This is a genomic window from Loigolactobacillus jiayinensis (assembly GCF_003946445.1).
Taxonomy (GTDB): domain Bacteria; phylum Bacillota; class Bacilli; order Lactobacillales; family Lactobacillaceae; genus Loigolactobacillus; species Loigolactobacillus jiayinensis.
Map to the genome: position 1 here is coordinate 1 of NZ_RHOF01000013.1, position 57,671 is coordinate 57,671.

Annotated in this window: 44 protein-coding genes and 1 riboswitch (1 of these 45 running past the window's edge); of the genes, 31 read left to right on the forward strand and 13 right to left on the reverse strand. The window is 43.9% G+C overall.

What is annotated here, in order from left to right; all coding sequences use genetic code 11:
* Positions 1-223: 223 nt before the first annotated feature.
* Complete coding sequence (locus EKM80_RS04550) at positions 224-1,171, reverse strand: L-lactate dehydrogenase (RefSeq protein ID WP_125551928.1); 948 nt, start codon at positions 1,169-1,171, stop codon at positions 224-226.
* Between the two features lie 295 nt (positions 1,172-1,466).
* On the opposite strand from EKM80_RS04550, the gene EKM80_RS04555 reads away from it, so the two are divergent.
* Complete coding sequence (locus tag EKM80_RS04555) at positions 1,467-3,317, forward strand: DUF2207 domain-containing protein (protein WP_125551929.1); 1,851 nt, start codon at positions 1,467-1,469, stop codon at positions 3,315-3,317.
* Positions 3,318-3,468: 151 nt separating this feature from the next.
* On the opposite strand, the gene EKM80_RS04560 is transcribed toward EKM80_RS04555, so the two are convergent.
* The 6 genes from EKM80_RS04560 to EKM80_RS04585 all read right to left on the reverse strand — a co-directional run bounded on the left by EKM80_RS04560 (position 3,469) and on the right by EKM80_RS04585 (position 12,410).
* Positions 3,469-5,115 (reverse strand): amino acid permease, encoded by a 1,647-nt coding sequence (locus tag EKM80_RS04560; protein WP_225418814.1) that lies wholly within the window; start codon positions 5,113-5,115, stop codon positions 3,469-3,471.
* A 46-nt stretch (positions 5,116-5,161) separates the two neighbouring features.
* Positions 5,162-6,022 (reverse strand): ethanolamine ammonia-lyase subunit EutC, encoded by an 861-nt coding sequence (eutC, locus tag EKM80_RS04565; RefSeq protein WP_125551930.1) that lies wholly within the window; start codon positions 6,020-6,022, stop codon positions 5,162-5,164.
* Positions 6,019-7,413, reverse strand: a complete 1,395-nt coding sequence (locus EKM80_RS04570) for an ethanolamine ammonia-lyase subunit EutB (RefSeq protein ID WP_125551931.1) — start codon at positions 7,411-7,413, stop codon at positions 6,019-6,021. The genes eutC and EKM80_RS04570 overlap by 4 nt, the downstream gene beginning before the upstream one ends.
* A gap of 268 nt (positions 7,414-7,681) precedes the next feature.
* The gene (locus EKM80_RS04575; protein ID WP_125551932.1) at positions 7,682-10,441 is read right to left on the reverse strand and encodes a cation-translocating P-type ATPase; all 2,760 of its coding nucleotides are present in this window, start codon (positions 10,439-10,441) and stop codon (positions 7,682-7,684) included.
* A gap of 142 nt (positions 10,442-10,583) precedes the next feature.
* A complete protein-coding gene (gene nrdI / locus EKM80_RS04580; RefSeq protein ID WP_125551933.1) occupies positions 10,584-11,057 on the reverse strand; it encodes a class Ib ribonucleoside-diphosphate reductase assembly flavoprotein NrdI in 474 nt (157 codons plus the stop codon).
* 159 nt (positions 11,058-11,216) lie between these two features.
* A complete protein-coding gene (locus EKM80_RS04585) occupies positions 11,217-12,410 on the reverse strand; it encodes an MFS transporter (protein WP_125551934.1) in 1,194 nt (397 codons plus the stop codon).
* A 180-nt stretch (positions 12,411-12,590) separates the two neighbouring features.
* Between EKM80_RS04585 and EKM80_RS04590 the strand changes: the two genes are divergently transcribed.
* Both EKM80_RS04590 and EKM80_RS04595 read left to right on the forward strand, forming a co-directional pair.
* Positions 12,591-12,947 carry a winged helix-turn-helix transcriptional regulator gene (locus EKM80_RS04590; protein ID WP_125551935.1) on the forward strand — a complete coding sequence of 119 codons (357 nt, stop codon included), beginning with the start codon at positions 12,591-12,593 and terminating at the stop codon, positions 12,945-12,947.
* A gap of 206 nt (positions 12,948-13,153) precedes the next feature.
* Positions 13,154-13,363, forward strand: coding sequence for a DUF2187 domain-containing protein (locus EKM80_RS04595; protein ID WP_125551936.1), 210 nt, complete (start codon positions 13,154-13,156; stop codon positions 13,361-13,363).
* Between the two features lie 124 nt (positions 13,364-13,487).
* On the opposite strand, the gene EKM80_RS04600 is transcribed toward EKM80_RS04595, so the two are convergent.
* Entirely contained in the window at positions 13,488-14,150 is a 663-nt protein-coding gene (locus tag EKM80_RS04600; protein WP_125551937.1) for a potassium channel family protein, read from the reverse strand.
* Positions 14,151-14,171: 21 nt separating this feature from the next.
* A complete protein-coding gene (locus tag EKM80_RS04605) occupies positions 14,172-15,521 on the reverse strand; it encodes a TrkH family potassium uptake protein (protein WP_125551938.1) in 1,350 nt (449 codons plus the stop codon).
* 148 nt (positions 15,522-15,669) lie between these two features.
* On the opposite strand from EKM80_RS04605, the gene EKM80_RS04610 reads away from it, so the two are divergent.
* The gene (locus EKM80_RS04610) at positions 15,670-15,993 is read left to right on the forward strand and encodes a hypothetical protein (protein ID WP_125551939.1); all 324 of its coding nucleotides are present in this window, start codon (positions 15,670-15,672) and stop codon (positions 15,991-15,993) included.
* A gap of 577 nt (positions 15,994-16,570) precedes the next feature.
* On the opposite strand, the gene EKM80_RS04615 is transcribed toward EKM80_RS04610, so the two are convergent.
* Both EKM80_RS04615 and EKM80_RS04620 read right to left on the reverse strand, forming a co-directional pair.
* A complete protein-coding gene (locus tag EKM80_RS04615; RefSeq protein ID WP_125551940.1) occupies positions 16,571-17,098 on the reverse strand; it encodes a DUF4811 domain-containing protein in 528 nt (175 codons plus the stop codon).
* Entirely contained in the window at positions 17,095-18,570 is a 1,476-nt protein-coding gene (locus EKM80_RS04620) for an MDR family MFS transporter (RefSeq protein WP_125551941.1), read from the reverse strand. The genes EKM80_RS04615 and EKM80_RS04620 overlap by 4 nt, the downstream gene beginning before the upstream one ends.
* A gap of 189 nt (positions 18,571-18,759) precedes the next feature.
* On the opposite strand from EKM80_RS04620, the gene cls reads away from it, so the two are divergent.
* The 3 genes from cls (at position 18,760) to yidA (ending at position 21,764) form a co-directional block, all read left to right on the forward strand.
* Positions 18,760-20,217, forward strand: a complete 1,458-nt coding sequence (cls, locus tag EKM80_RS04625) for a cardiolipin synthase (protein WP_125551942.1) — start codon at positions 18,760-18,762, stop codon at positions 20,215-20,217.
* A 90-nt stretch (positions 20,218-20,307) separates the two neighbouring features.
* On the forward strand, positions 20,308-20,946 hold the full coding sequence (locus EKM80_RS04630; RefSeq protein WP_125551943.1) for a histidine phosphatase family protein: 639 nt from the start codon (positions 20,308-20,310) through the stop codon (positions 20,944-20,946).
* 2 nt (positions 20,947-20,948) lie between these two features.
* Entirely contained in the window at positions 20,949-21,764 is an 816-nt protein-coding gene (gene yidA / locus EKM80_RS04635; protein WP_125551944.1) for a sugar-phosphatase, read from the forward strand.
* A 79-nt stretch (positions 21,765-21,843) separates the two neighbouring features.
* On the opposite strand, the gene EKM80_RS04640 is transcribed toward yidA, so the two are convergent.
* Positions 21,844-22,716, reverse strand: a complete 873-nt coding sequence (locus EKM80_RS04640) for a glycosyltransferase family 8 protein (RefSeq protein ID WP_125551945.1) — start codon at positions 22,714-22,716, stop codon at positions 21,844-21,846.
* A 91-nt stretch (positions 22,717-22,807) separates the two neighbouring features.
* The gene (locus tag EKM80_RS04645; protein WP_125551946.1) at positions 22,808-25,123 is read right to left on the reverse strand and encodes a glycoside hydrolase family 31 protein; all 2,316 of its coding nucleotides are present in this window, start codon (positions 25,121-25,123) and stop codon (positions 22,808-22,810) included.
* A gap of 360 nt (positions 25,124-25,483) precedes the next feature.
* Between EKM80_RS04645 and EKM80_RS04650 the strand changes: the two genes are divergently transcribed.
* The 24 genes from EKM80_RS04650 to cas9 form a co-directional block, all read left to right on the forward strand.
* Positions 25,484-26,923 (forward strand): cytochrome ubiquinol oxidase subunit I, encoded by a 1,440-nt coding sequence (locus EKM80_RS04650; protein ID WP_125551947.1) that lies wholly within the window; start codon positions 25,484-25,486, stop codon positions 26,921-26,923.
* On the forward strand, positions 26,916-27,932 hold the full coding sequence (gene cydB / locus EKM80_RS04655; protein WP_125551948.1) for a cytochrome d ubiquinol oxidase subunit II: 1,017 nt from the start codon (positions 26,916-26,918) through the stop codon (positions 27,930-27,932). The genes EKM80_RS04650 and cydB overlap by 8 nt, the downstream gene beginning before the upstream one ends.
* Positions 27,929-29,659: a thiol reductant ABC exporter subunit CydD gene (cydD, locus tag EKM80_RS04660; protein WP_125551949.1), complete on the forward strand. Its 1,731-nt coding sequence runs from the start codon at positions 27,929-27,931 to the stop codon at positions 29,657-29,659. Before cydB ends, cydD begins: the two co-directional genes overlap by 4 nt.
* Positions 29,656-31,383: a thiol reductant ABC exporter subunit CydC gene (gene cydC / locus EKM80_RS04665; RefSeq protein ID WP_125551950.1), complete on the forward strand. Its 1,728-nt coding sequence runs from the start codon at positions 29,656-29,658 to the stop codon at positions 31,381-31,383. Before cydD ends, cydC begins: the two co-directional genes overlap by 4 nt.
* Positions 31,384-31,503: 120 nt before the next feature.
* The gene (locus EKM80_RS04670) at positions 31,504-32,418 is read left to right on the forward strand and encodes a prenyltransferase (protein WP_125551951.1); all 915 of its coding nucleotides are present in this window, start codon (positions 31,504-31,506) and stop codon (positions 32,416-32,418) included.
* A 140-nt stretch (positions 32,419-32,558) separates the two neighbouring features.
* Entirely contained in the window at positions 32,559-33,635 is a 1,077-nt protein-coding gene (gene serC, locus EKM80_RS04675; RefSeq protein ID WP_125551952.1) for a 3-phosphoserine/phosphohydroxythreonine transaminase, read from the forward strand.
* Entirely contained in the window at positions 33,635-34,828 is a 1,194-nt protein-coding gene (locus EKM80_RS04680; protein WP_125551953.1) for a phosphoglycerate dehydrogenase, read from the forward strand. Before serC ends, EKM80_RS04680 begins: the two co-directional genes overlap by 1 nt.
* A gap of 75 nt (positions 34,829-34,903) precedes the next feature.
* Positions 34,904-35,866, forward strand: a complete 963-nt coding sequence (locus tag EKM80_RS04685) for an aromatic acid exporter family protein (RefSeq protein ID WP_125551954.1) — start codon at positions 34,904-34,906, stop codon at positions 35,864-35,866.
* Between the two features lie 69 nt (positions 35,867-35,935).
* Complete coding sequence (locus EKM80_RS04690) at positions 35,936-36,571, forward strand: glycoside hydrolase family 73 protein (protein WP_125551955.1); 636 nt, start codon at positions 35,936-35,938, stop codon at positions 36,569-36,571.
* Positions 36,572-36,833: 262 nt separating this feature from the next.
* Positions 36,834-36,933: riboswitch (purine riboswitch) on the forward strand.
* Between the two features lie 95 nt (positions 36,934-37,028).
* Positions 37,029-37,625 carry a xanthine phosphoribosyltransferase gene (locus EKM80_RS04695; protein ID WP_125551956.1) on the forward strand — a complete coding sequence of 199 codons (597 nt, stop codon included), beginning with the start codon at positions 37,029-37,031 and terminating at the stop codon, positions 37,623-37,625.
* A complete protein-coding gene (locus EKM80_RS04700; protein ID WP_125551957.1) occupies positions 37,615-38,949 on the forward strand; it encodes a nucleobase:cation symporter-2 family protein in 1,335 nt (444 codons plus the stop codon). Before EKM80_RS04695 ends, EKM80_RS04700 begins: the two co-directional genes overlap by 11 nt.
* A 120-nt stretch (positions 38,950-39,069) precedes the next feature.
* Complete coding sequence (locus EKM80_RS04705) at positions 39,070-40,233, forward strand: ATP-grasp domain-containing protein (RefSeq protein ID WP_225418815.1); 1,164 nt, start codon at positions 39,070-39,072, stop codon at positions 40,231-40,233.
* A gap of 87 nt (positions 40,234-40,320) precedes the next feature.
* Positions 40,321-41,619 carry an adenylosuccinate lyase gene (gene purB, locus EKM80_RS04710; RefSeq protein ID WP_125551958.1) on the forward strand — a complete coding sequence of 433 codons (1,299 nt, stop codon included), beginning with the start codon at positions 40,321-40,323 and terminating at the stop codon, positions 41,617-41,619.
* Positions 41,620-41,847: 228 nt separating this feature from the next.
* A complete protein-coding gene (pcrA, locus tag EKM80_RS04715; protein WP_125551959.1) occupies positions 41,848-44,124 on the forward strand; it encodes a DNA helicase PcrA in 2,277 nt (758 codons plus the stop codon).
* Positions 44,125-44,250: 126 nt separating this feature from the next.
* On the forward strand, positions 44,251-46,287 hold the full coding sequence (ligA, locus tag EKM80_RS04720; RefSeq protein ID WP_125551960.1) for an NAD-dependent DNA ligase LigA: 2,037 nt from the start codon (positions 44,251-44,253) through the stop codon (positions 46,285-46,287).
* A gap of 37 nt (positions 46,288-46,324) precedes the next feature.
* Positions 46,325-47,467, forward strand: coding sequence for a CamS family sex pheromone protein (locus EKM80_RS04725; RefSeq protein ID WP_125551961.1), 1,143 nt, complete (start codon positions 46,325-46,327; stop codon positions 47,465-47,467).
* Between the two features lie 287 nt (positions 47,468-47,754).
* Positions 47,755-49,050: a cation:dicarboxylate symporter family transporter gene (locus tag EKM80_RS04730; protein WP_125551962.1), complete on the forward strand. Its 1,296-nt coding sequence runs from the start codon at positions 47,755-47,757 to the stop codon at positions 49,048-49,050.
* 205 nt (positions 49,051-49,255) lie between these two features.
* The gene (gene gatC / locus EKM80_RS04735) at positions 49,256-49,570 is read left to right on the forward strand and encodes an Asp-tRNA(Asn)/Glu-tRNA(Gln) amidotransferase subunit GatC (RefSeq protein ID WP_125551963.1); all 315 of its coding nucleotides are present in this window, start codon (positions 49,256-49,258) and stop codon (positions 49,568-49,570) included.
* The gene (gatA, locus tag EKM80_RS04740; RefSeq protein ID WP_125551964.1) at positions 49,567-51,030 is read left to right on the forward strand and encodes an Asp-tRNA(Asn)/Glu-tRNA(Gln) amidotransferase subunit GatA; all 1,464 of its coding nucleotides are present in this window, start codon (positions 49,567-49,569) and stop codon (positions 51,028-51,030) included. The genes gatC and gatA overlap by 4 nt, the downstream gene beginning before the upstream one ends.
* Positions 51,030-52,460, forward strand: coding sequence for an Asp-tRNA(Asn)/Glu-tRNA(Gln) amidotransferase subunit GatB (gene gatB, locus EKM80_RS04745; protein WP_125551965.1), 1,431 nt, complete (start codon positions 51,030-51,032; stop codon positions 52,458-52,460). Before gatA ends, gatB begins: the two co-directional genes overlap by 1 nt.
* Positions 52,461-52,594: 134 nt before the next feature.
* Entirely contained in the window at positions 52,595-53,581 is a 987-nt protein-coding gene (locus tag EKM80_RS04750) for a diacylglycerol kinase (RefSeq protein ID WP_125551966.1), read from the forward strand.
* A gap of 202 nt (positions 53,582-53,783) precedes the next feature.
* Entirely contained in the window at positions 53,784-55,148 is a 1,365-nt protein-coding gene (gene rlmD / locus EKM80_RS04755) for a 23S rRNA (uracil(1939)-C(5))-methyltransferase RlmD (RefSeq protein ID WP_125551967.1), read from the forward strand.
* Positions 55,149-55,447: 299 nt separating this feature from the next.
* Positions 55,448-55,855, forward strand: coding sequence for a pyridoxamine 5'-phosphate oxidase family protein (locus EKM80_RS04760; RefSeq protein ID WP_164509503.1), 408 nt, complete (start codon positions 55,448-55,450; stop codon positions 55,853-55,855).
* Positions 55,856-56,153: 298 nt separating this feature from the next.
* Positions 56,154-57,671 carry the start of a type II CRISPR RNA-guided endonuclease Cas9 gene (gene cas9 / locus EKM80_RS04765; protein WP_125551969.1) on the forward strand. Its footprint extends 1,848 nt past the window's final position, so the window shows 1,518 of its 3,366 coding nt (coding positions 1-1,518); the start codon lies at positions 56,154-56,156; the stop codon falls past the right edge of the window.

Genomic DNA, 57,671 nt, shown 5'->3' on the forward strand with positions numbered 1-57,671 from the left:
AATTCTGAGATCGGGCGATTTGTATTGAAAAACGGTTTATTATTAGGTGCTTACTCTCAAACGAAGCAAACCGCCGTCACTTTACTGATCACTAAACAATGGTGGATAAGGCTTGGCCAGGGGAAGTAGCGTAACGTAATGCTGACGGCACGAATAGAATTCAACTCAGATCAAAAAAACTGGCAGCTACGACGAAAATTCGCCATAGTTGCCAGTTTTATTTTTATGCGGTTTTAACTTTTTTCGCCATACCAGGTAAGGTTTCAAACTTTTCACGAATCAAGCCGGCGGAGTGTTCAAATTTCGTTTCTTCAGCGGCGGTTAGTGGTGATTCAGTGACGCTAATAACGCCTTCCTTGCCAATAATTGCGGGCTGACCAACGTAGGTTTGATACTTTTCACTAAAGGCGGAACATGGGCAGGCTAGATGGGCATCGGCTAAAACGGCTTGGCTTAACTTGACGGCACAAGTCGCGATGGCGTAGCTTGTGTAGCCCTTGCCGGAATGAACCGCCCAGCCGCCACGACGAGCAGCGTCTTCTAGTTCATTTAAATCAACATCTTGGTCGGCAGCTAAGTCGCGAATTGGGAGGCCGTTAACGCGAACCGTCGACCAAGCAGAAAATTGTGATTCACCATGTTCGCCGTAAACGTAGCCGGTAACGTTTTTAGGATCAACGTCAAATTGGTCACTAACGACTTTTTGCATGCGGGCGGTATCTAGGAAAGTCCCTGTACCTAGCACGTGACTTTGAGGTAAGCCGGTGGTTTGTTGTAAGTAGTAAGTAATGCAGTCGCAAGGATTCATCACATCGATCAGGACACCTTTAAAGCCAGATGCCTTGATTTTTGGTGCGATGTCTTGAACGATTTCGCGCGTATAACTGAATTCAGCCCAGCGGTTGCCGCTGGCGTTGTCCAATGCGTGAATGTTACCAGCAGTGACAAATAAAATATCCGCATCGGCTAGTTCAGTGTAGTCACCAACTGTGATTCGTGTGCGTGTATCCAGTCGTGCTTGTGCATCTTCTAAATCAAGCTTTTCAGCCATTGCTTTTGCTTCGTTATGATCATCGAGGAGGACGAGTTCGTCCGCAATCCCTTTGGTCACCAAAGTATAAGCAGTTGTGGCACCAACGTGGCCCACACCAATAATTCCGTATTTACGCATCCAATCACTCCTCATGATAGTAGATAATTTTTGAGCGACAAACATGCTCATTGAATTATCATTTATTTTTAATTTATACTGATTATATTAAGTCGCTGTAAAAGCAATGTCAACCCTGTTTATGCTTAAAAATAAGAAATATGTAGATTTTTAGCACTAATTCGTTAAATTAATACAGCTTAAGCTTAATTAAATAAAGCCACTGACAATAAGTGATTTAGTTACATAAAGTATTTTTTTGTGGCGTTTCCGCTACCATGGTAGAATAAGAGTTAATAGATGAGGGGGTTAGATCATGCGGCAACGGCTTAAATGGTTGTTAGCGTTGGTTGGTGTGCTGTTTATTTTTGGTGGCTCAGCGGCGGTGCAAGCGAAAAGTTATGATATCACCAACTATACGATGCAGATCAATGTGGCCAAAGATGGTAGTGCAGCGGTGACGCAACGAGTGCGCTACGACTTTGACGGTGATTTTAATGGTGTTTATTATAATCAGGATTTAGCGGGTATCGGCGGCATGTCACAAACATCGGTCGCAGTGCTCAATAGTCAGAATAAGCTGCAACAAATTACCGCCAGTAACACTGAAGCGGCGGGAACTTACACAACCAGTGATAGTGATGATCGCCGCCAATTGAAGGTGTTTTATCCGATCGATAACGATACGGCAACATTTATTTATCGTTATCGGTTGGATGGTGTAGTCACCAATTATCGTGATACGGCTGAGCTAAATTGGAAAGTGATCGGTACTGGCTGGGATGTACCGTTGAATAACGTGAAGGTGACGATTCAGCTGCCGACCAAAAATGTGACGCAACTACAAGCGTGGACGCATGGTCAGCTTTCGGGTAACACGAAGGTGGAGAAAAAAGCCGGCCGTGTAGTGATCACCTTGGCTAAGAATCCGGCGAATACCTATGTTGAAAGTCATATGCTTTTTCCAACTGCGGTCACAGCAGCCAACACCAACACGAGTACGAAGAACCGGAAAAAGGCAGTCCAGCAACAGGAAGCTGAGTTTGCGGCAGAAGCTAATCGTGTGCGGCAGCGTGCGCAATTAATACCTGGCGCGATTGCACTGGCTAGTTTACTGTTAGGCATCGTCGTGTTGGCCAGTCAGTCACTTTGGCTACGGCGACATCCAGCGGAACTTTATCCCGAACCAGCACCAATCAAACATTGGTATGACATTCCTGAGTATCCGCCAGCGGTTGCGCAGCGCTTGTTAAGTGCATTAGCACCAAATAAAAAGGCGTTCACGGCCACATTAATGGATCTGGCGGTGGCAAAGAAAATTACGATCACACCAACTAAGGTCGGCCACAAAGAGACCTTTGAAATTGCGCCCACTGCAAAATTTACGGATCAAGACCGTATTTTCAAATTATTATTCGAGACGGTACCACGGCGTGATCATGACGGCGGTGTTAGCTTATTGGATATTAAGAATTATGGACGCAGTGATAAAAGCGGTCGCTTGGGTAAAGCCTATGAAGATTGGGAAATGCGTGTTCGTGGTGCGGTTGATGAGCTACATTATGAAAATAATACTAATGGTCAAGTACGCAATCGTGCTTGGATAATTGCTGTTGCAGGAACGGTATTTGCACTAGGCACTGGGATAGCCGCAATCTTCACTTTCCCAGTTGCCCGCGTCCCATTGTGGAGCTTGGCGGCGTTGCTGTTAGTTGCCAGTTGGCTGGTGTTATTAGTCAAAACGCATAAGTTACCACGCTACACCCAATTAGGTGCCCAGAAGATCAATGAAGTGCGTGGCTTTAAACAAATGCTAGAGGATGTTGGTCATTTTGATATGGCGCAAGTTGGCGATTTGATTTTGTGGGATCGCATTTTGCCCTATGCGGTGGCATTTGGTTCCGCAGATAAGGTAGTAGCGGCGCTGAAAATGAACTTTAGCACTGAACAATTAGCCAGCAGTATGCCCATTAATTATCCACTATTTATTTATGGTTACGGCGGCTTTGGTGGCCAAGCTGATTTTGGTGAAGCGTTCACCAGCGGCTTTGGTAGTAGCTTAGCGGCTAGTAGTAGTGCTAGTTCCAGCAGCCACGGTAGCTCGGGTGGCTTCTCCGGCGGGAACTCTGGTGGTTTTGGTGGTGGCTCTGGCGGTGGCGCGTTTTAGCGACTAGAAAAAATTAAAAGTAATGACATATTTTAAGCTTAGTTTAAGCTAATCACCCTATAGTATAAATATACCCCAAACCCCTAACCTCATCTAATTTCACTGAAAAACAAAGACGGACTGGCAACGATGTTGTCGGTCCGTCTTTGTTTTATTTGATATTGTTGCGGCGCATGCTTGTTTGAATGAATTGCTCCGTTGCGACTGGCGGCATGCTTTCGGTTTGCTTATGCTGCAAACGCTGGCTGATAGCAACATAGGTTCCTAAGTGGGGGCCGGTAAACTTTTTACGGGCACTGACGTAATAATATAAATAAAGTAGGAATAGAACGGCAATGAAAATTTCACCGGTAGCATAATGTAAGGTGAGGTGTTTGGTGATCACGACTGTGCTTGGCGAAATAATCATTAAGCTGACTAAGAAGATGATCCATAAGCAGGCAATCAGATTGACCGGCAAGCTCCATTTACGTAAATTCCAAGGCCCGTCATCGGCAGCGGTCCAAGCGCCGCGTAATCGTGCCCGAATTTTAAGTGCAATTGGGATGAAATACGAGCTATATAAGCCGATAACGCTTAGTGAGGTAACGATGGCGTAAACGTTATTTGATAAGCTGGATAAAAAGGCGATGCCACTAACTAACCAAATCGCAGCTGCTGGCGTATGGTATTTAGGCGAAACCTTAGCCCAAATTTTTGATAACGGCAGACCGCCATCACGACTAAAGGCGAAAACGATACGTGATGCTGAGGTAATAGAAGATAAACCGCAGAACCACATTGCAATGGTGACTAGCCAGAGAATACCTTGGCCAATTGTGCCACCAACAGCTTGCTGGATGACGGTCATAAAGGCATTATTACCACTTTGCGCTACGGCTAGCGGATTTTTAATTGACATCGTGACTAGTGCTAACAGGATATAACCGAAGATACCGGAGATAGCAACGGAGAGGAAGACCCCCCACGGCGCTCTAACTTGTGGATCTAACGTTTCTTCACTGGTATGGGCTGAAGCATCATAACCCGTCAGTGTCCACTGCGCTTGTAATAAGCCCAGTAGAAAAGCGAACCAGTAAGGTGTGCTACCAGAAGTCACGGTGGAAAAATTAGTTGTGAAAATATAGCCAACTGAATGTTTCGGTCCGAAGTATACGAGAACGGCGATGATCAAGAGAACACCAATTAAATGGTAGAAAGCCGAGATCGAGTTAAATTTATCAATAATATGAATACCGACGTGGTTCAAAATTGCGTGGGAAGCTAGGATAACGGCAAAAACGCCGATGGTTTGTATTTTTGATGGTTGGTTAAACAGTAAGGCGGCCGTAAAATTGGCACACCCATAATCGATACCGGCGACGATAGTCACTTGACCAATTAGGTTAAGCCATGCAGTGAGCCAGCCCCAAGTTGAGCCGCCGAGAATCGCCGCCCAGTGATAAATCGCACCGCTAGTGGGAATTGATGAGGTTAATTCGGCCATTGCTGCGGCGACAAATAGGACGAAAAAGGTGACAATTGGCCAACCTAAGCCCATGACGCCAGGACCACCTTGATTAAAGCCATAACCATAAAGAGTGACAGCGCCAGTCAAAACGGAAATGATTGAAAATGAGACGGCGAAGTTAGAAAAGCCGCCCATGTCGCGTAATAATTCCTGTTTGTAACCAAATGAATGCAATTGTGCGGTACTTTGACCGTTGGCACGAGCCAAGCGGACACTACGACTAGCTTGCCAAATGATGCTGCCGATAAGAATAACGACAATGAGAATTAAACTAAAACCTAATAACATCGCACTCACTTCTCCTTCTTCTATGGCTTATGCCTTAATGATGACTTTACTCGAGCTTTTGCTTTAAGGCCACGCCAGACAAGTGATACCGCAGCATGTCTTGGCAAGTGGCACTGATTTGTGTGGCAGCTACGTTAACCGGCGTACCACCGGCATGAATATTGGAGATGACTGTCCGCTGTGCTTCAGCCATACCGACTTGAGGGCGAAAGGCGATATACGCACTAAGCGAGTTGGCACTGACCAAGCCGGGCCGCTCGCCAATCAGCATGCAGACAACCTCGGCGTTGGTAGCCGCACCGATAGCATCCATTGCGGCAACGCGGGAATATTTAACAAAAGGGATATGCGTACGATCCAATGCAATATCGGCTGCTTTGAAACTTTGTTGTAATGCTGGCAACAATTGACCGATATTAGATTCTATTGCGGCTGAACTCAGACCGTCACCAACGATAATTTGAACTGCAGCATGTTGCGGTAATTGACTAACTAACTGCTTAAGTGCTGTGGCGCTGAAGCAGCGGCCCTTAGGTGGATTTTTTAAGTAATCTTGTTTATTTTGACAAGTCGTTTGAATCGCTATTAGGCCTTGCTGTTGAATAAATTCAGGCTTAACTTCAGTCAAAACGGCGTCACGCGCAGCGGCATGATCGGCTAAAAAGCGTAAACTAGGTTGCGTTAAATAACGCGTGCCGCAGCGACCAAGTCCAATTCTGGCGGGTGTAGCGAGTTTCATTTCCAACAACTTATGCCGATCAGCAGGCAATAACAAAATCTGGTGACGTTGATTAATTTGGTATAAATCAGTCAGCGGTGTAGTCTCTATTTGACTAGCCTTAATGCAGTAAGGGTTGCGTCGCTGTTGGGCTGATGATATGTCTTGCAATTCATTGGTTAAACTCATAGTAGAACTTCCTTTCGTGCAATGTTTGCGGCAGCGAAGGCACTAGCATCACCAGCTAGATCAGTTAATTGGCCATTTTGCCAGAACCCCATTTTTTCCATCCAAGTAGCGAATTCAGCAGTCGGGGTTAAGTCGAGCAAATCGCGAATTGTGGCAGTTTCCTGAAAGCCGGTGGTTTGGTAGTTGAGCATGACATCATCGGCTTGGGGCACACCCATGATGTAATTGCAGCCGGCGTTGGCCAATAATAAAGTTAAATTCTCGATATCATTTTGATCGGCTTGCATATGGTTGGTGTAGCAAGCATCGCAGCCCATTGATAGGCCGGTTAATTTACCCATGAAATGATCCTCGAGGCCAGCGCGAATTACTTGCTTGCCATCATATAAATATTCGGGACCGATAAAGCCAACCACGGTATTAACTAGAAATGGATCAAATAGCTTAGCAAAGCCGTAACAACGCGCTTCTAAGGTAACCTGATCAGCGCCAAAGTTGGCGTTAGAAGACAGTTCTGAGCCTTGACCAGTTTCAAAATACATCACGTTAGGACCGCTAACGCAGTGCTCATTGGTCGCCAATGCTTTAGCGTCTAGCAATAGTTGCCGATTAATGCCAAAAGCGGTGTTACCTTTCTCGGAGCCAGCAATCGATTGGAACATCAAACCGGCGTTGGCACCTTGCTTGATGGCAGTCATTTGTGTGGTAATGTGCGCTAGAACGCAAATTTGTGTTGGAATTTGGTAAGTCAGGCGGAAGTTTTCCAACTTTTTGATCAAGTTGGCAACGTGATTTGGGTCATCGATGACTGGATTGAGACCAATCACAGCGTCACCGCTGCCCATGCTTAAGCCTTCCATTGTGCTGGCTAAAATGCCATGCCAATCGTCGGTGGGATGATTTGGTTGCAACCGTGCAGAAAAAGTTCCGGGGCGACCAATTGTAGTATTAGCCGTTTTTTCAATATTAATTTTCTTAGCTGCGGTGATTAAATCTAAGTTGGACATTAATTTGCAAACAGCGGCAATCATTTCAGTGGTTAGGCCGAGTGCTAATTGCTGGATCATGGTACCTGTAGTCTGGCTATCCAACAGCCATTCGCGTAGATCGGCCACTGTCCAATTTTTGATCTTATTGAATATCTTTAGATCAGTTTGATCGATAATCGTACGCGTAACTTCATCGGTAGCGTAATCGATAACAGGATAATTGAATAAATCATTCAAGGTTAATTGACTGAGTACAAACTTGGCGGCGATGCGTTCTTGCTGGCTATTGGCTGCAATACCAGCTAATTGATCGCCAGATTTTTCTTCGTTAGCTTTTGCGAGCACTTCTGTGATTGACTGAAACTGGTACTTATTTTGATGGAGCTGCGTATTTAATTGCATTAGCACGCCTCATTTCTAAGATTTATGTTACTTTTTATAACATGTAGTTACTTTAGCACTATTATATCTGAATTTAAAGGCTTTTCATGAATATGTTAGGTAGGCAAATAGCAACTTTTAGCTTGGGAAACCGCTGAAACAAGTTTTGATAAATGAAAATTTTTTTAAAATTAGGTAAGTGTATGTTATAAAATATAACGTGAAAATGAAAGCAATAAAAAATCCACAGGACCATTTTAGGCCGCTGTGGATAATGAACTTATGCTATTTAACTAGTGACAACCCGCCGGCGTGACCAATATTTCCGGACTTCATCAATCAAGATCAATGGAATCGGAATTGCTAACAGGTAGAGCCACTCGCTACCGCGTAATGGCGCGGTATTAAAGATAAGCTGTAATTCAGGTTGATACATTAATGCTAATAGGAGCAAGACTTCAAAAATGATCCCACCAATGATTCTGCGATTACTGAACAAGCCGATCCGGAAAACGGACGACCGTTTGGTACGGCAGTTAAGCGCCGCTGCAATTTGACAGAAAATAATTGTTGCTAAGGTCATGGTAGTGGCTTGGCGGTAATCTAAACCGCTGTTGGCCAGGGTGGCTAGGGTCCAACCGTTGACGTGATTGGCGATAAAGTAGCCGGCAGTAGATAAAATAGCTGCAATCAAGCCATACCAACCAAAAGCTTTCCACAAAAGTTGGCGATTTAGTAAATGAGCATTGTGTGCCCGCGGTGGTTGTGCCATAATACCTGGTTCGCTGCGCTCGGCACCTAAACCTAGAGCAGGTAACATGTCCGTCCCTAAATCAACGGTTAAAATTTGCATAACAGTCAATGGCAATGGTATGAGCCCGCGACTAAACAAGAAAACAACGGAGGGCGCTGCTTCTGGCAAGTTACTATTTAAAATGTACAACAGAAATTTCTGAATATTACTATAAACGGTGCGACCTTCTTCAATCGCCGCTACGATCGAGGCAAAATTATCGTCGGTTAAGATCATATCGGCGGCGTCTTTGGCCACGTCCGTTCCAGTCATCCCCATCGCAATGCCAATATCAGCTTTCTTCAAGGCTGGTGCATCGTTGACGCCATCGCCAGTTGAGGCTACGACTTCACCCATGCTTTGCAACATAGTTACGACTCGGTATTTCTGTTCTGGTGCCACACGAGCAAAAATTAATTCACCGCTAAGGGCAGTTTTTAATTCAGCGTCGCTCATGGCAGCTAGTTCATCGCCAGTGACAACACGCGCTTGATCGCTGGTGATACCGATTTTGCAGGCGATACTTTTAGCTGTCAAAGCACTATCGCCGGTGACCATAATGATTCGAATATTGGCGGCATGGCATTTGGCTACGGCGGCGTAAATTTCTGGCCGTGGTGGGTCAGCCATGATGGTTAAGCCGACAAAGGTGAGTTGCTGTTCAACGTCAGCTTGTTGCCACTCGGCTTGTTGCACGGGTAATTGCCGATAAGCTACCGCTAACGAACGCAAGCCAGCGGCGGCGTAGTTTTTATCGGCGGCAAGAATTGTTTGGCGATCCTGCTCAGTCAGTGGCCGGACTTGACCATTGTCTAAAATCAGTGTGCTAATAGCCAATAAGCCGTCCAAAGCACCTTTGACATAAGCCGTTAGTTGGCCATGATCATTTTGAATCGTGGTCATACGCTTCCGCTCAGAGTCAAAAGGAAATTCAGTTTGTCGCGGTAATTTAGCTTGCAAACTCGGCAGGTCCAGCTGGGCCTTTTCAGCTAAAATTATCAACGCAGCTTCAGTGGGTGTGCCGAGAATCTTAGCTTGCTTATCGGCAGTTTGCGGTGCCTTGACAGTTGTGTTGTTGTTAAGCACACTAATTTGCAATAGTAAGTCGAGATCGTGATTATGGCCAAAGGTGTACGGTTGCTGATCAGTTTGAATCTGACCGTTATTGACGTAACCTTGGCCACTAACTTTGTATTCGCCACTAGGCAACCAGATATGGTTGACCGTCATTTGATTTTGCGTTAGCGTCCCAGTTTTATCAGAACAGATCACGGTAGTTTCGCCTAGTGTTTCCACACTGGATAAATCCTTGACCAACGCATGCTTTTTGGCCATCCGTTGCACGCCTTGCGCCAGCGACAACGTCACCGTTGGCAGTAAACCTTCTGGAATGAAGGCGACAATCATACCTAAGGCGAAGATAAATGATTTGGCGATCGGGTAGTGGACAAAGAAAATAGCCAAGATAAAGAAGAGTACGCCGATTAAAATAGCTAACAAAGAGATTTGTTGAGTCAAATGGTTCAGTTCTTTTTGCAAGGGGCTAACGTTTTGTTTTTGATTTTGAGTTAATTGGGCAATTTGGCCGAACTCAGTTGCCATCCCAGTGTTCAACGCAATCGCTTGTGCATCACCGCTGGCAGCCATCGTGCCGGCGTATACAATGTTACTTTCAGCAAATTTACCATCGCCGGGCTGGTAAGCTACAGTTTTAGATTCGGGGACTGATTCACCGGTTAATGCGGATTCGTCGACTTGTAAGCCAGTAGCACTGATTAAACGAGCGTCCGCAGAAATACTGTTGCCAGCCTGAATCGTAAAGATGTCACCAGGCACTAAGTCAGCCGCGTCAACCCGTTGCTGCTGGCCATCGCGCAAGACTTGGGTATAAGCGGGTAACATTTGCCGCAGGGAGTCGGTAGCTTTTTGGGCCGCGTGTTCCTGCCAAAAGCTAAAAATACCATTGATCAGATTAACCGCCCAAATAGCGATTGCCAGTTCTAGCATGCCAGCGAATAAAGCGATGATCCCGCTGACCCACAATAGGATTGCCATTAAGCTGGTGAAATTTTTGATAAATAACTTAAATTGTGATTGGCGGTGGCCACGCTGAATCGTGTTTTGGCCAAATTTAGCCAAACGCTTGGTCGCTTCCTGGCCACTTATCCCAGCCGAGCTAGTCTTAAATTGCTGGAAAACCTGTTCTAGCGGTATCTGTGCGTATTCGCCGGCCGCTTTAAATTTTGGCTGTGCCATCAGCTCATCACTCCTTTAACTTATTCTTCAATTAGACAAATCAGCATCTGAGTAAGCTACTTTCAACGTCATTATAGGTCTAATATAAGAAAAAACAACTAAAAGAGCACATGCCAATTTGGCATGTGCTGACGATGTAAATTTAGTTAGTATAGTGGTCGGCTGCAACCTGTTGTAAAACAGCGTAGATACGCTTGACATCAGTCGGCGTGCCGCGTAACTCGTAATCACCGACTACAGGGAAGTCATAGTCGTGGGCATAACGCTTAGCAGTGAGGCAATATTGCTCGTTAAAATTACGATTGCCGGAACCGACTACGCCGAGACAAAAGTCACGATTGCGTTGGTAGCCAATGTACTCACCTAAAACGGTGGTCAATAGTTCCTTAACACCATTGTCAACGCCGTTACCGCCATCTAAATAAGTCGGAACAAAGGCAAAATACGGCGTCGTTTCAGCTTCCAGTGGGCTGGCTTCAGAAATTTCTTTCAGTGTGATTAAGGGTTGATCAGCGGCAAGTGCATGCTGTTGTTCACTGTATTCCTGTAAGTCCTGAACAAACGAGCGCGTGTTGCCGGAAATTGAAATGTATAAAATATTGATTGGTGTGGGCATAGGGCCACCTCTTCTATTGAATGTGTCTTAGAGGATGCTTTTTTAGACATGTTTACGCAAACCTTGTTTGAGAAGACTAAACTGAATAATCTTAAGCACATTCGTATAATGAACCTATTTTACCACAAAATGTCGTAGTGCTGCAGTGGCCGGGCTACCTTATTTAGTACAATCAGCCACTGGTTCGGGCTGGCGTAACAGCCAGCCAATTAAGATGACACTTAGTAATACCATTACGGCACCAAATAGTGGAGTGACGCTTAGATCCAAGTTGGCCGTGACTTGACCGCCAATTAGAGAGCCTAGTGCAATCCCAATGTTAAAGGCGGAAATATTTAGCGATGAAGCTAGCGTGACATCATTTGGTGTATACGCTTCGGCTAAATTGACAATATAAAGTTGTAAGCCAGGTACATTCATGAAAGCAAAGAAGCCCATTATGAGGACGTTTAGCAAACCTAAATAGTGAAGGGATGAAGTTGCCATTAATGCCACTAAAGTGAGTGCTAAGCCGATGAACATTTTACGTAAAGCTCGCAGTGGTTGTAGGTTTGCCCAGCGACCGCCTAGTGTATTGCCTATTGCGACCATTAAACCGTAAATAACGAGAATAACGACGACTGCGGCAGCGGACCAGTCCATTTTTTCTTCCAATAATGGTGACAAGAACGTGTAAACGGTAAAAGTACCGCCGTAGCCTAATGCTGTGATCAGTAGCGCAACTAATAGTTGAGGGTTGCGTAAAATGCGCAGCAAGCCGCGGGGATCTGTTTTGCCGGGACGCGGTAAGTTACGCGGAATTAGCAGGCTATTGGCAATTAAGCCTAGTACGCCGATTGCACTGATAAATAGAAACGACATGTGCCAACTGGCAATTTGGCCGATAAAAGTGCCCAACGGTACGCCAGTGACAGTGGCAACAGTCAGCCCCGTGAACATAACGGCAATGGCCGATGCGCGTTTAGCTGGCGCCACCACATCAGCAGCAATTACAGAAGCCACGGACATGAATAAGCCATGAGCAAAGGCGGCGAAGACACGGGCAATCAGCAGGATGGCAAATGTTGGTGCCGCGGCGGCTAATAAGTTACTGGCGACGAATAACAACATAATACCAAGCATCAGTATTTTACGATCAAAGCGGCCCGTCAGCAGTGTCAATAATGGCGCGCCAACTGTGATGCCTAGCGCATAAATTGATACGGTCCAGCCGGCTTGGCTAAGTGTGATACCGAAACTTTTAACTAGTAGCGGCATCAGGCCAACACTGATGAATTCGGTGGAACCAATGGCGAAGGCACTAATAGCCAAAGCTAATAATGTCCAAGTTGGGGCAATTTGTTTTTGTGACATGGGATACGCTCCTCGTATTATAATTCTGCAAATTTTTAGTGGCACTGGATACGTATTTGCAGTACAATTTATCATTATACGAGTGGGATTATAAAAGACAACTACGCACTATTTTGTGCTATAGGGACTAAAAAGTGCCTATGAGAATTTAGTGATCTAATTGCAGATAAGGAGACTATTATGCCGAAAACTTATAACATTGGTGTTGAAGCGACGATGGAGATTATTGGTGGTAAATGGAAGCCAATTATTTTATGCCATTTACGTAAAGGTGTGATGCGAACCGGCGAATTACGGCGCGCCATTCCAAAAATTACGCAGAAAATGTTGACCCAGCAGTTGCGCGAACTAGAAGCAGCCGGGATCGTTTGCCGCACTGTTTTCCAGCAAGTGCCACCAAAGGTCGAATACAGTCTAACTGACTACGGCGAAAGTTTGGAAGGCATTTTACATCAACTGTGCGTTTGGGGCGAAGAAAACGTTGAACGGCGCCAAGACTGTGGTGAAGCAGTTAAATTATTACAGTGGGATAAATAGTTAGCTATCAATTTGGTTCACTGAAATAAACAGGGCAGCGTATAACTATAAATGGCTGTCTGACGCTAAATAATTAGTGAACGCTAATCAGTATTTAATTTTATGATTAAAGTTACCGAATTATCAGATATTTTGCTTGCATTCCTTCTATAGACGCGGTAATATATGCGCTATATTATCAGCTGTATGAGATGGAGGAAATCGATATGGACGTTCAAATAGGCAATACTGTACGCTGCAAGGCTAATGGCAACATGGAAGCAGACTTCTCCGGTGTGATCGAAAAAGTCTACGAAAATTCAGCCTTGGTTAACATTACCGATTACGATGTCAAAACCGATAGCATGAATATCCAAGATCTACAGAATAAAGCCGTTATAAGTTTCGGTAAAATGAAATTAGTCGGCGCAAAATAGGTATCAAAAATGGCGCATCCGCTGAATGGATGCGCCATTTTTTTTGTGTTCAAGCGCGTTTTCAAGCGCGCTTGAACGCCGTGAGACCACAAAAGGTGGTTAAAACTAGTGCGTAATTTTTCTATTAATTAGTCATCCGATCATTCAGCTCATCCACCGCTTTAGTAGAACCAACTACCGAAATTTCATCATTTAATTGCACAATATCATTGCCGGCAGGAGAAACAGTAACGTCATTGCCGTGTTGAATGGCGATAACGGTGAGACCAAAGCGTTGATGGAAATTCAGCTCGTTCAAGCTTTTACCGAAAAAATCAGGGCTGGTAATTTTCACTTCAGCCATGGTGACATCATCGTTGATGGCTAAATAATTCAGAATATTTGGCGATAATAGGTGGTGGGCGACGCGGATCCCCATATCGCGTTCGGGATGAACAACGTGATCAGCGCCGATGCGGGATAATACGCGCGCGTGCGTGTCATTTTCAGCTTTGGCAGTGATATCTGGGACACCAAGTTCTTTAACGATCAAGGTGACTAAAATATTGGCTTGGATATTTTTACCAATCGCCACGATCACATGATCAAATTTACCAATTTCCAGTGAACGCAGGGTTTCTTCGTCTTGGGCATTGGCCACGATGGCTTGCGTGGCAACGTCAGCAATCGCGTTAACCCGCGTTTCATCAATATCGATTGCAAGAACGTCTTGGTGTTCATTGACTAATTCACGGCAAATACTGTTACCAAAGCGGCCTAAACCGATGACGGCGAAATTTTGCTTCATTATAAAAGAACCTCCTTGAAATTAACCTAGCATCACGTTTTCAGCAGGATAGCGATAGCCTTTTTGGGGATGACTGGCGTTGAGTACAGTGAACATAACGGTATAAATGCCGACACGACCGAGAAACATGAGGAGCATGATGATCAGCTTACCGATGGCGGTTAGATTTGGCGTTAAGCCCATGGACATGCCAGCGGTACTAAAGGCGGAAATCACTTCGAAAATAATGTATTCAAGGCCATAGCGTGACGGCACAGTTTCTGTCGCAGTCAGCACCATGCTCGCAATGATCACTAAGACTAGACTCATAAAAACCAGCATTAGCGCCCGTAGAATATTTTGATCACTGAAGCGACGATGACCAAACTCAACATCTCGATTACCGCGTAAAACCGCCCAACTTTGTAAGGTCAATAAACCTAACGTAGTCGTTTTGATCCCACCAGCCGTTGAACCAGGCGTACCACCGATAAACATTAATACGATGGTCAGCAGAATGCCTGCAATCGAGATCTCACTGTAAGGAATCGTGGTGATGCCAGCCGTACGTGGCGTAACGGCTAGGAAGAACGTGTTGACCAAGCGATTAGCAAAATTAACGTGGGGTGCCATGACTTGCAGATTGTTTTCTGTTAGTAAAAATAAAACAAAGCCACCAAGCAGTAAGACGCCAGTGGTACTGAGCGCTAGTTTGGTATGCAGCGACAGACGTTTGTGGCGCTTAAGTAATAATAGGTCACGCCAAACTAAAAAGCCTAAGCCGCCTGCAATCACTAATGCACTAACAACGAGAATTAAGTAAGGGTCGTTTTGTTGGCTTTCCAGACTATTGCCGAACAGATCAAAGCCAGCGTTACAAAAGGCAGAGGCTGACTGAAAGACGCTCATAAACAGACCGCGACCCAAGCCATAACGCGGATAAAAATCAATTAACAAAAGCCCAGCGCCTAGTGTTTGAATTGCCAGCGACAAACCAATTACATATTTCATGACGCTATTAACGTCAGCTAGTTTTTCGAAGTTTAATGATTCTTTGATCAGTAAGCGAGTTGTTAAATCCACGCGCCGTTTCAATAAAACAAACGGTAACACGCTAAAAGTCATAAAACCTAAGCCACCAATTTCAATCATGATCAGAATGACACTTTGGCCAAATAAGGACCAATGTGCTGCTGTGTTGAAAATAGTCAGGCCAGTAATACACGTCGCTGATGTCGCGGTGAAAATAGCATCGAGAAATGGCGTTGTGTGGCCAGAACGGGTAGCAATCGGCAACATCAGCAAGAGTGCGCCAATTAAAATCAGCGTTAAAAAGCCTAATGTTAGGATCTCTGGTAACGGTATTCGCTTGTGGATGCCGGGTAGTTGCAAGTTGCTGCCTCCTGTTCTACGTGAAGTCGTTATCTTGATTATGCCATAACTTATTGAACAACAACAGCCACATCCATGCCAAAAAGAACTATACTAGATTTATAAACTAATGGGCTTGCCACCCGATTAAGAAATAGGAAGCGATAAAATGGCAGCAGCAGATGTAGTAGAAAAAAAGGTTCCAGAAATTGATTCAGCTTTAGTTGATCAGGCGGTTAAGCTGATCAAAACACAAGGGTACGCCACGCGTAAAGATTTTGAAAAGTTACAGGATAACGATTGGGCGCGCCAATTCACTCAGCAAATTAGTGACGCGTTCCATGCTGCTGATGAAGCACCATACATTTATTACGAACGATTTGATTTCACTGATCATGAAATCAGCGGGATCGTTTTCGATATGGATCAAATCAAGACCCGCGCTGCTGCCGGCATTAAGCTAGGCGAAGTGCTAGGCTTAAAATCATTTTAACTAGATAAAAAAGAGACCGTGCCATAAGTGAAATGGTTCTTTCTGAGGTTTGGCTGTAAACAGAGCTAGTTAGCTGCCATTCCGTCGTCAGTGGACGGAACGAGTGGCGCGTTGGCGAGCTAATTTTTCCTAGATAAATGCAAAAGCAGGCGGGAAAATGGATCTCGCCAGCCACGCATAGTTCTAAATGGCACAGCCCACCATTAAGAACTATCGACACAGCTGCGACTTGAACTTGGCGATTTTTGCCGTAGTTCAATCGACAACGGGAAGCAAGCGCTGTTTAATGAGTAAGTACTAATTTGATACTTGCTAAACTTAGTTGTTAGAAACGAGCGACAGTGGCCCACTGGCGACTCCATTCCAGCAGGCAACGGTTGAACGTTCAAGCGTTGATTTGTTTAAGCGGCAAAGTTAGTGGGTGTTAGAACATAAAAACACCGATAAAACAGTCAGAAAACTGTTTTATCGGTGTTTTTATGTGCATATAATTCTACGTTAAAACTACGAATCACTAATAACTGCCGATTAACTCCAATTAAGCCAACTAAACGTCTTTTGACACATGTTTTTTAAACTATTTTTGTTGCATTTTAGCCGCGGCCGCTGTGTCCAAGAGCTGCCAGTTAGCTGGCAAATTGAATTGATATTGGCAGTTGGCTAATTGACCGTTTTCACCAGTTATGCTAAACAAGGCCTGCGCCAACTTATTTTGATAAACCCAGCGTGTGGTGCGTACTTTTAACTGTGGTTGCTGAGCGTTGCGCTGCAGGCTAACACGGCTATCGGCTAGCGTAGTTTTTTGTAATTTAGTTGCAGACGTTGTTCGATATAAATAGATCCGTTCGTTACCTGTCCCTAACTTGTGGTAGAGCAACAAACTTGTTCCAGGCGTGGCAACGCTACTTTTTAAGGTGTACGTTTGCGTTTGGCTGACCTTTTTCATACCCAAATAGTTATTGTCGTTGGCGGCGATCAAGCCGATACTAGCGACGATTGCGACTAAACTGAGTGCGTTAATTATTTGCCGCCGCAAGCCGCGCTTTAAGAAAACCATACTGTAACTGAAAAGCAGAACTGTTAGCGTTAAAATAACAATGATCATACGTGCACCTCCTGTGACCGCTTAACGTCCGGTAACATGAAGGTTAGTACTAAGCCAATGGCGCAGAAAATCAATGAAACCAAGAAGGCAGCATGATAACCCGATAAAGTGGCGTTAATAAAATGCTGTTGGTATGCCAACGGTGCTTGTTTGAGCAGCGCTTTAGCCGGTGCTTGAGCATTCGTAACGTTGGTCAACACACTGATTAAAATTGCTGTACCCATGGAGGCCGCCACCTGACGAGTGGTGTTATTAACGGCAGTTCCGTGACCAATCAAGTTTAACGGTAAAGCGTTCATCCCAGTAGTTGTCACTGGCATCGTGACCATGGAGATCCCAAACATGCGCATCGTGTACAAGGCCGTGATGTAGATGATTGGTGTCTTGGCAGTCATCGTGACGAAAAAGGCGGTACCAACGGTCAAAAGAATCATACCAGCAATGGATAGCCGTTTAGCCCCAATATGATCGAAGATACGACCGGTGATTGGGCTCATAATACCCATCATAATTGCACTAGGTAATAAAATTAAGCCAGAATGAAAGGCCGATTCGCCACGAACTGTTTGAATGTATAATGGCAGTACCATTTCTGCACCCATCATGGCCATATAAGCGACGGCAGTTAAAATTGCGGATAACGAAAAAGCTTTGACCCCAAAAACGCGTAGTTCCAATAGTGGCTTATCCATGTGTAGCTGGCGGTGTACAAATAAGACCACGAAAATTAAGCCAATTATCATTGGAACTAATACTTTTGGATCACCCCAACTAGCGGAGCCAACGGAAGAAAAGGCGTAAAGCAAACTACCAAAACCAATCGTTGACACGATAACTGAGGTAACATCCAGTGCTGATTTTTTGGTTGGCAGAACTTTGCGCATAGTGAACAGTGCCAGTAAGAAAACAGCACCATTGACGGGCAAAACAACCAAAAACAGCATCCGCCACGAATAGTTCAGTAAAATCCAACCGGATAATGTTGGCCCAATCGCCGGTGCTAAGCCAATGACGATACCGGCTAAGCCCATTGCGGTGCCGCGCTTTTCTGGTGGGAAGATCGAAAGCATAATGGTTTGGAAAACAGGCGCCGAAATACCGACACCCATGGCTTCGATCAAACGACCAACCAGTAAGACAGAAAAACTATTGGCTAGATAGCAGACAAGCGTGCCGATCCAAAATAAGCCCATAGCGGTTAAATAAAGATACTTAGAGTTAAAACGACTGAGCAGCCACGCAGACACAGGAATCATGATGCCCATTACTAACATGAAGCCAGTCGTCAACCACTGCACGGTGTCCGCGGTGATGTTGAAATGCCGCATTAGGGTTGGAAAAGCCGTGGTCAAAATGGTTTGCATAATAAAAGTCGAAAAAGTACCAACGAGCATGGTCACCACAAGTAATAACCGATTATACGGTTTACCATTGGCGTCCACCACTTGTTGGTTAGAGGGTTGCTGTAGCATATTCTGATGTCCTTTCACAAAATAATAATCTATAATTAAAAGTATAGCACTTCTATCTAATGCCACGAAAATAATGAGCAGAAGGCCACTGTTGAATAGTGCAGCAAGCGTCAGTTAAATAATTCGGCTTTTACAGCAAGAGGCGTATAATGGAAAACATCCAATAACAATGATGAAGGGATGGATTAGATGAGCTGGGTACAAATCATTGTTGACATAGTAGTCACTTTGAACGCATTTTTAGCAATTATTACTGTTTTTCGACAGCATCGTGATATTTCAACGACTTGGGCGTGGCTATTAGTTCTAGTGTTGTTGCCAATTTTTGGTTTTTTACTCTATATTTTCTTAGGCCGGGGTATGGGCCGCGAGAAGCTATTTACGATAGAACACCAGGATCGTACTGGGCTGGAGGAATTGGTGGCAATGCAGAAACACGATGATGTTGAATTTAAAACACCATTATCAGAAAAAATCACCGCTAACGCAACCGGGATGGTGCGCTTATTTGAAAATACTGATAACGCACCATTAACTAAGCGTAATCAGGTCGAAATTTTCACTGACGGTGAGAAAAAGTTTGCGGCGTTATTTGCTGATATTCGCCGCGCTAAACATAGTATACATATTGAGTACTATACGATTTATAGTGATAAAATTGGGCAGCAGTTATTAGATTTATTGGAAGAAAAAGCTGGCCAAGGAGTTGAAGTTCGCGTTTTATATGATGCGTTTGGATCGCATGGCACTACTAGCAAGTGGTTTCGCCATTTGACGGAACTTGGCGGGCATGCGGCAACTTTTATCACCTCACATAATTCAATTACGAAAACACGCTTGAATTACCATTGTCATCGTAAAATTGTGGTTATTGATGGTAAAGTTGGCTACACTGGCGGCTTCAATGTGGGCGATCAATATCTTGGACGAATGCCCAAATTTGGATATTGGCGGGATACCCATTTGCGCATCATCGGCAACGGTGTTTTAGCATTACAAACGCGCTTCATCATGGATTGGAACGTTTCAGCCAGCACTGCGCAACATGTGCAGTACAAGTTGGATTATTTTCCTAAACCAGTAGCACCGAAAAACGCTAGTACAGCCTTGCAGATTGTGACGTCAGGGCCAACTTCTGACCGTGAACAAGTTAAGGCCGGGTATATCAAAATGATCTCGTTGGCTAAGAAAAGCATTTGGTTACAATCACCATACCTAGTGCCAGATGAAAGTGTGCTTTCAGCGTTGACCATTGCTGCTCAGTCCGGAATTGATGTCCGAATTATGATTCCAAATATGCCTGATCATCCGTTTATTTACCGAGCAACGCAATATTATGCCCAAATTCTTTTTGCTGCAGGTGTGAAAATCTATATCTATGAAAAAGGGTTTCTCCATGCCAAAACAGCCGTGATGGACGGCAAAATCTCCAGTGTTGGTTCAGCTAACCAAGATATTCGTAGTTACAAATTGAATTTTGAAGTCAATGCTTTTATGTACGATATCAAGATAGCCAAGCAATTAGCCCGAATTTTTACTGCTGATATGGATGATTGTCGCTTGCTAACTCAAAAAGAAATCGACAATCAGTCTTACTGGCTAATTATTAAACAACGATTCTCACGCTTGTTGTCGCCGATATTGTAAAAGTCGCCTAGTGCGGCTTTTTTTGTATTTGCAGCTCCACGACACCAATGATACTATTTAGCTAATAACGATTAACAGGGAGTGAGTAGGGTGACTGAATTTTATTTTATCCGCCATGGCGTCACACCGCTAAATCAGCAGCACCGCTTTTGTGGTAGCGGGATTGATACGCCATTAGCGCCAGTTGGTATTGCGGGGGCACGGCAGGCTGGACGTTTTTTACAGGATGTAACTTTTGCACACGCTTATACATCACCGTTGCAGCGGGCGCAAGCGACGTTGGAAAATGTCTTAGCGATGAACCAAATGGCGCAAGTACCAATCAGCATTTTGCCGGATCTGCGTGAAATTAATCTAGGTGATTGGGATGGCGATGTGCTGGCTGATCATAAAGATGAAGTACAGTGTCAGTATTATTTCAACCAGCCAGAACGGTTTGATGCCACAATTGTGCATGCAGAAAGTTACGCTGATTTAGAAAAACGTGGTCGCCGCGCGCTACTGCAAATTTTTCAGGAAAATCCTGCTGGTAATGTCCTGATTGCTAGTCATGGGGTCTTATTGATGACGCTACTGCAACGAGTGCTAGGTGTACCCGTTAGCGAAATTCGTCGTCACGGAGTGCTAGATAATACAAGTGTGACCCAATTAAATAGTACGGACGGCACTCATTTTACCAAGAAAATGTGGAACGAAACTAGCTTTCTACAATCAACAAAAGGAGCATAACAGTGATAAAAATTATAGCAATCGATATCGATAAGACGTTACTGACCTCGCAAAATGAGTTAGCACCAGCAACAGTTAAAGCCATCAATGCTGCTACAGCACAAGGTATCAAGGTGGTGTTGAGTACAGGGCGGCCGTTGATTGGGGTCACTGACTATTTACAACAACTCGGCTTGGACCAGCAAGCAACTGAATATGTGATTACGTTTAATGGCGCAGTGGTGGCGACAACGGCTGGCAAAGTGTTGGCTGAAGAAGCGTTGAGTTACGCGGATTATACTGAGCTAGAGGCATTAGCACGCCGCGTTAATTTACATTTTCAAATTGAAAATAACGAACATTTATACACGGCTAATCGAGATATTGGTGAATATTCGGTTTACGAGTCCAGCTTGGTTCATATTCCGTTATCGTACCGGACACCGGAAGAAATGCGGACTATCGAGATGCCAAAAGGGATGTACATTGATCAGCCAGATTTACTGACGGCGGCGTTAGAACAGCAGGCCGCTGAGTTTGCACCTTATCAACAACGGTTCAATTTTATGCGCAGCGCACCATTTTTCCTTGAAGTCACGCGTAAGACCGTTAACAAAGGTAGTGCGGTGGCTAAATTAGCGGAACAACTGGGCTTAACGGCGGCTAATGTGATGGCAATCGGTGATCAAGGCAATGATCTAAGTATGATCGAGTACGCTGGTACCGGTGTGGCAATGGGTAATGCGATTGCTAGCGTGAAGGCCGCCGCGCAACACGTGACGACTGATAACGACCACGATGGTGTGGCCCAAGCAATTACTGAGTTAGCGTTAAACTAGCGTGCGTACGTTAGAATTGATGCACCTGTTTTAAGAGCGTAATCAAATAGCCAGCAAGTAGGCTCTGCTGGCTAAACGATTACGCTTTTTTTGCGTTACGCTGCGGGCGCTGATTAAAAGCCTTCAGCTTTAATTTGCGGACTAGTGGTTGATAGGCGTTAAAGGCTGCCGCCGCAGGGTGGTGGTCAGTAGGATTCCATGGTTTACGATAGCCAGAATAGTGCAGTAAAACTGGGTTCTGGCGCGCGGCCTCATTGCGGCGTTCTTCTGTTGGATCGGAATGCTGCTGTTCCCGCCAAAGGAGGCGCGATTGTGCGTTGTATTTAGGGTGTAACGGTAGCCAGCGATCAGCTAAAATAGCGTTTAGTGCATCTTGATCGTGGTAACGCAAACGATCGGTGTTTTCCGCGATAAATGTTTTGGTTTGCTGGGAGATTTTTGCTTGGCGCCAGTGGGACATATCGATCAGCATTAAGCCGGAATTGAAGTAGCGCTTATTTTGGTGGGGCACGTGCATTTTATCTAAGCGTGCTTCCACATAGCCAGCGTCTTCCACCGCACCAATAATATTTCCCTGCAGATCTTGTTGCCACAACGGGCGCAGGTCACCATGACAAACCATGTCACAGTCTAAATACAGCAGGCGCTGCTGTTCACGCAGTGTTTCCGGTAAATCGATGCGATAATAGGCCGCTTGGATGATTCGTGCGTTGGTGGCCGCTTTGGCATAGCCAGCCGGATCAATGCGTAAAAAGGTGATGCGTAGGCAGTTGCCGTACTGTTGACACAATACATTTAAATAGTGATAATCAAGCGGTTCTAAACCGTCGTCGATGATAAAAAATTCAAAATCAGCTGCCGAATTTTGTTCCAGAATCGAAATATAAAGTGTCAATAACGGTGTGCAAAACTCATGGTTTGAAGTTGAAGCAATTTTGATTGAGTCCGGCATGACTAGCCATCCCCTTCCTTTAGTAAGTGAGTGGCGTTAGTTCTTACGCAAACACACGTTCTCTAAAGCTGTTCCTATGGTAGACTAAAACTTATAGTAAATAAACAATTTCATATAAGAAGGTAGCTAGGTCTTGATCAGTCAACGTATTCAAGAAGCTAATGAACTGAATTTTCGTGTCAGCGGCCAAGAATTTTTGCCAAATTAGTTCCTTGGTGTCAAAGTCGATTTGCGCACGGCGAAGTTTATCAAATAAACGCTCAACAATTTTGTCGCGTTGCGGCGCCAATTCCATCCGCTCAAAGGTAACACCAAAGTCGGCACATTGATTTTGGACAAAAATAAGTCGATTGTTGTGGCTAGTCGTGCAAGCCTTAGCCGTGGTATCAACGTTGATTTTACATGGCGTCACGCCGACGAATTCTAATTGAAAAATCCGTTTTTTGGGTAAAATATTATCCGGATCAGCTACTTTGATTGTGAAACGGCGTTGTTGCCAACTCCAATTAAAGGTAGTGACGGCGGTGTGCTCATCTTCATGTTCATACAGGCAATATTCATTATCAGCACCGGGATAGATTTTGACAGCCAGTGTCTTGGGCAAGTGCATGACGTCATCAAGTGGATGTGGATTCAGCGGGATAATGCCACCGGCACGGACGAAAACGGGATAACGATGATTGTCACGGAATACATTTAAGGTAACATTGCCTTCATAGCGTAGGCCAGTAAAGAAGTCGAACCATTGACCTTCGGGAAACCAAACAATAACGCGCGATTGATCTAGCCGTGTGATTTTTGGCTTGACGATTGGTGCCACCAGTAATTCAGAGCCAAACATGGCCTGATTGCGCTGCTCATAGGCAGTGGCTTCGTCATGGCCGTAATACATTGGCCGTACTAATGGCGTCCCGAACGTATGGGTTTCATAGTTAGCAGAATCTAAATAGGGCACCAATTCATGACGCAAACGTAAAAATTTGCGCATAATTTCGCCGATTTCTTGATTGTAGTTTTGTGGTTCCTTACCGCCAAATGAGTTACTGCTGGAATGTAGGCGCATGATGGGACTGAAAACACCAAACTGGAGCCAACGTAATGCCAACTCATCATCACGCACCCCATGCATATGGCCACCAATATCGTGGCTCCACCAGGTATAGCCGATGTTGGTAGCGGTGGCGGTAAAGTGTGGTTGAAACGCCAATGAATTCCAAGTGACGATAGTATCGCCAGAAAAACCAACTGGGTAGCGGTGACTACCCAATCCCGCATAGCGTGATAAGATCAACCCCTCGCCGTTGCGCTCACGGCTGTCTTTAAAGTGGTAATGATTTAACAGCCATAGTGGATCAACTTGTTGTTCTGTAAAGTTGGTGCCTTGTTGCCAATCGATCCACCAAAAGTCCACGCCCATTTTTTCTAATGGGTGGTGCACATCGGTAAAGTAGCTTTTGCGAAAGACATCATCATGCAGGTTAAATAGTGCCGGTTCTTCAGCTTTAGTATCTAGTTGTAAACGTTCTGCCACTGCCGGGTAGGCGTCTTCAAAGGCACGAATACCATCGGCTGGATGCAAATTTAGTGTGACTTTTTTTCCGTGTTCATGTAGCCATTGTAGCAAGCGCTCGGGGTGCGGAAATAATTTACGGTTCCAGGTGTAGCCAGTCCAACCACTGCCAAAACGATGCGGCACGCGGGTCAAATGCCAATCAATATCAAGGACGGCGATTGAAAAGGGGACACCATTGCGATCAAAATCTTGAAACAGCTTTTGATACTCTGCTTGAGTGTAGGCATGGTAACGACTCCACCAATTGCCTAAAGCATAACGAGGCAGTAGTGGCGGAAAGCCGGTCAGCTTGTAATAATCACGTAAACAAGCAAAAAAATCATGGCCGTACGCCAAATAATACCAATCGTCACCAGCGGCCGTTCGTGGTCGGAGTAAATCATTTTCGATAATAAAGGAGTGACTATCATTGATCACCGAATAGCCATTACGACTCATTAAGCCTTCTTCCAGCGGGACAGCGCCATCTGCACGATCTAATGTGCGGACAGTCCCTTTTAAGGTTTCCACCGGTTGGCCAAAATTCCAGCGATTATTATAGGAAGAGTAACCGTATTTTGTATCGATATACAATGAATCAGCTGTTAACGGGCCGCCTTCGTAATAGAGGTGAAAATAGTCAGTGACAATCTCCAACTCGTGTTGATTGCGCTGACGAAAAACTTTAAATTCAGGATCGCCAAGATCGCGATTTTGAACAATTTGGGTCAAATGATTCTCGAAGTGTTCATTGGCGCTATACTCTAAGCGCACCATCCGCGACGTTAAAACCGTAAACCGATAGTTCTTTCCAGTAATAATATTGTCTGGCTGGCCTAGTTGCTGTTGTGTCATGATAAAATTCCTCCAGTCAGTTGAATTAGGGGCATCCTACTTATTTCCACCTTAAAGCGCCAACGCAAGGCATGCAAGAAATGTGCGTGAAACAGATCGGCAATGTCATATAGTTGGTGATCAGGCGATTGATAGCGCAATACATTGAAATGCAAATGGCAAATGGCAAATTCCGTAAATATTTTAGCGTATTATTGATTTGCTGGAAAACGTGAGATAGCTTATAATGTAAGTGGATACATTTTATAAAAGATGGGCAAAGTGCCTGCTACATTTGATAGACGCTACTTGATTTGATGCGTTAACGAACGGAGCAGTTAGCAAGGTTAACTGCATGTTAATAGGAAGGTGGTTAGGATAATGTTTGTACTCGGGGTCAGTCTGTTGTCATTGGCACGGTTCCAATTTGCCATGACAACGATTTTTCATTTCTTCTTTGTACCATTTTCAATTGGGATGGCGCTGCTTACTGCTATTATGGAAACAATTTATGTGTTCAAGCGTGATGATGATTACAAGAAAATGGCACAATTTTGGGGTAAAATTTTCTTGCTTAGCTTTGCTGTTGGGGTTGTTACCGGTTTGATTCAGGAATTCCAATTTGGGATGAACTGGTCAGATTATTCACGCTTTATGGGTGATATTTTTGGGGCGCCATTGGCCATTGAAGCCTTATTGGCATTTTTTATGGAGTCCGTTTTTATCGGTATGTGGATGTTCACTTGGGATCGATTTAAGCCCGGTATCCACGCACTATTTATTTGGTTAGTGACATTAGGTTCCAGCATTTCGGCATTGTGGATCTTGACGGCTAACAGCTTTATGCAAAACCCTGTAGCTTATCGAATCGCCAACGGACGGGCGGAAATGGCTAGTTTTACGGGCTTGCTGAAGAATCCACAACTGTGGGTTGAATTTCCCCACGTTATTTTTGGTGCCTTTACCACTGCGGCTTTTGCCTTGGCGGGGATGTCAGCTTGGCGCTTATTGAAAAAGAAGAATCAAACGTTCTACCGTAAATCACTACGTGTTGGCTTGTGGGTTGGTTTAGTAGCAGCAATCTTTACTGTTGCAGTTGGTGATCTACAAACGCAACAAGTGATCAAGGATCAACCGATGAAATTTGCTGCCACTGAAGGAATTTATAAGGATACTGGTGATCCGGCTTCATGGTCGATCGTTCAAGGATTTGATACTAAAAATAAGAAAGCAACTTGGAGTATTGAAGTCCCTAAAATGTTAAGTTTGCTGACGTACCATAAGACTTCCGGCTCAGTTAAAGGCATGGATACGATCAACAAAGAACTTCACGCTAAGTATGATGGTAAATTTGGTTCGGATATCAATTATTACGTGCCACCGAAAACACTATTCTGGAGTTTTCGTGTTATGTCAGGTAGCGGTATGTTTTTCATTTTAGTTGCCATATTAGGCTTATGGTTTAGCCGCGCTAAGAAAAATACGTTGCAAAATAAGCGCTGGTTACTTTACGTACTCGGCTTCACTTTGTGGCTACCATTTATTGCTAATACCAGTGGCTGGCTAATTACCGAACTTGGTCGCTTCCCGTGGATCGTTTATGGATTGTATACAATTGCGGATGCCGTTTCACCAAGTGTTACAGCTGGTGATTTATGGTTCTCCAATATTATGTACTTCCTAATCTTCACGTTACTAGGTGGCACCATGATCTACTTCTCCCATCGGACGTTGGTGGCCGGACCCGATGCGCTAGATGATGCCGCTGGGTATGGGACAACGATTGATCCATTATCAAAGGGGGCCTTTAATCATGAGTAGCTTACAACTATTATGGTTCTTTCTGATCGGTTTATTGTTTTCTGTCTTCTTTTTCTTGGAAGGTTTTGATTACGGTGTCGGAATGTCGTTACGGCTGATTGCTCACGGCGAGAAAGAGCGCGGCGAGTTGATGCAAGCAATCGGACCACACTGGGATGGTAATGAGGTCTGGTTGATCACAGCCGGTGGGGCGATGTTTGCTTCATTTCCATACTGGTACGCTAGCCTTTTCTCCGGCTTCTACATTATTTTGTTTCTAACCCTCTTTTCCTTGATTCTACGTGGTGTTTCGTTTGAGTTTCGCGCGCATGCCGAATCAGCCGCGGGCAAGAAGCTTTGGGGCTGGACATTATCGATTGGTAGCTTATGTGCACCATTTTTATTAGGGATGATGTTTACTGATCTAGTTAAAGGCATGCCATTGGACGCTGCTGGCAATATTCGTGGCGGCTTCGGTGATTATGTCAATTTATTCTCAATCGTTGGTGGCGTTGCGGTCACGTTACTTTGCTTACTGCATGGCTTAAATTTCATTCGGCTAAAATTAACTGGTGATTTACGCCAACGTGCCCAGGCCTTAACCAAAGTGTTGTATCCAATCTTATTTGTTGGGTTAGTTGCCTTTGCCGGTCTGCTACTTTGGCAAACGGATTTCTTCACTAAGCGGCCGCTCTCCAGCTGGCTGATTCTAATTTTGATCGTCTTACTCAGCGTTGTGGCAACCTTTGGTGCTTATCGGGACAAAGAAGTGCTGTCATTTATCGCTAGTGGCGCGACCTTGATCGGCGTCGTGGCGCTATTATTCAACGGCTTGTTTCCACGAGTCATGGTCGGTAATAATCCGCTACACAGTATTTTGATTGAAAATGCTTCATCAACAGGCTATACATTAGGTGTGATGACGATTGTTGCTGTGATTTTAGTCCCAATCGTTCTTGCCTACACAATTTGGAGTTACTTTGTATTCAATCATCGTGTCTCTACAAAAAAAGTGGTGAGTGATAAATGATCGATAAGCGCCTTTTACGCTTACCGGGAACTAAAAAAGTCTTATTAATGCTTGCAGGATTAACTATTCTGCAAGCATTTATGATTTTATTCCAAGGTAAGTATCTGGCCCAGGCAATCGTTAATTCATGGCGATTAAAAGCATTGGCTTGGCAATATCAAGCCATGCTTTTCTTTTTTCTGGCGTTACTGGGGCGCCATTTATTAAATTGGCTGAAAAGTCATGTGCTGGATCGTTACGCCAGTAAGGCTAGTGCTGCGTTGCGGCAACAATTATTAACTAAATTATTTCATTTAGGGCCGAGTTTAGTGGCCAAGCAGGGAACCGGTAATATGGTCACAATGGCCTTAGAAGGTACGGATCAGGTGGAAAACTACATGACCCTGATTCTGAATAAAATGCTGAATATGATGATTATTCCTTGGATCTTGCTGATTTATATTTTTACGTTGGATGCACGGTCGGGTTGGACGCTTTTGATTGTGGTACCAATTGTCATTTTGTTCATGATTATTTTAGGTTTCGCTGCTCGCGATAAAGCCGATAAACAATACGCTGGCTACCAACAGTTGGCTAATCATTTTGTTGATGCGTTACGCGGCTTGGCAACATTGAAGTTACTTGGTATCAGCGATAAGTATGCTGATAATGTCTATCAGGTTAGTGAATCGTACCGCAAACAAACTATGGGTGTGTTGCGGATTGCGGTATTATCTACTTTTGCATTGGATTTTTTCACGACACTATCAATTGCCGTGGTTGCCGTTTTCTTAGGTTTAGCACTATTAAATGGCCAAATGGCTTTATTTCCAGCATTAGCGACGCTGATTTTAGCGCCAGAGTTTTTCTTGCCATTACGCGACTTTTCCAGCGATTACCATGCAACCTTAGACGGTAAGAACGCGATGCAAGCGATGTTTACAATTTTAGAATTACCACAGCCACAACAACGGCAATTATTAACGGCGGCACCTACTTGGACGGCAGATAGTCAGTTAGATTTCACTAACGTTAATGTCAGCTATCCGGGCAGTAACGAAGCTGATTTGGCGGATGTTTCTTTCAGTGTCCGTGGCTATCGTAAAATTGGTGTTATCGGGGAATCTGGGTCTGGTAAGTCAACCTTGATCAATACGCTAGGCGGCTTTTTACAGCCACAGCAAGGTGATATCAGGGTCAACGGGCAGTCAGTCCCCCATTTAAGTCAGGAACAATGGCAACAAAATTTTGTGTATTTGCCACAAAAGCCGTATTTATTTCATGCAACAATTGCGGATAATATTGCCTTTTACCAGCCAGAAGCAACTGCTGCAGCAATTGAGCGTGCAGCTACTAAGGCTGGCCTGCACGAGTGGTTGGCGACGTTGCCAGATGGACTTGCAACGCTGATCGGCGAAGGCGCCCGTGGTGTCAGCGGTGGTCAAGGACAACGGATTGCTTTGGCGCGCGCTTTTCTAGATTCACAACGACGCATTTTATTATTAGATGAACCAACAGCGCATCTAGATATCGAAACCGAAGTGGCACTAAAAGAAACGATGACGCCATTATTTGCTGATCATTTAGTCTTTTTTGCCACACATCGATTACACTGGATGCAGCAAATGGACTATGTTTTTGTGATCCAGCATGGACGATTAGTTGAACAAGGTACGCCAGCTGAATTACAGGCACAAAATGGTGCGTATGTTGCTTTGATGGCACAAATGCGAGGTGAGACGCTATGAAGCAATTAAAGCATGATACCTGGGTCAAGCCCTATATGACAAAATATAAAGGTCTATTAGCTCTGATTTTAGTGTTAGGGTTAGTCACTTTTATTTGCGGTGGCGCCTTGATGTTCACCTCGGGCTATTTGATCAGTAAAGCAGCAACCAAGCCGGAAAATATTTTGCTGATTTATGTGCCGGTAGTGTTGGTACGCGCGTTTGGTATTGGCCGGCCAGTTTTTCGCTATATTGAACGCCTAACCAGTCATAATTGGGTGCTGAAAGTGACTTCTGATTTACGTAAGCGGTTGTACCAAACGTTAGCCAAGGATGCGGCTTTTTTTCAGCAGCATTTTAAAACTGGCGATATTCTTGGTATTTTGGCAGATGATCTTGGCCATTTGCAAAATTTGTATTTACGAACAATTTTTCCAACGCTAATTAGTTGGTTGCTGTATGTTATTATTGTGATTGCGCTAGGGTTATTTAATTGGTTTTTTGCTTTGGCGATTGCGTTATTGCTGGCAATTATTATCTTTATTTTGCCACTAGTATCGGTGGCAGTATTAGGCGCACGGGTTGAACGACATAAGCAGTTACAACAGGAACTCTATACTGATATGACTGATGATGTGCTTGGCCTATCTGATTGGGTAGTTTCTGGCCGGCAAGCTGATTTTTTAGCACGACCACAGCCCACGTTAAAGGCGGCACGGCAAAATACAGTGACAACGCGGCATTTTGAATGGCGGCGTGATTTTCTGATTCAGTTAATTTTTGGTGTCGTGGTGGTTGTGCTAATGATTTGGACCAATCAACAATTTACGACGAATCAAAGTTTGGCGAACTGGATTGCGGCGTTTGTGTTATGCTTATTTCCATTGGTCGATGCGTTTGCGCCGGTGAGCCAAGGTGTAGAAGAATGGCCATTGTACATGTCTTCGGTGGCGCGGCTGAATCATTTGCAGCCAGTCACCCGCGAACTGCCCACACAGCAAACCCTGAGTCAGCCAGTGGCAATGATTGATTTTCAGCAAATTGATTTTAAATACGCACCTGAGTTACCGCAGATTTTACAGCATTTCAATTTACACATAGCGGCTGGCGAAAAAGTAGCGATTCTTGGTCCTAGTGGTACCGGTAAAACGACGTTGTTGGATCTGTTGCTAGGCGAACTGGAACCACAAGCTGGTCAAGTGACGATTAATCAAGTGCCAATTGCAGCATTACAGCAGCAACGGGCCCAGTTGATCGGGATGCTGGATCAAAAACCGTTTCTATTTAACACAACGGTGTTGAATAATATTCGTTTAGGTAATTTAGCGGCAAGTGATGAAGCGATTATGGCGGCTCTACAAGCGGTTGAATTAGGACCGCTAATGCAACGTTTGCCTGCGGGTGCCAATACGGTGGTTGAAGAAGCCGGCGCCCGTTTTTCTGGCGGCGAGCAACAACGATTAGCTTTGGCGCGAATATTGATTCAGGATGCGCCAATCATTTTGCTGGATGAACCAACTGTTGGGCTAGATCCAATTACTGAAAAAGCACTACTGAACACGATATTCAACGTGTTGGCAGATAAAACAGTAATTTGGGTGACCCATCATTTACAGGGGGTCGAGCATGCGGATCAGGTGATTTTCTTGGAGCATGGCCAAATTGTTATGCAAGGCTCACCACACGAACTATATCGGACCAATGAACGCTTCCGTAAGCTGTATCAGTTAGATCAAGGTTTGTAGTGTTGACTGCTACAGGTTGACTGGATAGCAATATTGCTCTAGATTAGATTAAACGTATAAAAAAGGCAGTAGCGTAGGCCTTTTTTTATGCGCTTCTCAATAAAGGTAGGTGGCAACTGCGTGTCTTTGTCAGTTTTTTTAGAATTAGTGGAGATCAAGGCGAAAACGGCGAGCGTTTTTCCCTTCTTGTTAGGTACTTTTTTTGCTTGGTATCATTATCATCAGCTACACCCAGTTTATTTGGTGCTATTTTTTGTGGCGATGTTGATGTTTAATATGGCGGTGGATGCCAATGATAATTATCAAGATTATCATCGTGCTACGCATAATCAGGCGTTAGCGTTTCGGGAGCAAACCAATATTATTGGGGTGCATCATTTAAATCCAGCGCACATTGGTTGGCTGATTTTTTGGCTGATTGCTGGGTCTGGAGCGTTAGGGCTGTTTATTGTAGCGCGTACGGGCTGGCCGCTGTTATGGCTGGGATTATTTAGTTATGCCGTCGGTTTTTTCTATGCTGGTGGGCCACGGCCAATTTCCACAACACCATTTGGAGAATTCTTCTCCGGTATTACGATGGGTTTTGTGATTTTTCTGATCAGTGTTTACATTAATACGTACGATGTAATCACGTTTAATTGGGCCTTTGTTTGGCCAGTATTGTTGTCCTCTGGTTTAGCCGTTTGTAGTATCGCTAATCTAATGTTGGCCAACAATATTGCTGATGAGCAAGAGGATCGTGAATTAGGGCGGACGACGATTGTTTACTATTTAGGTAAAGCAGCAGCGTTAAAATTGTTTGTGACGTTGTATGTAGTCGGTTTTATTTGCCTACTGGCTGCAGTCTGGCTAGGCTATTTGCCTAAGCTAACGTTATTGACTTTTTTGACGGTGCCAATTGTTTGGCGTAATACACGTGACTTTCTGGCTAAGCAGATTAAAAAAGTAACGTTCCCATTAGCCATTAAAAATTTATTTTTAATCACTTTAGCGCAAGTTGTTTTCTTCGGCTTAGGTGTTTTAATTAACTGGTAAATAAAAATGACGCCAATTTGGCGTTATTTTTTTTAGCTAGCCTATATTTTATTAGTCCAACTATGCTACAATGAGAATTACATTATTTTAATTAAGATTGAATGAGAAATCATTCAGAAAAACAAGGAGGAACCACAGATATGCAGCAAGTGTATAATTTTGCGGCGGGGCCAGCAGTATTGCCCCAGCCGGTATTGAAACAAATTCAGGCCGAGTTTTTGTCCTATCACGGTAGTGGCATGAGTATTACCGAGATCAGTCATCGCTCCTCCTTGTTTCAAGATCTTTATCACGATGCTGAGCAGACTTTGCGGCAACTAATGCACTTACCAGATAACTATCGCATCCTATTTTTGCAGGGTGGCGCTAGTTTACAGTTTTATATGTTGCCGCTAAACATTGCGGTAAACCGGCAAGTTGCTTACGTTGATACCGGCCATTGGTCACAAAAAGCAGTGACTGAAGCACAAAAATTAGCTGGCATGCAAGTCGATATTGTGGCTAGTTCCAAAGATAGTAGCTACACAACGATTCCAGAGATTCCTACATTGAATAAAGCTTACGATTATGTTCATATCACGACTAACAATACGATTGAGGGCACGGCTTTCAATCAGGTGCCTGATGTAAAAGGAACCTTAGTTGCTGATATGTCGTCCAATATTTTGGCACAGGAGTATCCTTTTGATAAATTTGGCGTCATCTACGCTGGTGCGCAGAAGAATATTGCACCTGCCGGGCTGACTGTGGTCATTGTGCGTGATGATCTGTTGGGCCAAGTTGAGGGCTTACCAACTATGTTGGACTATACGTTGCAAGCCAAAAAAGATTCAGCTTACAATACGCCACCAGTTTTCGATATTTACACGGCCGGGTTAGTTTTTCACTGGCTACAAGATCGTGGCGGTATTGCTGGCACTGAAAAAATCAACCGCGCTAAAGCTGGCATTTTGTACGATTATTTAGCGCAGTCTAAATTATTCCATTCACCAATCGCAGCCGCAGCGCGTTCATTGACGAATATTCCATTTGTGACCGGTGATTCTAACTTAGACGCTGAATTTGTAGCGGCAGCGGATGCGGCCGGGTTTAAGAATTTAAAAGGCCATCGCTTAGTTGGCGGTATGCGGGCTAGTTTGTATAATGCATTATCAATTGAGGCTGTCACGGCGTTAGTTGACTTTATGGCGAAATTTGAAAAAGGAGTGGGCAAATAATGTATCAAATCACAGCTTCGACAACCGTTGCTCCAGCTGGAGTAGCACTTTTTGATCAAGATAAATACAAAGTTAATTATGGTGAAAAGCCTACTTCTGATGCGGCTGGCTTGCTGATTCGCAGTGTGGATCTCCACCAAACTGATCTACCAAAATCACTTTTGACGATTGGCCGCGCTGGTGTTGGCGTGAATAATATTCCGTTGGAAAAGGCTGTTGAACAGGGTGTTGTGGTTTTCAATGCACCAGGTGCTAACGCGAATGGCGTCAAAGAATTAGTGCTGGCTGCACTGACAATTGGTGCACGGCCAATGTTACACGGTGCGCAATGGGTGCATAGTTTGAAGGGTAACGATGTTGATGTTCAGGTGGAAAAAGGCAAGAAAGCTTACGTGGGGACTGAACTACTCGGTAAACAATTAGGTGTGATTGGTTTGGGCCATGTTGGGGGCCTAGTCGCTAACAGTGCGTCATCTACCGCCTTTGGTATGCACGTTGTCGGTTATGATCCCTACATTCAAGTCGATACAGCTTGGAACTTGTCGCATCATATCCATCATGCCAAAAATGTGGGCGAAGTCTTACGTAATAGTGATTATGTAACGATCCACGTTCCTTTAACTGAAGAAACTTCAGAAATGCTCAATGCTGAAGCAATCGCACAAATGAAGCCAGGTAGCGTGCTACTTAATTTCGCGCGCGACGATGTGGTCGATGAGGCAGCAATCATTGCTGCCTTAGATCGTGGCCAATTGCGCCAATATATCACTGACTTTGCCACGCCAAAATTGATCCATCATCCCAAGGTGCTGTGTTTCCCCCATATTGGTGGTTCCACTGATGCGGCAGAAACCAACAGTGCCAAAATGGTGGTCCAAACGATGAAAAATTATTTGGAAACTGGCAATATTCGTAATTCAGTGACTTTTCCTGATACAGCGATGGACTTCCAGGCACCGTTACGCTTGACCTTGATTCACCGTAACGTACCGAAAATGGTTGGCCGGATGACTGAAGTTTTGAACAATTATGATTTAAATATCGTTAGCATGGCTAATCGTAGTAATGGCGACTATGCCTACACGATGATCGACCTCGATGCGCTGGAAGCTAAACGCCTGCAACGCATCGGCGCTAAAATGGAACAAATCGAAAACGTGGTGCGTGTCCGCGTGATCGAACAACCTAAATAATTTTTAACGGGACGAGGCCACAGTAGTTGCCTTTCGTCCCGTTTTTAATTATCATTTGCATAATGGGGTGAGCACATGAAAATAGGTTTACGTACGATCAAGACAGCACTTGGCGCAGTGATTGCGATGGTGTTGGCTTACGAATTGAAGTTAGATTACTGGTCAACCGCCGGGATTATCACAATTTTAAGTGTCCAAAATACGACCCGGTATTCATTTAGTGTGGCCGGCTTACGGATTGGTGCCACTATTTTAGCGTTTGGCTTGGCCATTTTAAGCTTTTGGCTATTGGGGTTCAATCCGTGGGCGTTTGGCTTGTTCTTATTACTATTTATTCCGTTGGCGATGCAATTACGTTTGCAAGAAGGCATTGTTGTCAGCGCAGTATTGGTCAGTCACTTCTTACTTCAAAAAAGTTACAGTTGGTACTGGTTGAGTAACGAATTTGAACTGATGCTGATCGGTGTTGGGGTGGCGTTGCTGTTTAATTTGTTCATGCCATCGCTTATGGCACAAATTAAAGGTTTCCAAAATACGGCGGAAGACGAGCTCCGCCAAATTCTATTGCAAATGGCTGAACAACTCACCGGTACTACTGATGTACCGACTTGGCAACATTTAGGCGCGTTACTAACGGTGATTCGTAAGGGCCGTAATTGGGCTAGTCGCCAACAAGATAACCAATTGTTAGTGGAAAATGATTTCTACAGATCATACTTTGAAATGCGGCGTAATCAATATGAAATGTTGCGCCAAATGCAGGCTAATTTAGATCAGATTACGTTATCACTTAAAGAAAGTGCACCGATTCGCGAATTATTAACGGAAACGGCGACTACTTTGGCTGAGCCGACCAAGGTACCACATTTGCAAAAAAGTGTGACTAAATTACAGAAAAAGTTTGACGCGGCACCATTACCAACTAACCGCGCTGAATTTGAAAGTCGTGCGCATTTGTATTTATTCTTATTGGATTTTGAAACGTTACTGACACTAGCTGGTGATTTTTACGAAAAAGTTGTTTTAACGGAAAAGTAACAGTCAATGCGGCTGATTTTGTGTACAATGAAGTAAACTCATGGTGGGTAAAAAAGGGTAGGTGATGGCGTGGCCAAAAAGCGTAAAAAAGGTAAATTATTGCAACGATTAGGGTTACCGCAACTGATTCTGGCTGGTGTGATCGTCGCATTTGTCGGGTTGCTGTTGGTGCGCTTATTAGGCGAGCAGCCACGAGTGGTCGTTGACGATAGTGCTGGTGCCAATCAAGAAAGCGTTTTGCGTGAACATCAGGCTTTCATTACCAGCTTGGCACCAGAAGCACAGCGGCTACAATTGACGTACCATATCTTACCTAGTGTCACCATTGCTCAGGCAATCCTAGAGTCGGATTGGGGGACTAGTCGGTTGGCAACGCAATACCATAATTTATTTGGTGTTAAGGGCACTGATCCGAACACGTCACAAATTTTGTCGACCAAGGAGTATCAAAATGGTCAATGGATCGAAATTCATGCTCGTTTTCAAGTGTACAGCAGTAATACGGCAGCATTAGAAGCACATGCTAAGTTAATCGCCCAAGGGACGACGTGGAACCCGCAGCAGTATCAGCATGTGGTGGCAGCCAGCGACTACAAAACGGCAGCAGCAGCCTTGCAACAAGATGGCTATGCAACCGACCCTACTTACGCCAAAAAGCTGATCAATGTGATCGAAACCTATAAATTAAATCAATATGATCAATGAACGTTCGTGTTTTAGGCTGGAATTGATTTTAGTGATCGTTGAAGCGTAACAAGGGGCTAAAAGTTGATTAACGATAACTTACTACTGATTTTTCAGTTAAAACACTAATTCAGTAATGTGCTTAAACCCAAATGAAATCTTCCTAATCTGTATTGTCATTCGGAATTAACTGTGATAAAGTTATAATAATTTCAAATCTGTTTCGCTAACTCGTTTTTGGTCGCTAGTTTGTTAACCATGTTAGTGAAAATAGGTTAAAACAAATTTGTTTTAACGCTTTACTTATATAATTACCATAATCTGGTTGGTGCGTTTCTACCCAGAACCGTAAATTCTGGACTATAAGTAAAATAAGTGGTCAATACTACTTCTTTTACCGAATAGTGTAAAAGAAGTTTTTTTGTAAACAGCGTGTCTTCAGCGCAATTATAATTATAAATTTTGGAGGTATTATATTATGAAGTTGCTCGAGGAGCGAATTCGGCGTGATGGTCAAGTTTTAGATGGTAATGTGTTGAAGGTGGATAATTTCTTAAATCATCAAGTTGATCCTGATTTAATGTTTGCTATGGGTGAAGAATTTGCCCAGTTATTCCGCGATGAAGGGATCACGAAGGTATTAACGGTGGAATCATCTGGGATTGCGCCCGCCTTATTGACTGGCTTACAGTTGCACGTGCCCGTTATTTTTGCCCGCAAGCACAAGAGCTTGACGCTGGTTAATGATTTGTACACAGCTACCGTTTATTCTTACACTAAAAAAGTGAGCAACGAAATTTCTATTTCGAAAAAATTTCTCGGCGCCGATGATAAAGTTTTGATCATCGATGATTTCTTGGCCAATGGTCAGGCCGTAGCAGGGTTGATCCAAGTTTGTGAACAAGCTCATGCTGAAATCAAAGGGGTCGGTATTGCCATTGAGAAAACGTTCCAACGCGGCCATGAATTGATCAAAGAAAAAAACATTCGCTTAGAATCCTTGGCCCAAATTGCTTCATTTGAAAATGGTCACGTCGTTTTTGTCGGCGACAAGGAGACTGAAGATGCAGAATAAGCAAGCAAACAGCGTGTCACAACCAAAAGCGGCTGCGCTGGGCTTGCAACATATGTTAGCGATGTATTCTGGCTCAGTTTTAGTGCCGCTTTTGATTGGCGGTGCGCTTCATTTTTCCGCTAGTCAAATGACGTATCTGGTTTCAATTGATATCTTTATGTGCGGTTTAGCCACGTTACTGCAGATTTGGACCAATCGTTTTGTCGGTATTGGGTTGCCAGTTGTGCTCGGTTGTGCGGTTCAGGCCGTTGAACCACTAAAAATGATTGGTGAACGTTTCACCATTGGTACCATGTACGGCGCAATTATTGCCGCCGGTGTTTTTGTTTTTCTAATTGCCGGTGCTTTTTCCAAGATCAAGCGGCTATTTCCGCCGTTGGTCACTGGTACGCTGATCACCGTGATCGGCTTAACCTTGATTCCGGTGGCTTTCACTAATTTAGGTGGTGGCGACGCTTCAGCGAAAAACTTTGGCTCGCCAGATGCGCTAGCAGTTGGTTTTCTAACTGTGTTAGTGATTTTGGCGGTTAACGTGTGGGGCGTTGGCTTTATTCGCCAAATTGCCGTTTTGATTGGTTTATTAGTGGGGACAATTGTCGCTGCGTTTATGGGTATGGTTTCGCTACAGCCAGTTGCCCAGGCCAGCTGGTTACATTTCCCCCAGCCGTTTTACTTTGGCGCACCACATTTTGAATGGTCGTCAATTGTGACTATGATTTTAGTTTCTCTAGTTTCAATGGTAGAATCCACTGGTGTATTTTTTGCGTTAGGCGATATTACCAACCGCAAAATTGATAGCAGTGATTTGAAAAAAGGTTATCGCGCAGAAGGTTTAGCAGTGGTTCTTGGTGGCATTTTCAACACCTTCCCCTACACAACATTCTCGCAAAACGTTGGCTTGGTCCAATTATCTGGGATCAAAACGCGCAAACCTATTTTCTATTCTGCTGGTTTTCTAATTCTGTTAGGCCTATTACCTAAAGTTGGTGCGGTAGCGACGATTATTCCGACGCCAGTATTAGGCGGCGCAATGTTAGTGATGTTCGGTATGGTAGCCATTCAAGGAATTCGGATGTTGCGTAACGTGAATTTCCATAACGATAAAAATGTACTGATCGCTGCTTTGTCAATTGGCTTAGGCCTAGGCGTCAGTGTTGAACCAACGATTTTTCAAGCATTGCCTAAAACCGTGCAACTATTATTAGGCAACGGTATCGTTATGGCCAGTTTATCGGCAGTTTTGTTGAATCTGATTTTGCGGCCACGTCAGCCTGAGGATGAACTAGAAGAAGATGACGGGTTGAATGAAAAAGAGTCAGAGTAATGACGTTGCCGGCATGAACTTGGTGCAGCTAAGACTCAAAAGCTAAATACTTTTTTAAACACTCTGTTTTGACGGGTAGGTGCTGCTATGCTACGATGAAAGCGACTCATAGACGCGTAGATGAAGGTTGTGAAAAATGTGACTGCAGTTATTTATCCAGATAGTATGATTGGTATCATCGGCGGCGACGCTAACAGTAAATTGTTGGCATTAGCGGCGAAAAAATTAGGTTTTCGTGTCGGTATTCTGACCGATACTTTAGATAGTCCTGCGGCCGGCGTTGCGGACGTCACCGAAATGGGCGCTTTAAATTCCGTAACTAATTTACAGAAGTTAGCACAGTTTTGCGACGTCATGACCTATCAGTATGAAAATATCGATACCAATGTGTTAGAGCAGCTCAACGCGGTTAATTTTCCGCAAGGCACGGATATTTTATCGATTACCCAAGATCGTCAGCTAGAGAAGGTTTTCTTTGAAAGTCATAATTTAAATATTGCCCCCTACGCAACAATCGTTGATATCAACGATATTTACGATGCGGTGGGCTCAATTGGCTATCCTTGCGTGTTGAAGCCGATACAAAAAAGCTATGGCAAGCAATTTCAGCATATTATTTATGGTGAAGGTGACATCGCTGCTTGTGAAGAATACTTAACTTCAGGTACTTATATTTTGGAATCATGGGTACCATATGAAAGTGAATTAACGATCATGGTTGCTAAGGATAGCGATAAAAACTTAGCTTATATGCCAGTTGTTGAAGATGTGATCATTGATCAAAAGCTATTTGAAACTATTGTGCCGGCACGAATTAAGCCAGCAGTAATGGCGGAAGTTCAGCGCATCGCGGAATTGATTGGACAAACGCTGGATTATGTTGGTGTGTTCGGCGTTGAATTTTTCTTAACTGCTTCTGACACATTATACGTTAAGCGCCTAGTACCAGGACCGCATACGGCAGGTAACATCTTTAATGAAGCGACCAATGTGTCACAGTATGAACTGCATTTACGGACGTTGTGTCACTGGCCGTTGCCAAAAATAGAGTTGGTCAGTCCGGCAGTCTCGGTGACAATTCCTAAACGACTGATCACTGATACCTTCACACAGGTGCTGATCAAGCCAGACTGGTATTTCTACTATTATCTAGATAACGCTCAAGAAGCTGACGATCGTGCTGGCCACGTGACCATTTTAACCAGCGACACGCGGGCCACTTTAGAACAAATTTACGATACAGAAATTTGGAATAAACCACCACAACATAAGCAAATCAACTGAACTAGTGTCAACGTGGTCAACAAGTCTTAATGCAAGTTGTAAATGGCCTTGTTGACCACTTTAATCTATAAAAAAGTGAGGCTTACTATGTTAGAACGTTATACGCGCCCAGAAATGGGTCACATTTGGACTGATCAGAATCGTTATCAAGCGTGGTTGGAAGTAGAAACGCTAGCCGATGAAGCATGGGCAGAAATTGGCGAAGTACCAAAGGCTGACGCCGTCAAGATTCGCCAAAACGCAACTTTTGATGTGACACGTATTGCTGAGCTGGAGAAACAGACTAAGCATGACGTGGTTGCCTTTACCCGCGATGTTTCTGAAAGCCTTGGTCCCGAGAAAAAATGGGTTCATTACGGTTTAACGTCAACTGACGTAGTCGATACTGCGTTTGGCTATTTGATGAAGCAGGCCAATGATTTAATTCGGCAAGATATTCAAAATTTGATCGACGTTTTAGCTAAGCAAGCAAAAACTTACAAATACACGGTGATGATGGGCCGTACCCATGGCGTACATGCGGAACCAACAACTTTTGGGTTGCGGATGGCGCAATGGTATGCTGAAATGAAACGTAATCAAGAACGCTTCGAGCACGCAGCTAAAGGTGTTGAAGCAGGTAAAATCAGTGGGGCAGTCGGCACATTTGCCAACATTCCACCCTTTGTTGAAGCGTACGTTACCGAACATTTAGGTATTCGCGCACAGGATATTTCTACGCAAATTTTGCCACGTGATCTGCATGCTGAATACGTGGCAACGATGGCTTTAATTGCGACCTCAATTGAACGTTTTGCTACCGAGGTGCGCTCATTGCAACGCACAGAAATTCATGAAGTCGAAGAATTTTTTGCGGCAGGTCAAAAGGGTTCCTCAGCGATGCCGCATAAGCGCAACCCAATCGGTTCAGAAAACGTTACGGGCTTGGCGCGTGTGATTCGCGGGCATATGTTGACGGCTTATGAAGATGTGCCGTTATGGCATGATCGCGATATTTCCCATTCTTCAGCTGAACGAATCATTATTCCTGATACTACCAGCTTGTTGGATTACATTTTGCATCGTTTCACTAAGATTCTGGATACGTTAACTATTTTCCCAGAAAAAATGCGGAGCAATATGGACGTTACTTACGGTCTGATCTACAGCCAACGTGTGATGTTGAAGTTGATTGAAAGTGGGATGAGTCGTGAGGCGGCTTATGATTTAGTACAGCCAAAAACTGCGGTGGCGTGGGATGAGAAAAAAGCATTCCGGCCATTGTTGGAAGCTGATCCCAAAATCACGGATGCACTTAGCAGCAAAGACTTAGACGATGCCTTTGACTATCACTGGCATTTACGGCACGTTGATGAAATTTTCGCGCGTGTCGGCTTAGCTGAATAGATGGAAACGAAACAGTAAGTTGCGGCTTACTGTTTTTTTACACCAATAGTGCGAACTTATATTCGTATTTTCATAATTCTTTAGAGAAGTTTACGTAAATTTTTGCTATAATGTTGAGTTGAACGATGTAGCGCCGAGTTGACTTAACTTGGCGTTTTCCAGTTAGAGAAGAAAATAACGCAAAGTTGTTTAATATTAAAATAATTAAAACGGGGGACTGACTAAGTTATGGCCACAACGGATTTATTAACGGGCATGAACGACAAGCAGCAAGAGGCAGTGCAACAGACAGAAGGACCATTATTGATCATGGCTGGCGCCGGCTCAGGGAAAACGCGGGTCGTGACCCATCGAATTGCCTACTTAATTGAAGAATTAGACGTGGCGCCATGGCGGATTTTAGCCATTACCTTTACAAATAAGGCTGCACGAGAAATGCGCGAACGGGTGGCAGATTTATTGAACGAGCGCGCTGAATCAGTTTGGGTGTCGACCTTCCATGCGTTATGCGTGCGGATTTTACGCCGTGATATCGATAAAATGACCGGCTATAGTCGCTCATTTACCATCGCTGATCCCGGTGAACAAAATACGCTGATGCGCCGAATCTTAACGCAGCAGAATATTGATCCCAAAAAATACACACCACGCTCAGTCCTTGGCGAAATTTCAAACGCCAAGAACCAATTATTAACGCCAAAAGACTACGCTGCCGCTGCAAAATCACCGTTTGAAGAAATTGTGGCGCGTTGTTATGAACCTTATCAAAACGAATTAGAAGCTAATCAGGCGCTTGATTTCGATGACTTGATCATGATCACCATCGAGTTATTCCGCAAGTCACCGGATACGTTGGCCTATTATCAAGATAAGTTCCGCTACATTCATGTTGATGAATACCAGGATACCAACCAAGCACAATATACTTTGGTTAATATGTTGGCCCAAAAGTCGCATAATTTATGTGTTGTCGGTGATGCCGATCAGAGTATCTATGGCTGGCGGGGCGCTGATATGAGCAATATTATGAACTTTGAAAAGGATTATCCTGAAGCTAAAACAGTTATGCTGGAGCAAAATTATCGTTCAACGCAAACCATTTTGCAGGCCGCGAATTCGGTGATCAACAATAATGTTAACCGCCAGCCCAAAAAATTGTGGACGGAAAATGATCCCGGCGACAAGATTTCCTATTACCGTGGTCAAAATGAGCATGATGAAGCGCGATTTGTAGTAGCCAAAATTCAAGAAGAAATGGCTGCTAAGCAGTTCAACTATGGTGACTTTGCCGTTTTATACCGGACTAATGCACAATCACGGACGATTGAAGAAAATTTGGTCAAGGCCAATATTCCCTATAAAATGGTTGGCGGTCATAAATTCTACGATCGTAAAGAAATCAAGGATTTACTGGCCTATTTACGGGTGATCGTCAATCCAGATGATTCCATTGATTTTGAACGTATCGTTAACAGCCCGAAGCGTGGTATTGGTAACGGAACAATTGATAAGCTGCGGGAGTTCGCCAATTACAATAATTGGTCGTTACTGGAAGCTGCGCGTAATGTTGACTTAGCCAACGGTATTGCCACGCGGGCTCGGCACACATTAGGCAGTTTTGCTACAACCATGACGGCTTTGCGGGATAAACGGACAGAGTGGGATGTTACTGAACTCACTAATCAAATGTTAGATCAAACGGGCTATTTAGACGCATTGAAGCAAGAAAAAACGCTTGAAGCGCAGACCCGGGTTGAAAATATTCAAGAATTTCTCTCCGTAACTAAAGAATTTGATGACGGCTACGATGATGAGGAAGACGCAGATAGTGACCGTTTCGTTGATTTTTTGACCGATTTAGCGCTGGTTTCCGATCAAGATTCAATTGAAGAAGAAAGCAGTGAAGTCACTTTAATGACGTTACATGCCGCTAAAGGACTGGAGTTTCCGGTTGTCTTTATGATGGGGATGGAAGAGGGCATTTTCCCACTGTCACGAGCGATGATGGAAAATGATGAATTAGAAGAAGAACGGCGTTTGGCGTACGTAGGTATTACGCGAGCGAAGAAGAAGCTTTATTTGACTAACGCTTATTCGCGAATGCTGTACGGCCGTACGCAAAGTAACCCTGCTTCCCGTTTTGTTGGCGAAATCGATGAAGACTTGATTCGTTTTGAAAATAAAACTGCCGGCAGCTTATCGGAGCGCAATATTCCGTTTAGCGATTCGCGGCAACAAAATGCTTATACGCGGGCAACGGCGACGACTTATCGATCCGCACGTGTTGGGACTGCAGCTAAAGCAACGACTAATACACCAAGTACGGGTGCTGAAGACAAGTCATGGCAAGCCGGCGACAAAGTTGAACACAAAAAATGGGGCGAAGGTACCGTGGTCAAGGTCAGTGGTAGTGGCACCGACGCGGAACTGGATATTGCCTTTAAGTCACAAGGCATTAAACGGCTATTGGCGGCATTTGCGCCGATTACGAAAGTAACGGAATAGCACGTCATTAGCGAAATGGTCATGTTCGCTGCGTTTGCCAAGGCAAACCAGTAATGATATTGACGCTTTTTCAAATACTCTCTTGAAAGAAGGTGGCACCTGCTGGAGGTTTTCCGGTGGGCTATTATGGCTTTAGAGAAACCAATTGAGCAATATTCTGAACAAGAAGCTAGCGCAGCGGCGTTAGCGTTACGTAACGTGTTAGAGCAATGGAGTCAAGCTTACTACACAGCGGATCAGCCGTTGGTAGAAGACAACATTTATGATGAAAATTATCGTGATCTGGAAACGCTAGAGCACGCTTTTCCAGCGATTGTGACCAGCGACTCACCAACGCAGCAAGTTGGGGGACAGGTGCTACCAGGCTTTACTAAAGTAACGCATGAGCAGCCAATGCTTTCAATGGGTGATGTTTTTTCACTTGATGAACTGGCTAGCTTTGATTCGCGGTTACGTAAAAACGTGACAACTGATTTTGAATATAGTGTTGAACTTAAAATTGATGGTTTGGCGATTTCCTTGATTTATGAGGATGGTATTTTTGTTCGTGGGGCTACTCGTGGTAACGGGACAATTGGTGAAGATATTACACAGAATTTAAAAACGATCAAGTCGATTCCACAAAAATTGACTGAACCACTGTCGATTGAAGTTCGTGGTGAGTGTTACATGCCACGCGTATCTTTTGCCAAGTTAAATCAGCGCCGTGAAGCGGATGGCCTAGCGACTTTTGCGAATCCGCGCAATGCAGCTGCTGGGAGTTTACGGCAACTGGATTCACGGGTAACGGCTGCACGCAATTTATCAACCTGGATCTACACGTTAACTGATTATGCGGCACTAAACGTCACAACACAGGCGCAAGCACTAACTCGGTTACGTGAGCTGGGTTTTGCAGTTAATCCGACGACTAAAGTTTGCAAAACATTAGATGAAATTGATGCGTTTATCGCCGAATATCAAGCGCAGCGGAATACATTGGACTACGATATTGACGGAATCGTTTTAAAGGTAAACTCATTGGCGCTGCAGGCAGCATTGGGTAACACAGTCAAGGTGCCACGTTGGGAAATTGCTTATAAATTTCCACCAGAAGAAGCGCAGACGGTCATCAATGAAATCGAATGGACTGTCGGTCGTACTGGTGTTGTGACACCAACCGCGGTGATGGATCCAGTGCAGCTCGCCGGAACCACAGTAGCGCGGGCAACTTTGCACAACGGTGATTTAATTCAGGAAAAGGATATCCGCCTGCATGATACTGTTTTGATTCATAAAGCAGGTGACATCATTCCTGAGGTCTCGACTGTGTTAACGGATCAGCGCTCGGTGGCGAGCCAGCCGTACGTGCTGCCAACGCGTTGTCCTTCCTGCGATTCGCCACTGGTTCATTTGGAAGACGAAGTGGCTTTACGCTGCATCAACCCTAAGTGTCCAGCACAAATCAAGGAACAGTTGACCCATTTTGCATCACGGAATGCCATGAATATTGATGGGCTGGGTCCGCAAATCGTTCAGCAATTATTTGACCGCAAATTAGTGGCCGATGTGGCTGATTTGTATCAATTAACATTGGAACAGTTATTAACTTTAGATAAATTTAAAGAAAAATCGGCCAATAACTTATTGCAGGCAATCGAGCGTAGTAAAGCTAATTCATTAGAACGATTGCTTACTGGCCTAGGTATTCGCCACGTTGGTGCTAAAATGGCACGCTCATTGGCGGAATATTTCGGTGATATGGCCAGTTTGCAAGCCAGTACCGCTGAGGAGTTAGAAGCAATCGATACGTCGGGCACAATTATTGCCAACAGCGTGCGTACGTATTTTTCTGCGCCGGAAGTGCCAGCGTTGCTTGATCAATTAGCGGCGGCTGGGGTCAACATGCGCTATCTGGGCCCAGCACCAGTTAGCGCTGGCGCCACACCATTTGCGGGTAAAGTTATGGTGCTCACCGGCACCTTGGAGCGGCATAAGCGGGCCGAGCTAACCACAACGTTGGAAGATCTAGGCGCGAAAGTTACTGGTAGCGTGTCGAAAAAGACGGATATCGTCGTCGCCGGTGCAGATCCTGGTAGCAAGTACACCAAGGCGCAGAACTTAGGCGTCACAATTTGGGACGAAGCGACTTTGGAGCAAAACTTGCAAGACTTGACTGACTAGCGGTATCATGGTTCCTAAGATGCAAGGAGGAAATGTTGTGAAACGATTTAGCACAATATTAGCTTTAATAGTTAGCGCAGCTCTGTTGACAGCGTGTGGTCGGTTAGGCTCATCCGGTGTCGGCACAACGAGCAGCACCAAAACCACGAGTACAATTCAGACGACTGGCCAAACTTCTGATGATGAATACCAAGGCGTGATCCAAAATGGTAAATACAAAACTAGTAAGGCGCGCGGCCTGACTAAGGATCAAAACACTAACGGCTCAAACTTAAAGAGTTTTGAAAATGGATTACAAACAATTTCACAAAAACAATTTGCTACGGATGATTATATTTTCCAAGAAGGTCAATATTTGAAGAAAGCTACAGCGCAGAATTGGTTGGATCGTAAATCCAAGAGTAACGCTAGCGGCTTGAATCCGGTGGATAACGGGGAAACTGATGCAACTAAGCGGAACCCTGATTATATACAAGCGATTGAAGAGCAAGATTATATGACCCAAGACGGTAATAATCTGAAGCTTGGTGGGATGACAATTGGTTTGGCGATGAACCAGGTCGACTATTATCAAAAAGAAGACTATGGCGCCACCTATGAAACCAAAATTTCGCACGATAAAATGGTTAGTGAAGGTAAGTCGATGGCCAATACAGTGGTTTCACGGATGCGTAAAACTGAAGGCGTCGGTAATGTGCCAATTGTCATCGCATTATATGAACAAGCCACTAATGACAGCCTAGTCGGCGGAACTTTCTTTGCCTATGGTATCAGTAAAGACGGCGGTAAAACCATTAGCGAGTGGCACAATGTGAATGAAGCCAATTACGTATTACCAGTAGTTGGTAGTGCTAAATCAGGTAGTACCAGCGATGCCGATTCCTTTAGCAACTTCAAAACGAACGTGCAATCGTTCTTCCCTAACTTATCTGGCGTGACGGCGCAAACACACTATAAGGATGGCAATTTATCGGGGATGAACATCACCATCAATACGCAATTCTATAGTGAAACTGAAATCAAGAGCTTCACCCAATATTTAGTTACAGCAGCAAATAAATATTTACCAAGTGAGGCGGCTATTGAGATCACGGTTCAATCAACCGATGGCACGCAGGCGTTCATTGCGCGTGAAGCGGGCGAAAAGAGCTTCTATAGTCACGTGTTTGGTAGTTACTAAAATAAATAGGGTTAAACGCTAATATGGAGTAATTAAGACCTATAAAGTTGCTTACATTGTTCTAGTCCCGCCATGAGTGACAGATGAGATCACCGAATTCATCTGTTCAGCATGGCGGGATTTTTATTTGCCAATATTAGAATATCGCGCGTTATTCACATCGTTTACTCATGAAAATTAGAATGAAAGCTCGTTATTAGTAGGTGATTGTGCTAAACTAAAAAATAGCTGTTTTTTAATGCTCATTAATATGAGATTTAATTAAGAATTTTCTGGAGGGACGTAACGTGCATCAAAAACGTTTTTTACGCCTTAGTCTTGGCTGGCGTATCGTGATCGGCTTAGTATTAGGCTTAATTGTTGGCGCATTGACTTATCAAAATAAAGTCGCTATTGCTATTCTTAACCCGATCGGTACCATCTTCATTAATCTGATCAAGATGATCGTCTTACCTATCGTAGTGTCTTGCTTAGTCGTTGGTATTGCTAAAATGGGTGATATCAAAAAATTAGGTCGTGTCGGTGGTAAAACGCTGATTTACTTTGAACTAATGACGACCGTCGCGATTGCGTTAGGTTTAGTCGTTGGTAATCTAACCAAGCCAGGTGATGCGATCAATATTCAAACCTTGAGCAAGGTGTCGATCAGCCAATATGCGGCCACTGCCAAAACGGCTAGTAACCATGGACTCAGTGACATTATCATGAATATTGTGCCGACGAACTTTTTTGAAGCGTTGGGTAAGGGCGATATGATTCCAGTGATCTTCTTTACCGTTATGTTTGGTCTTGGTATCGCCGCAATCGGTAAACGTGGCCAAATTCTGACTGACTTTTTTGAAGCCGCTTCGGAAGTGATGTTTAAAGTCACTAACTGGATCATGCAATTAGCCCCAATCGGTGTATTTGCTCTAATTGGCGTTACCATCGCTCAGTTTGGACTGGGCGCGCTGAAACCTTTGGCGCTGTTCCTGCTGATTACTTACGCAACCATGATCATCTTCGTAGTCGTCGTCATGGGGTTGGTGGCGCGGTTGTTCCATCTAAATATTTTCGATTTGTTATTGGTGATCAAGGATGAACTCATTTTGGCGTTTTCCACAGCTAGTTCTGAAGCTGCCTTACCGAAAATCATGGAAAAGATGCCGCGTTATGGCGTCAGCCAAGGGATCGCGTCATTTGTTATTCCCACCGGCTATACCTTCAACTTAGATGGTTCGGCGATTTATCAATCGTTGGCGGCACTGTTTTTGGCACAGGCTTATCATATCCATTTAAGCCTCGGGCAGCAGATCACGTTGTTAGTCGTTTTGATGATCACGTCTAAAGGGATGGCTGGTGTGCCTGGCGCGTCTTTCGTTGTCTTGTTGGCAACAATCACCACGATTGGTGTCCCAGCTTCAGGGCTGGCCTTTATCGCCGGTGTTGATCGCTTAGTTGACATGGGTCGCACTGCGGTTAACGTGGTGGGTAACTCACTGGCGGCGTTGATCATCGCTAAGTCGGAACACGAATTTGACGAGGATAAGCAGCAAAATTATTTAGCGGAAATAAAAGCCGCATCAGCACAAAAAGCAAATTAAACTAAGTGAAAAAACACTTTTCAGAAACTAGCAGCGATTTCGCTGCTTTTTTTGCAGCCTGAATCGAAATCTATTACGCTACGTGCTATAATAATTACATTGTGGCCGCATACGCGGTTAAACTTGGCGTGCTTTTTCAACCGCACGCTAAGGAAGCTTCACGATAAAATTAAAATGTAATAAAAATGAAAGAGAGGCCAGAGAATTGGCAATTAGTAAAGAGCAAGTCACTCACGTTGCGAACCTCGCCCGTTTATCTTTTGATGATGCAGAATTAAGTCAGTTTACTGATCAAATGAGTGAAATTACAGATATGTTCAATGAACTGCAAGCAGTCGATACAACCGATGTTGAACCGATGACGCATGTCGTCGATTTAGTGAATGTTGTCCGCGAAGATGTCCCAGCACCGGCTGATCCAGAAGAACGTAAGGCGTTATTGGCCAATGCACCAGATACTGAAGATGGCTATATCAAGGTGCCAGCAATTTTTAACAATGGGGAGGATTCGGCTGAATGAACTTCTTTGACAATGATTTGACCACGATCCATAACCAGTTGGTCAACCAAGAATTGACTAGTTATGATTTAACGAAACAAACAATTGATGCCTTAAAAGAAACCGATAAAACAATCGATGCTTTTTTGACATTGGATGAAGCTAATGCCTTGGCAACGGCTAAAGCAATTGATGAAAAAGGAATCGATCCGGACAACTTATTTGCCGGTATTCCCATTGCTATCAAAGATAACATTATGACTAAAGGGTTACGGACCACTGCAGCTAGTAAGATTCTCGAGAATTTTACGCCGGTTTATGATGCTACGGTTATGGAAAAAATCCACGCTAACGACATGGTTGTCATCGGTAAAACGAACATGGACGAATTTGCCATGGGTGGTTCAACTGAAAATTCAGCTTTTAAGACCACTAAGAACCCGTGGAACACAACCAAAGTGCCTGGTGGCTCATCTGGTGGCTCTGCTGCAGCCGTTTCAGCTGGGATGGTACCATTTACCTTAGGCTCAGATACAGGTGGCTCAATTCGCCAGCCAGCCTCATTTACTGGTGTTGTCGGTATGAAGCCAACCTATGGCCGTATTTCCCGTTGGGGTTTGATCGCCTTTGGTTCAAGTTTGGATCAAATTGGCCCATTCTCCCGTAGCGTCAAAGATAACGCGGCGTTGTTGAATATTTTAGTTGGCGTCGACAAGCGTGATGGCACCTCAGTTGGTGATCATGATGCTGATTTTACGGCTAAATTAGATGCCGGCGTTAAAGGCTTACGAATCGGCTTGCCTAAGGAATATTTAGGTGCCGGTGTACAACAAGAAGTTAAGGACGCTATTTTGGCGGCTGCTGACAAATACCGTGAGTTAGGTGCAATCGTGGACGAAGTTTCTTTGCCACATTCTAAATACGGTGTCGCTGCTTACTACATTATCTCTAGTTCTGAAGCTTCATCTAACTTGCAACGCTTTGACGGTATCCGTTATGGCGTACGGGCTAAGGATGCTAAGAATTTGAATGATGTTTACGTGGATTCACGGACGCAAGGTTTTGGTCCTGAAGTTAAGCGGCGGATCATGTTGGGGATGTATTCCTTATCTGCTGGCTACTACGATGCTTATTTCAAGAAAGCGGCGCAAGTTCGTACGTTAATGCGCCAAGACTTCGCTAATATTTTCAAAGATCATGACTTAGTTCTTGGTCCTGTTGCCCCAACCACGGCTTATGGTATCGGCGAAGACGTCAGTGATCCTTTGACCATGTATGCTGGTGACGTATTAAGTGTACCGGTTAACTTAGCTGGCCTACCTGGCTTATCCTTACCCGCCGGTTTCGCTGATGGCTTACCAATTGGCATGCAAATAATTGGCCAATCATTTGATGAGGCCACCATTTATCAAGCTGGCTATGCTTTTGAACAGGCCACTGATTTCCACAAACAAGTCCCAACGTTAGGGGGTAACAACTAGTGAATTTTGAAACGACTATCGGACTTGAAGTCCATGTTGAATTAAAAACAAAATCAAAAATGTTTAGTCCATCGGCCAATGAATTTGGCGATACCCCTAACATGAACACGAACGTGATTGACTGGGGTTATCCTGGTGTTTTGCCTAGTGTTAACAAGGGTGCATTGGAATACGGTATGCGTGCTGCCTTAGCGTTGAACGCAACGATTGCCAAGGAAAACCACTTTGACCGTAAAAACTATTTCTATCCTGATAATCCAAAAGCTTATCAGATCACGCAATTTGAGCAGCCCATCGGCCATGATGGTTGGGTGGAAGTTGAATTAGAAGCCGGTGACACTAAAAAAATCGGTATTGAAGAATTACATTTGGAAGAAGATGCCGGTAAAAATACCCATCGCGGCCAAAATTCTTACGTTGATTTAAACCGTCAAGGCACACCATTAATTGAAATCGTCTCGAAACCAGATATGGCTTCGCCTGAAGAAGCTTACAAATATTTGGAAACTTTGCGGCAAGTCATTCAATTTAGCGGCGTTTCTGACGTTAAAATGGAAGAAGGCTCATTGCGGGTCGACGCCAATATTTCAATTCGGCCAGTGGGTCAAACTGAATACGGGACCAAGACGGAATTAAAGAACATCAACTCATTTAACTATTTACGTAAAGGTTTGGAATACGAAGAAAAGCGTCAAGCTCAGATCCTGTTGTCTGGCGGCACAATTCGCCAAGAAACACGTGGCTATAATGAAAATACTGGCGAAACCGTATTACAACGGATTAAGGAAGGCTCTGACGATTACCGTTACTTCCCAGAACCAGATATCCCACCAATTCACATTAGCGATGACTGGATCGAAGCGGTACGACAATCAATTCCTGAAATGCCAGCAGCACGGCGACAACGTTATGTCAACGACCTTGGTTTAAGTGCCGCAGATGCGACTGTTTTGACGCAAAGCTTGGAAATGTCTGATTTCTTTGAAGCAACGGTTAAAGCTGGCGCTGATGCAAAATTAGCGGCTAACTGGTTGCAAGGCGAAGTTAGTGCGTACTTAAATGCAGAAAAGCTAGAATTAGCAGGAACTAAATTAACTGCAGAAAATCTGGCAACAATGATCAATTTAATTACTGACGGGACAATTTCCTCGAAAATTGCCAAGAAAGTCTTCAAAGAAATCATTACTAATGGAACGGAACCCAAGCAATGGGTCGAAGCAAAAGGCTTAGTTCAGTTATCTGATCCAGCTAAGTTATTGCCGATCATCACCGAAATTTTGGATAATAACCAACAATCGATCGATGACTTCAAAAAGGGTAAAGACCGTGCCATCGGCTTCTTGGTTGGTCAAATCATGAAACAAACCCGTGGCCAGGCTAATCCTAAAGTGGTTAATCAATTATTGATGAAGGAATTGAAGCAGCGTTAGATAGGTTGAAACTAAGAGCTTAAACGTGGTTAAAAAGAAAAAGCTTACACATAACGGAAGGTTCCTTACGTTAAGCTAGGCTATGTTCCAGTTTTTGAATGCTTTTTTACCACGCTCTAAAAAGGAGGATTCTCATGCAGCAGCGGGCGCGTATTATTTATAATCCTAAGGCTGGTCATGAAGGCTTGAAACAAAGTCTAGTCGATATTTTTGCGATTTTTGAGCAAGCTGGTTATGAAACAAGTGCTTACGCAACGACGCCAGAGCCACTTTCTGCGCAAAACGAAGCAACCCGCGCGGCACAAGCCGGCTTCAATTTAGTAGTTGCTGCTGGCGGCGATGGGACGATCAATCAGGTCGTCAACGGCTTAGCTAGTTTGAAAAAGCGGCCTAAAATGGCGATTATTCCGGCAGGGACAACTAACGACTATGCGCGAGCACTAAAAATTCCGCGCGATGATCCTGTTGAAGCGGCCAAAATCGTTTTGAAGAAAAAAACAATCAAAATGGATATTGGCCGTGCCGATAAAGAATATTTCATGAATATTGCCGGCGGGGGCTTTTTAACGGAGCTTACTTATGGTGTACCGTCAGAAACTAAATCAATCTTTGGCTATTTAGCGTACTTACTGGAAGGTGCGCGGATGTTACCGCAGATCAAGCCGGTACCAATGCATTTAGTTTATGATGACGGTGAATTCAAAGGCAATGCGTCCATGTTTTTGCTCGGCTTGACTAATTCAATCGGTGGTTTTGAAAAGGTAGCGCCAGACATTACGTTAGGTGACGGCCGTTTCTCACTGATCATCGTCAAAACTGCTAATTTGGCTGAACTAGTACGCTTGCTTGCACTAGCTATCAACGGCAAACATTTAAATGATCCGCGTGTGATTTATGTTAAAACGCATAAGCTAGTTGCGAAAACGACTAACGGCGCAGAAATGAAAATCAATTTAGACGGCGAATTTGGCGGTACCGCACCAATGACTTTCGTCAATCTAAAGCAGCATTTAGAAATTTTTGCTGACGTTGACGCAATGCCGGAAACAGCTTTAGCAGCAGAGAATGATGCTGGTTTACCTGACGTACCAGTGAAACCAAAAACTGAAGTAACACATTAAGCGTGTGTAAACTTGCTAAAAATGCTGTTCTCCGTTAGAATAGAGAGCAGTATTTTTTTATGCTCGTGTTGGCAGTTGAAACGTAGTTAAAAAGCGCTGTCGTTAGACTTGGCAAGGTTCAAGTCGTCGTTTTTTTGCGCCTGGCTAGGCTAGTGCTCAAAATCGGAGCGCTTTTTAAAAGCACTCTTACAAGGAGACCAAAATGAAATTTATCGCACCAGTAACAAAAAATGAAGAAATCACCGCAACAATTATTGACCTGACTTACGAGGGGATGGGGGTTGCTAAAGTATCCGACTACCCATTGTTTATTGAAGATGCTTTACCTGGTGAAGAAGTAAAATTAGTTATCACCAAAGTAGGTAAAAATTACGGCTATGCCCGTGTAATGGAACGGCTTAACGATAGCCCTGATCGTGTGGAATTACCTAATAAAACGTACATGCAATCTGGTATTGCGCCATTAGGCCATTTAAGTTATGCAGCACAATTGAAGTTTAAGCAACAACAATTACGCAATGTGTACCAAAAAAATCATCTCGATATCGACGTTTTACCAACAATTGGGATGGCTGATCCTAAAGGCTACCGTAATAAGGCACAGATTCCTGTCCGCCAAGTTAACGGTCAACTAGAAACTGGCTTTTATCGCAAACGTAGTCATCAATTGATTCCACTAGAAGATTTCTATATTCAAGACCCTGAAATCGACCGTGCAATCATTATCGTACGTGATCTTTTACGCCAGTACCACGTGCCCGCTTATGATGAAGCCCGTAATCGCGGTATCATGCGCCATATCATGGTTCGGCGCGGTCGTTTCACTCACGAAATGATGATTGTTTTGATCACACGGACCAGAGATATTCCACAATTGCAGAATATTATCAGTGGTATTGTAACTAAATTACCTGAAGTTGTTAGTATTATGCAAAGCGTTGTACCTAAGCCAACCAATGTGATCCTTGGGCGCACAGTTAAGAAATTATACGGTAAAACGTATATTCATGACCAAATTTTAGGCCATACGTTTGACGTCTCCGCTTTGTCGTTCTTTCAGGTTAACCCATTACAGACAGAAAAGCTTTACCAAACCGCCATCGACGCAGCACATTTAACTGGTAAAGAAACCGTGATCGACGCTTATTCTGGTATCGGCACCATTTCCTTGTCATTGGCTAAACACGCAAAGTATGTCTACGGCGTTGAAGTAACCGAAGCTGCGGTTGCTGATGCTAAACGTAATGCCAAACATAACGGCATTCACAACGTGAAATTCCAGCTTGGCTTAGCCGAAAAAGTCATGCAAGAATGGCGTGAAGCTGGCTTTGAAGCTGACGTCTTAGTTGTCGATCCACCACGCAAAGGCTTGGCCAGCACATTTGTCGAAGCTGTTGGTGTTATGAAGCCCAAACGAATCGTCTACGTTAGCTGCAACCCAGCAACTCTAGGCCGTGATATTGCCTTACTACAAGAATTTGGTTACCGCGCTGAAAAAACGCAACCAGTCGATATGTTCCCCTTAACGCAACACATCGAATCTGTAACGGCGTTAACGCTGGCTTAATTTATTCTATTCACAAAGTAAATGATACTTGAACAAGCTAGTAAAAAAGCGTCTTTCAGTTATAAATCAGGTTTTAAACTTGATTTGTAGTCGAAGGACGTTTTTTAGTCCAACCTGGTAAAAATAGGTTGCCGCATCCAATTATTCGGATAATTACGCTTTAATTTGAACGGCTGACTGATGGACAACAGTTTGGAAAAACGTATAATTAAGTCGGATAAAGCGTAACAAACAAAATTGCTGGTTTCATCCACGTAGTGAAAAAATATTAGTTTTGTTATCAGGAGATGGATGATTCAATGGATGTTAAAGACGAATTTAACCAAATCATGCAAGAAGCAGCGCAGGTATCAATTGCAACGCTGACTGTCGACGGCCAAGCACCAGATGTCAGAATTGTTTTATTTGTTTATTTACCAGAAACACATCAACTATTATTCATGTCAGGTGCTGATTCACCAAAAATAGCACAAATCGCTGCCCATTCAGCTGCGGCCTTTACTACGCAGTCAGTTAGTGATCAAAAGTATGCCCGCGCCAAACAAGCCAAGGTTCAAAAAGTCACGCCAACTGAAGCAATGAAGACAGCTTATTTTGCTAAATTCCCAACTAGCGCTGCTTACGCTGCCCACAGTGAATTCTTCACAGTTGACTTCAATTCAGCAGACGTTACAGCTGATAATCAGACGGAGACGATAACGTTTTAATGCCGCTAGCTGAAGTAAATATATATCGATAAAGAGGAGCCCCTTGAGATTAGACATCAGTCTAATTTCAAAGGGCTTTTGCTGTGATTAAATTTGGGTTAAATTAGAAATGAAGGCTGAGATTATGTCTGATCGCTTACAGTGTAAATTTACGATGAAAATAAGAATTATGTATCGTTAGTTTTTTAGTCTATTTGTTTAACAATTCCATTAGGAATAAAAAATTACGCTAAATCATCTTCTGGAAACGTTGTTATTATGCTAAACTAAAGGAAATTACAAAGATGGAGTTGATAGTATGGGGTATAGAATAGGATTAGATGTGGGTATTACTTCAACCGGGTATGCTGTCTTAAAAACGGATAAAGCAGGAAATCCATATAAAATTTTAACACTAGATTCAGTGATTTATCCACGGGCTGAAAATCCTAAAACAGGTGCTTCATTAGCTGAACCGCGGCGGATAAAACGAGGATTACGGCGACGTACTCGCCGAACCAAATTTCGAAAGCAACGAACACAACAATTATTTGTACATAGCGGTTTATTATCTAAGGCTGAAATTGAGCAGATCTTAGAGAACCCGCAAACCCATCATTCAGTTTATGAACTCCGCGTGGCTGGACTTGATCGACGTTTGACTAACAATGAATTATTCCGTGTGCTTTATTTCTTTATTGGCCACCGAGGATTTAAATCGAATCGTAAGTCTGAGCTCAACCCAGAAAATGAAGCCGATAAAAAGCAAATGGGTCAGTTGCTTAATTCAATTGAAGCTATCAAAAAAGATATGGCTGAAAAGGGATACCGTACGGTTGGTGAGTTGTATGTAAAAGATTCTAAATATACGGATCACAAACGTAATAAAGGCTATAATGATGGCTATTTAAGTACGCCAAATCGGCAAATGTTAGTTGATGAAATTAAGCAGATTTTGGATAAGCAACGTGAATTGGGTAATGAAAAGTTGACTGATGAGTTTTATGCAACTTATTTACTGGGTAATGAAGACCATGCTGGTATTTTTCAAGCACAGCGGGATTTTGATGAAGGCCCTGGGTCTGGTCCTTATGCCGGTGATCAAATCAAAAAGATGGTTGGAAAAGATATTTTTGAGCCAACTGAGGATCGTGCGGCTAAAGCAACCTACACTTTCCAATACTTTAACTTGTTACAGAAGATGACTAGTTTAAATTATCAGAATACAACTGGCGATAATTGGCATCCATTAAATGGTCTTGAGCGACAAGCAATTATTGATACTGTTTTTGCAAAAGCGGAGAAACCAACTAAAACTTATAAACCGACAGATTTTGGCGAACTACGTAAGTTATTAAAATTACCAGATGACGCTCGATTTAATCTGGTCAATTATGGTAGTTTGCAAACGCAAAAGGAAATTGAAACTGTTGAAAAGAAAACACGGTTTGTTGATTTCAAAGCCTATCATGATTTGGTGGGGGCATTACCAGAAGAAATGTGGCAGAATCGCCAACTGTTAGACCACATCGGAACTGCGTTGACTTTATATTCAAGTGATAAACGACGTCAGCGCTATTTTGCTGAGGAGTTAAACTTGCCTAAAGAACTGATTGACGTTCTTTTGCCGTTAAATTTTGCTAAATTTGGTCATTTATCGATTAAATCAATGCAGAATATTATTCCGTATCTGGAAATGGGTCAGGTTTACAGTGAAGCAACAACTAATGCTGGTTATGATTTCCGCAAAAAGGAAATTTCAAAAGACACGATTCGTGAAGAAATTGCTAATCCAGTTGTTCGCAGAGCGGTAACAAAAACTATTAAAGTAGTTGAG

Bases quoted from the DNA above. Each gene is read 5' to 3' on its own strand.
- cydB (WP_125551948.1), top strand. From the start codon at position 26,916: ATGAGTAGCTTACAACTATTATGGTTCTTTCTGATCGGTTTATTGTTT.
- EKM80_RS04615 (WP_125551940.1), bottom strand. From the start codon at position 17,098: ATGATCATTGTTATTTTAACGCTAACAGTTCTGCTTTTCAGTTACAGT.
- purB (WP_125551958.1), top strand. From the start codon at position 40,321: ATGTTAGAACGTTATACGCGCCCAGAAATGGGTCACATTTGGACTGAT.
- EKM80_RS04555 (WP_125551929.1), top strand. From the start codon at position 1,467: ATGCGGCAACGGCTTAAATGGTTGTTAGCGTTGGTTGGTGTGCTGTTT.
- EKM80_RS04695 (WP_125551956.1), top strand. From the start codon at position 37,029: ATGAAGTTGCTCGAGGAGCGAATTCGGCGTGATGGTCAAGTTTTAGAT.
- EKM80_RS04590 (WP_125551935.1), top strand. From the start codon at position 12,591: ATGCCGAAAACTTATAACATTGGTGTTGAAGCGACGATGGAGATTATT.
- serC (WP_125551952.1), top strand. From the start codon at position 32,559: ATGCAGCAAGTGTATAATTTTGCGGCGGGGCCAGCAGTATTGCCCCAG.
- EKM80_RS04705 (WP_225418815.1), top strand. From the start codon at position 39,070: ATGAAGGTTGTGAAAAATGTGACTGCAGTTATTTATCCAGATAGTATG.
- EKM80_RS04595 (WP_125551936.1), top strand. From the start codon at position 13,154: ATGGACGTTCAAATAGGCAATACTGTACGCTGCAAGGCTAATGGCAAC.
- EKM80_RS04700 (WP_125551957.1), top strand. From the start codon at position 37,615: ATGCAGAATAAGCAAGCAAACAGCGTGTCACAACCAAAAGCGGCTGCG.
- EKM80_RS04645 (WP_125551946.1), bottom strand. From the start codon at position 25,123: ATGACACAACAGCAACTAGGCCAGCCAGACAATATTATTACTGGAAAG.
- rlmD (WP_125551967.1), top strand. From the start codon at position 53,784: ATGAAATTTATCGCACCAGTAACAAAAAATGAAGAAATCACCGCAACA.
- cydC (WP_125551950.1), top strand. From the start codon at position 29,656: ATGAAGCAATTAAAGCATGATACCTGGGTCAAGCCCTATATGACAAAA.
- cydD (WP_125551949.1), top strand. From the start codon at position 27,929: ATGATCGATAAGCGCCTTTTACGCTTACCGGGAACTAAAAAAGTCTTA.
- EKM80_RS04570 (WP_125551931.1), bottom strand. From the start codon at position 7,413: ATGCAATTAAATACGCAGCTCCATCAAAATAAGTACCAGTTTCAGTCA.
- EKM80_RS04585 (WP_125551934.1), bottom strand. From the start codon at position 12,410: ATGTCACAAAAACAAATTGCCCCAACTTGGACATTATTAGCTTTGGCT.
- EKM80_RS04575 (WP_125551932.1), bottom strand. From the start codon at position 10,441: ATGGCACAGCCAAAATTTAAAGCGGCCGGCGAATACGCACAGATACCG.
- EKM80_RS04685 (WP_125551954.1), top strand. From the start codon at position 34,904: ATGAAAATAGGTTTACGTACGATCAAGACAGCACTTGGCGCAGTGATT.
- EKM80_RS04640 (WP_125551945.1), bottom strand. From the start codon at position 22,716: ATGCCGGACTCAATCAAAATTGCTTCAACTTCAAACCATGAGTTTTGC.
- EKM80_RS04610 (WP_125551939.1), top strand. From the start codon at position 15,670: ATGGCAGCAGCAGATGTAGTAGAAAAAAAGGTTCCAGAAATTGATTCA.
- EKM80_RS04680 (WP_125551953.1), top strand. From the start codon at position 33,635: ATGTATCAAATCACAGCTTCGACAACCGTTGCTCCAGCTGGAGTAGCA.
- EKM80_RS04600 (WP_125551937.1), bottom strand. From the start codon at position 14,150: ATGAAGCAAAATTTCGCCGTCATCGGTTTAGGCCGCTTTGGTAACAGT.
- ligA (WP_125551960.1), top strand. From the start codon at position 44,251: ATGGCTTTAGAGAAACCAATTGAGCAATATTCTGAACAAGAAGCTAGC.
- gatA (WP_125551964.1), top strand. From the start codon at position 49,567: ATGAACTTCTTTGACAATGATTTGACCACGATCCATAACCAGTTGGTC.
- EKM80_RS04550 (WP_125551928.1), bottom strand. From the start codon at position 1,171: ATGCGTAAATACGGAATTATTGGTGTGGGCCACGTTGGTGCCACAACT.
- cls (WP_125551942.1), top strand. From the start codon at position 18,760: ATGAGCTGGGTACAAATCATTGTTGACATAGTAGTCACTTTGAACGCA.
- EKM80_RS04750 (WP_125551966.1), top strand. From the start codon at position 52,595: ATGCAGCAGCGGGCGCGTATTATTTATAATCCTAAGGCTGGTCATGAA.
- nrdI (WP_125551933.1), bottom strand. From the start codon at position 11,057: ATGCCCACACCAATCAATATTTTATACATTTCAATTTCCGGCAACACG.
- EKM80_RS04650 (WP_125551947.1), top strand. From the start codon at position 25,484: ATGTTTGTACTCGGGGTCAGTCTGTTGTCATTGGCACGGTTCCAATTT.
- EKM80_RS04620 (WP_125551941.1), bottom strand. From the start codon at position 18,570: ATGCTACAGCAACCCTCTAACCAACAAGTGGTGGACGCCAATGGTAAA.
- EKM80_RS04760 (WP_164509503.1), top strand. From the start codon at position 55,448: ATGGATGTTAAAGACGAATTTAACCAAATCATGCAAGAAGCAGCGCAG.
- EKM80_RS04560 (WP_225418814.1), bottom strand. From the start codon at position 5,115: ATGTTATTAGGTTTTAGTTTAATTCTCATTGTCGTTATTCTTATCGGC.
- eutC (WP_125551930.1), bottom strand. From the start codon at position 6,022: ATGAGTTTAACCAATGAATTGCAAGACATATCATCAGCCCAACAGCGA.
- pcrA (WP_125551959.1), top strand. From the start codon at position 41,848: ATGGCCACAACGGATTTATTAACGGGCATGAACGACAAGCAGCAAGAG.